We start from the raw sequence: 57,671 nt of genomic DNA on the forward strand, positions 1-57,671 counted from the left end.
TTGATAACCTACTAATAATATTTTCGTCTAGGAGGGAAAAATATGTGGGAAAATAAGTTCGTTAAAGAAGGTTTAACGTTTGATGATGTTTTACTTGTACCAGCAAAATCTGAGGTATTGCCGAAGGATGTAAACTTAAGTGTTCAGTTGACTGAAAAGATCAAGCTTAATATTCCAATTATCAGTGCCGGAATGGACACAGTAACTGAGGCTGAGATGGCCATTGCAATGGCTCGACAAGGCGGACTTGGCATTATTCATAAGAATATGTCAATTGAGCAGCAGGCGGACTTGGTTGATAAAGTAAAGCGCTCCGAAAGCGGCGTTATTACAGACCCATTTTTCCTTACTCCTGAACAGCAAGTTTTTGATGCTGAGCATTTAATGGGAAAATACAGAATTTCCGGCGTTCCGATTGTTAATAATCAAGATGAACGAAAGCTTGTGGGAATTTTAACAAATCGTGATCTTCGTTTTATTCAAGATTTTTCTATTAAAATATCTGATGTGATGACAAAAGAAAATCTTGTTACTGCACCAGTAGGTACAACATTGGATGAAGCAGAAAAGATTCTGCAAAAATACAAAATTGAAAAACTTCCACTTGTTGATCAAGAAGGAACATTGCAAGGATTAATTACAATCAAGGATATCGAAAAAGTGATTGAGTTCCCTCATTCAGCTAAGGATGAGAAGGGAAGATTGCTGGCAGGTGCCGCAGTAGGCGTAACGAAAGATACCATGAAGCGTATTGAAATGCTTGCAAAAGCACAGGTCGATGTCATTGTTGTGGATACAGCACATGGGCATTCAAAAGGTGTTATTGATACAGTCAAAGAAATTCGCAGTGCATACCCTAAACTAGCTATTATTGCAGGTAATGTCGCTACTGCAGATGCTACCCGAGAGTTAATTGAAGCGGGTGTCGATGTAGTTAAAGTCGGCATTGGGCCAGGATCCATCTGTACAACAAGAGTTGTAGCAGGTGTCGGTGTACCACAGATTACAGCTGTTTATGATTGTGCTACAGAGGCAAGAAAACATGGAAAAACGATTATTGCTGATGGCGGTATTAAATACTCTGGAGATATCGTTAAAGCACTCGCTGCAGGCGGACATGCTGTAATGCTTGGCAGCTTGCTTGCTGGTGTATCAGAAAGCCCTGGAGAAACAGAAATTTTCCAAGGTCGCCGCTTTAAAGTATACCGCGGAATGGGATCAGTAGGGGCAATGGAAAAAGGATCTAAGGATCGTTATTTCCAAGAGGACAATAAAAAGTTTGTGCCAGAAGGTATTGAAGGCCGACTTCCTTATAAAGGGCCATTATCAGATACAATCTATCAGCTGATTGGCGGACTTCGTTCTGGTATGGGTTACTGTGGAACGAAAGACCTAACAGAATTACGGGAAAACGCACAATTCATCCGCATGACTGGCGCTGGATTAAGAGAAAGCCACCCGCATGATGTACAGATTACAAAAGAATCACCAAACTATTCTATTCAATAAAATGTATGCCGGGCAGAGACATCACGTTCTCTGCCTTTTTTTATTTGTGGTTATGAACAGAGCCTTTACCAAATGTTCCTGATAAACTCATACAAAAGCAATAGAGTTTTTAATAATTGCAGACAAGAATAGGTAAATACTCAAGCTACTTTTTGTAATAGAGTTATGATAAAATAACAAAAGCTGCAAAAAATAGTTGGAGGTCTTTAGGTTGAAAAGAACTTTTTATCGTCAGTTTGTTGTAGGGTTACTAACACTTGTTATGGCATTTAGTCTTCTCCCTGGTATAGGGGCAGTAAAAGCAGAGGATGTACTTAGCATCAATGGAGATGCCGCTATATTAGTAGAGGCAGAAACGGGAAAGGTTCTTTACTCTAAAGATGCAGACAAAGTGCTTGGAATTGCAAGCATGACTAAAATTATGACAGAATACTTGCTGCTAGAAGCTATTGAAGAAGGCAGAGTTACATGGGATCAAGAATATGCGGTAAGTGAATATGTATGGAAAGTTTCACAAGATACAGCATTATCAAATGTACCGTTAAGAAGAGACGGTACTTATAACATTAAAGAACTATATGAGGCAATGTCTATTTACTCAGCAAATGGTGCTACTATAGCTATTGCTGAAACCATTGCTGGTTCAGAAACTAATTTTGTAAAAATGATGAATGAAAAGGCAGAGGAGCTTGGCTTAAAAGATTATAAATTTGTCAACTCTACTGGTTTAAATAACAGAGATTTAAAAGGGACAATTCCTGCTGGCAATCCGGATGAGGAAAATGTTATGTCTGCAAGAGCTACTGCCAAGCTAGCTTCTGCTCTTATTAATGAGTACCCAGAAATACTTGAAACGACTAGTATTCCTGAGAAAGTCTTTAGAGAAGGCACAGATGATAGAATTGAAATGGAAAACTGGAACTGGATGCTTCCTGATCTCGTATATGGTTATGAAGGCGTAGATGGCCTTAAAACAGGTACAACTGATTTTGCCGGCTATTGCTTTACAGGTACCGCTTTGCGTGATGGTACCCGCTATATTACTGTTGTCATGAATGCGAAGGATGATGATGGTTCAGCATCTTATAAATCCAGATTTGATGAAACGAAGAAAATGCTTGATTATGGCTTTGCTAATTTTAGTGAGGAAGAAATTCTCCCAGCAGGCTATACGGTAAAAGGAACTGAATCATTGCCAGTTGTAAAGGGTAAAGAAGATCAAGTGAACATTGAAACAGCTGAAGCGATATCTTTAATCGTAAAGAACGGGGAAGCAGAAAATTATAAACCCGTACTTGTGATTGATGAAGATAAATTAAATGAAGATGGTCAGCTGACTGCTCCAGTAAAAAAAGGTGATAAGATTGGTGAATTAACACTGGAAGGTGCAGATGGGGAGATGGACTTCCTATCTGAAGCAGGACAGAGCACCATTACAGTCGATGTTATAGCTGCAGAGGACGTAGAGAAGGCAAACTGGTTTGTGCTCTCCATGAGAGGTGTGGGAGGCTTCTTTAGCGACATCTGGGGCAGTGTATCTTCCACTGTAAAGGGCTGGTTTTAATTTTCGCTGAATATTTGTGTAAGTATAAGGAATCCTGTCACTGACAGGGTTCTTTTTTATGAAAAAGTTTTGGTTAAGAGGATATCTTTTTCTAAACAGATTTATCCGATCAGATAAATTGTATTTTCCTTTTAGAAGATTCAATTTATAATGGAAGAGATCCATCAATTAAAAAGATGGCAAGGATAAGGGGGATTAACATGAAAACAGGTACAGATCGAGTTAAGCGCGGCATGGCAGAAATGCAAAAAGGCGGCGTGATTATGGACGTTGTGAATGCAGAACAGGCGAAAATTGCAGAAGAGGCTGGCGCTGTTGCTGTAATGGCGTTAGAGCGAGTACCATCTGATATCCGTGCTGCAGGCGGTGTCGCTAGAATGGCAGATCCTCGTATTATGGAAGAAGTAATGAACGCTGTTTCTATACCGGTTATGGCTAAAGCTAGAATTGGTCATATTGTCGAAGCACGTGTGCTCGAGGCAATGGGTGTAGATTACATAGATGAAAGTGAAGTTTTAACTCCAGCAGATGAAGAATATCATTTAAATAAAAGAGATTATACAGTTCCATTTGTCTGCGGATGCCGGGATCTTGGAGAGGCACTTCGCAGAATTGGTGAAGGAGCTTCAATGCTTCGCACAAAAGGTGAACCAGGAACAGGAAATATCGTTGAAGCAGTCCGCCATATGAGAAAGGTTAATGCACAAGTGCGCAAAGTATCGAACATGAGCGAAGATGAACTCATGACAGAAGCAAAGCTTTTAGGTGCTCCTTATGAATTGCTTCTTGAAATCCGCAGCTTAGGCAGTCTGCCAGTTGTAAACTTTGCAGCGGGAGGAGTTGCAACGCCAGCAGATGCAGCACTTATGATGGAGTTAGGTGCTGATGGTGTATTTGTCGGTTCTGGTATTTTTAAATCAGAGAATCCAGCTAAGTTTGCTCGTGCGATTGTAGAAGCAACAACACATTATCAGGATTATAAGCTGATTGCTGAATTATCTAAAGAACTTGGCACGCCAATGAAGGGAATTGAAATTTCTTCCCTGGCTCCAGAAGCAAGAATGCAGGAGCGCGGCTGGTAAGGAGCAGATACAATGATAAAAATAGGGGTATTAGGACTGCAAGGTGCAGTAAGAGAACATGTCCGTTCAATTGAAAGCTGTGGAGCAGAAGCGATCGTTATTAAAAAGATAGAGCAGCTGGAAGAGGCTGATGGTCTAATCATCCCTGGCGGAGAAAGCACAACGATGCGCCGGCTGATTGATAAGTACGACTTCATGCCAAAACTCAAAGAGTTTGCGGATTCAGGTAAACCTATGTTTGGCACATGTGCAGGTTTAATATTATTGGCAAAGCAAATTATTGGCTATGAAGAGCCGCATATCGGAGCTTTAAATGTGAAGGTGGAGAGAAATTCTTTTGGCAGGCAAAAAGAGAGCTTTGAAGCAGACTTAGATATTGCCGATGTAGCTGAAGATTTCACAGCTGTCTTTATCCGAGCGCCGCATATTGTCGAAGCTGGTGAAAATGTTGAGGTATTAGCTAAACATGAAGGGCGGATTGTGGCCGCAAGAGAAGGCCAGTTTCTCGGCTGTTCATTTCATCCTGAATTAACTGATGATCATCGACTAACTCAGTATTTTATTAATATGGTAAAAGAAGCGAAAAAGCCATTAGCAAAACAATGACTTTCAAATTCTAAGCATAATAGAGTTGCAAATGAGGCATAATTGTAGTAAATTATGAATTACTAAAACGTATAGTGAAAGCATTGAGAGGAAGCAGTAGCAGGTATGTCATTCTCTAGAGAGCCGATGGTTGGTGGAAATCGGCGAATGTGGCTTGTGAATCCATCCTTGAGCGGAGCTTGGAAAGCATTTGTGAGTAATAGCTCCCGGTTAATACCGTTACAGAATTAAGGTGGAAGGCTCATGCTTTCAACTAGGGTGGCAACGCGGGTAACTCTCGTCCCTTTTTTGGGGACGGGAGTTTTTTGTGTTCTATAAAACATTAGGAGGCAGAAAACATGCTGGATATTAAAGTATTAAGAGCAGATTTTGAAGGTGTTAAAGAAAAGCTGCAGCATCGCGGAGAGGATTTAACAGATTTAAATAAGTTTGAAGATCTGGATGTAAAAAGACGTGAAATTATCGTTGAGGCAGAGCAGCTGAAGAGCAGAAGAAATGAAGTGTCTCAGCGGGTCGCTCTTTTAAAACGTGAAAAAAAGGATGCGGACCAATTAATTGCTGAAATGCGTGAGGTAGGAGACCGTATTAAAACTCTTGATGAAGAGCAGCGTGCTGTTGAAGAAGAACTAAATCTATTGCTCCTAAGCATCCCGAACATCCCGCATGAGAGTGTTCCTGTCGGTGAAACAGAGGATGATAATGTAGAGGCTTGGAACTGGGGAGAAGTAAAGGAATTTGACTTTGAACCAAAGCCGCACTGGGATGTAGCAGATACTCTTGGTATTTTAGATTTTGAAAGAGCCAGCAAAGTAACAGGCAGCCGTTTTGTTTTTTATAAAGGGCTGGGAGCTCGTCTTGAGCGTGCGTTATTTAACTTTATGCTTGATCTTCATACAGAGGAAAATGGATATGAGGAAGTCTTGCCGCCATACATGGTAAACCGTGCAAGCATGACAGGAACAGGTCAGCTTCCGAAATTCGAGGAGGATGCTTTCTTAATTGAAAGTGAAGACTATTTCCTGATCCCAACAGCTGAGGTACCGGTTACAAATATGCACCGTGACGAGATTATGGATGGAGGACAGCTACCTGTTCAATATGCAGCATTTAGTGCCTGCTTCCGTTCTGAGGCAGGTTCAGCAGGACGAGACACAAGAGGTCTCATCCGTCAGCACCAATTTAATAAAGTAGAACTTGTGAAATTTGTTAAACCAGAAGATTCTTATGCTGCGTTAGAAAGCTTAACAAAGGATGCCGAGAAGGTTCTGCAGCTGCTTGGTCTGCCATACCGTGTAATGAGCATGTGTACAGGAGATTTAGGTTTTACAGCAGCGAAGAAGTATGATATCGAGGTTTGGATTCCAAGTTATAACACATACCGTGAGATTTCTTCTTGCAGTAACTTTGAGGCATTCCAGGCACGCCGAGCAAACATTCGCTTCCGCCGTGATCCAAAGGGCAAACCAGAGCATGTTCATACATTAAACGGTTCTGGCCTTGCGCTCGGCCGTACGGTTGCCGCTATTTTAGAAAATTATCAGCAGGCTGACGGCAGTGTGGTCATTCCAGAAGTTTTACGCCCATATATGGGGAACAGAGATGTTATTTCTCCAGCATAAATAAAGCCATTTTGAGCGGGTGTTTTGCCCGCTCAAAAAAATATTAAAATAATGTTGACTTTCATTTTTGTACATGTTATATTAATTCTTGTCGATACGGAGGAATACCCAAGTCCGGCTGAAGGGATCGGTCTTGAAAACCGACAGGCGGGTTAAACCGCGCGGGGGTTCGAATCCCTCTTCCTCCGCCATTATATTTGACATTACACGCGCATAAATATATGGAGATTATCTAACCGCTGCTGTTTCAGTAGCGGTTTTCCTTTTGTCCGGAATCTCTTTCCATAGAAAAAAATAAACCGCTGATTTTCAGCGGTTTATTTCTTTAGTAATTGTGTTTGTTTCATAAAGTGGGAGATGCGTTCGATAATCGGTTCAATGGATCCTTCCTGCGCAATAATGTCATATTCATTAATGTTCAAGCGCAGGACTGGGCAAGCATTAAAGCCATCAATCCATGATTCATAACGCTGATGCATTTCCTTCCAGTATTCTACAGGTGTCTGCTGCTCCATTGGACGGCCGCGTTCATGAATACGTTCTAAAATGTCTTCAATAGAACCTTCTAAATAAATCAGCAAGTCTGGATGAGGGAAGTAAGGAGTCATGACCATCGCATCAAAGAGACTTGTGTACGTTTCATAGTCAACAGGAGACATCGTCCCTTTTTCAAAGTGCATTTTTGCAAAAATGCCAGTATCCTCATAAATAGAACGATCTTGAATAAAGCCTCCGCCATACTCAAAAATTCTTTTTTGTTCCTTAAAGCGTTCAGCAAGAAAGTAAATTTGCAGGTGGAAGCTCCAGCGTTCAAAATCAGCATAAAACTTGTCCAAATAAGGATTCGTATCAACCTTTTCAAAGGAAGTGCGGAAATTAAGTGCATTTGCTAATGCGTTAGTCATCGTAGATTTTCCGACACCCACTGTGCCGGCAATCGTAATAACCGAATTTGCAGGTATATTGTACTTTTCTCTTAAGTTCATATCCATTAGGCCCCTTTTAATTCTTATGGTCAATGCATTTTTTCTTTTCTAATGCATTCGATAGCTCATTATAAATATGGAGTAAGTCTTCTTTATTTTTTACAAAGTCAAGATTATCACCGTTAAAGCGAAGGACAGGAATATCTGGATGCTTAGCTTCAAAATCATTCATAGCATTTTGATAATCAATCGATAATTGCTCTAAATATAATGGGCTAATATTTTTCTCAATTTCTCTGCCGCGCATTTTAATTCGATCTAAGAGCGTTTCAAGACTCGCATCCAAATAGATGATGACATTTGGTTTGGGCATATCTGCTGTTAAAATATCATAGATCTTTAAGTATTTATTATATTCACTTTCATTCAGAGATCTTTGCGCAAAAATAAGGTTTTTGAATATATGATAATCTGCCACAACAGGCTTGTTTTTATTTAAATAATGATGATGAATGTCGCTAAGCTGCTTATAACGGTTGCAAAGAAAAAACATTTCCGTTTGAAAGCTCCATTCTTCAATATTATCGTAGAATTTCCCTAAAAAAGGGTTCTCGTCAACAATCTCTTTTAAGAGTGTGAATTGATAGTGTTCAGAGATTGCTTTCGCAAGTGATGTCTTGCCCACACCAATTGGTCCTTCTACAGTTAAAAAAGGTATTTCCCCCATGATATCCTCCTACTCACCCGCCACATACGATTATGGGATTTATTTAATAATCAATTTTAAGCACGTCTAACTATTTTACCACATTTTAATATGCTGTGATATGGGGGAAAATATAGGAGAAAAGAAAAACAGCTTCCTCTGAAGGAAAGCTGTTCAACGTACGAATATCTGCTTTTAAGCTCTTTTTGTCACGTTAAAATTATCAGAGATGAGGAGCCAGTTTTGCGGAAAGGCTAGACCTAGCTTCCAGTAGCTCACTCCCCTTAAGTTAAGCTCCTTTACCAGGTCGAATTTAGCCTGAATGGAACGGCCGTCCTCGAACCATACTTCATGATCTCTTCCTTCATTATCCCTGTAGCGGAAGAAAGGTGCTTGTGCACGTGTATCATACTGAATCGCTACATTATTATCAGCTGCAATTTGGATCGCCTGCTGCGGACTGACTGCTCTTGCGACTGATCCTTGCACAAAGGGCAAAGTCCAATCGTATCCATATAAGTTTTGCCCCATTAAAATTTTGGTTGAAGGCATTTCGCTAATCGCATATTCTAGCACGTCTCGAACCGGGCCAATCGGAGATACGGCCATGGCAGGCCCGCCGCTATAGCCCCATTCGTACGTCATGATGACCACAAAGTCTGCAATCTCCCCATGTGCCCGGTAATCATGCGCCTCATACCAGGCACCTTGCTGTTCAGCACTTGTTTTGGGAGCAAGAGCTGTGGAGAGCAGCCAGCCTTCCGCTTGGAATCGCTGTTTTGCGCGACGGAGAAATTGGTTATATGCTTCGCGATCTGCTGGGCGCAAGTATTCAAAGTCAAAGTGAATATCGCGAAAGCCATATTTTCGTGCTGTTTCCACAATATTATTTAAGAATCGATTTTGCACTTCCATATCATTCAGAAGAATGCGGCCAAGCTCGTCGCTGAACTGGTCATTTTCCTGATTGGAGATGACCATCATTAAAACATTGTTGTTCGCTGCGGCAATAGCAGGAAAGTCATTTAAGAGCGGCTCACGCAGAGAACCATCCCGAAGAGCCTGAAAATTAAATGGAGCCAGATAGGTTAAATAAGGAGCAGCTTCACGTGCAGCTTCCTCAAGGGCGGGAGCAACGGTGGTTCCCCGCGGCTCTACATAGGCATTAAATTCTGCAGCAACTTTGGGCTGCTGTGGAATATAAAGACGGAAGCCAACTTGCAGAGGCTGGTTAACAGACAAGCCATTAATCCTAGCTAATTCTTGATAAGTTAAACCAAAACGCTGGGAAATGGAATAAAGACTATCACCGGGCTGAACCCAGTAAAAGCTGCCGACGATCGGAATAACAAGTGTTTGGCCGACGACCAGATTATTAGGATTGGGTAGTTCATTTGCTTCTATCAGGTCTTCTGCGGTTGTGCCAAAGGCCCCTGCAATACTTGTTAATGACTGACCAGGACGAACAACATGAATTTGCATAGCAATTCCCTCCTTATTACACACACTGCTACCATTTTATGAAGGGAACTTGCCAGTAATGTTATAATTATCTTCAGAAATGGGATCAATATTTGCTTTTAGCACCTGATTCATCATGAGAAGAGCATATTGATTATCTTCATCACAATTGGATGCAATACAATTTTCGGGCACGACCAATTGATATTCGCGCATATAAGCATCATTGGCGGTAAAAAGGACGCAAATATTCCCAGCAATTCCTGCTAAATACAGCGTATCAATGTTAAGCTGATTCAGCAGAGTATTTAATGCTGTTCCAAAAAATCCAGAATGCTTCGGCTTAATTAAAAAATACTCGTCATCACGAGGCTGGATTTTTTGAATGACTTTATCACTTATATCATTACTGCAATAATCGATAATTTTATAAAGATTTGCCTGCCATAAATTATAGTGATCATTTACATAAATGACCGGGTGATGATGATGGTGAAAATAAGCCCTTAAGGCATTAATGGGTACTGTAAGGTGATCTGCTTTTTCTGCTAATAAAGCACCTTCTTTAAATTGAAAGTCATTGATCATATCTATAATAATGAGAGCAGGAGCTATAGGTTTGGTCATAATTTAATCACCGCCTTTAGCGTTAGTGTAGTTTAAAATTAGGTTTTTAATCATACGGTGCTTCAAGAGGGTGGTGCGGGAGTGAATGCAAGTGGAATACAATGAAGATGAGTATTATATGAAGGAAGCAATAAAGGAAGCCAAAAAGGCAGAGCTGCTTGATGAAGTCCCGATTGGAGCGGTGATTGTCCATAATGGTGAAATCGTAGCAAGAGCCCATAATCTGCGGGAAACAGATCAAAACGCACTTGCACATGCGGAACTTCTTGCTATTGATGCAGCCTGTCAGCAGCTCGGGACATGGCGACTGGAGGATGCGGTTTTATATGTTACATTAGAGCCGTGCCCGATGTGTTCTGGTGCAATTGTCTTATCTAGAGTTAAGCGGACAGTATATGGAGCAAAAGATCCGAAGGGCGGCTGTGCGGGGACACTGATGAATCTGCTGCAGGAAAGCCGGTTTAATCACCAAAGCGAAGTTGTTTCCGGGGTTCTTGCAGAGGAGTGCGGTGAATTGCTTTCAGCCTTTTTCAGAGAACTGAGAAACCGGAAAAAGGAAGCAAAAAGGCTGAGCAGACAAGGGACAGACCGCGTTACAGAAATTGACAATGGATAAGCGTTGCTTTTTATATTGAATATTAGTATACTAATTATGCGTCGATAAGACGCCTTAATATTGGTATCAACTTTGCCGTGCTAGGCGGGGAGGTAGCGGTGCCCTGTACTCGCAATCCGCTCTAGCGAGGCTGAATCCCTTCCTGAGGCTGGTATCCTGTAGGGTCTGCCTTAAGTAAGTGGTGTTGACGCCCGGGTCCTGCGCAATGGGAATCCATGAACCATGTCAGGTCCGGAAGGAAGCAGCATTAAGTGGACGCTCCCATGTGCCGCAGGGTTGCCTGGGCTGAGCTAACTGCTTAAGTAACGCTTATGGGCATCAGTCGACGGAAGGTGCACGGCAGTTATATGAATAAGTACAAACTCACTCTATATTTAGGGTGAGTTTTTTACATTTGGTTTTGGAAAAACACTTTTTTATAAGTTATAATAGACAAGACAATAAATTAGGAAGGGGGCGTGTCAATGAGCTATCAGGCTTTATATCGTGTTTGGCGTCCGCAGCAATTTATTGATGTAGTCGGACAGGAACATGTGACAAAGACATTGCAGAACGCCCTGCTTCACAATAAAATTTCACATGCATACCTATTCTCTGGGCCGCGCGGAACAGGAAAAACGAGTGCGGCGAAAATTTTAGCCAAAGCCGTTAACTGTGAACGTGCACCTATTAATGAACCTTGCAACGAATGTTCGGCATGCAGGGGCATTACAGATGGATCCATTCCGGATGTGATTGAAATTGATGCCGCATCCAATAACGGTGTCGAAGAGATTCGGGATATTCGTGATAAAGTGAAGTATGCACCAAGCTCAGTAAAGTATAAGGTCTATATTGTCGATGAAGTTCATATGCTTTCCATTGGAGCTTTTAATGCTTTATTAAAAACATTGGAAGAACCGCCGAAGCATGTTATTTTTATACTGGCAACAACAGAGCCTCATAAAATTCCTCTTACCATCATTTCCAGATGTCAAAGATTCGATTTTAAGCGAATTACTGCACAGGCTATTGTTGGCAGAATGAAGCTGATTGTAGATGAAACTGGCATACAATATGATGAAAAGGCATTGCAAATTGTCGCCAGAGCAGCAGAGGGCGGTATGCGTGATGCTTTAAGCTTGCTCGATCAGGCTATATCATTCAGTGACGGGAAGGTTTCTGAAGAGGACGCACTAATGGTAACTGGCGCGGTTTCACAGAATTTCCTTAACAGGCTAGCATCGGCTGTTCAGCAAAAGGATGCTGCTGCCGGCTTAGAGGCATTGGAGGAACTGCTGTTTCAAGGGAAAGACCCATCGCGTTTTATTGAAGACTTCATCTTATATTATCGGGATATGCTCTTATACAAAGCAGCACCAACTCTTGAAGAGTCGATGGAGAGAGTTATGCTGGATGATGACTTCAAATCTCTTTCCGATGAAATCAATGCGGAAGAGATCTATGAACTTATAGAAGTGCTGAGCAAATCACAGCAGGAAATGAGATGGACAAACCATCCGAGAATTTTCCTTGAGGTAGCCATTATGAAGCTCTGCCAGTTGGAGCGCAGTGGTTCGCCTGCTTCTAGTGCGGATATGAAGCCGCTTTTAGATAAAATCAATCAGCTGGAGCAGGAAGTGCTGGAGTTAAGGAAAAATGGCGTTTCGGCAAAAGAACCTGCTGAGCAGCCTGTGGCAAAGAAGCAGACGAGAAATTCACGTAAAGGCTACCAGGCACCAAGCGGGAAAATAAATGAAATCTTAAAGAATGCAACAAAGCAGGATCTTATTAGTATTAAAAGCCGCTGGGGAGAAATGCTGGACAAACTCGTTCATAATCAAATGAGATCACAGGCAGCGCTACTTAATGAAGCTGAGCCTGTAGCAGCCTCAGATCAGGCTTTTATTATAAAATTTAAATACGAAATACACTGTCAAATGGCTATGGATAATAGCCGATTCCTTGAAACACTGACGAACTCTCTTTACGAATTGATCGGAAAGAGAATGCAGATGGTTGGTGTCCCAGATGAACAGTGGATGGATATCAGAGAAAGTTTTATTCAAAACCAGCGTGATGATTCAGATGGCGATGATGGTTTTGAAGCAAGGGAAGAGGAGCCATTTATTGCTGAAGCAAAGAAACTATTTGGTGATGAACTGCTTGAAATTAAAGACTAAAATAATGGAGGTTTAATAACTATGCGTGGAATGGGTAATATGCAAAATATGATGAAGCAAATGCAAAAGATGCAAAAGAAAATGGCCGAGGCTCAAGAAGAGCTGGGAGAAAAAAGAATTGAAGGAACAGCTGGCGGCGGCATGGTAACTGTCATTGTTTCAGGTCACAAAGAAGTGCTTGAAGTGAATATTAAGGAAGAGGTTGTTGATCCAGAAGATATCGAAATGCTTCAGGATTTAGTATTGGCAGCAACAAATGACGCTTTAAAGAAAGCGGATGAGCTGACAAATTCAACAATGGGCCAATTCACAAAAGGAATGAACCTGCCAGGAATGTTCTAATGATATAACAGGCGCCGCAGCCAGAGGTTTACTAAGCAATTTACCTCGATTCGTGCGGCGCTGTTTTATTACATTTGAAAAATCAGTGCAGTTTCTTATAATAATGATAAAAAAGATAAGAATAGTGTTTAGCTCCAGCGACTAGCCTCTCTTAGGTCTAAGCGAGTCCAGAAAAAGGTCAAAGTACGCCTGCTGTCTGGTTCGTCTTATCTCTTGTACTTGTCGGGGCAGAGGCAGGCGCTTGTGCTTTTCTATATAGGAGGATATTATGCATTATCCTGAACCAATATCAAAGCTAATAGATAGTTTTATGAAATTACCGGGAATTGGGCCAAAAACAGCAGCTCGTCTTGCCTTTTACGTATTGAATATGAAGGAAGACGTCGTACTCGATTTTGCTAAAGCGCTTGTTAATGCAAAACGGAACTTGAGCTACTGTTCTGTTTGCGGCCATATTACAGACCAGGATCCATGTTATATTTGTGAGGATCAGCGTCGGGACCGAACATTGATTTGTGTTGTTCAAGATCCTAAAGATGTCATTGCTATGGAAAAGATGAAAGAATTTAATGGTCTCTACCATGTACTCCATGGAGCGATTTCTCCAATGGATGGAATTGGGCCAGAGGATATAAATATCCCTGATTTACTAAAAAGGCTTCAGGATGATACTGTCCAAGAGGTTATACTGGCTACAAACCCAAATATTGAAGGAGAAGCAACAGCCATGTATATCTCCAGACTTTTAAAACCATCGGGCATTAAGGCAACACGAATTGCTCACGGCTTGCCAGTCGGCGGCGATTTGGAATATGCCGACGAAGTAACGCTGTCAAAAGCGCTTGAAGGAAGAAGAGAAGTTTAAATCTGGAGGAATGAACATGTTTTTTCGTAAAAAGGGCTGGCTTCGGAAGGAATATGATGAAAAGCTGCTGCTTCAAATAGAAGAATTAAAGTCCAATTGGAAAAATCAAAGTACCCTTGTTGAGAAAAGCTTTGATATCACCGAAGAAGCCATTAGTGATGCTAAGCTGGCAGAAGCTAAATATTTTTTTCTATTTAAAGAAGCAAAAAAAAGAAACGTAACAGTTAGATATTAAATCTGTAATTAACCACTGCTCTCAGGTCTATTTGTATAAATTAAACATAAATTTAATAGTACAAGTTGTCTGAGAGGAGAGATTAGAATTATGGATCCGATTATTGTTATCTCGGTCCTGGGAGGACTGGTTTTATTAGTTCTCTTAATGGGAGCTCCAATGAAGCCTGTCCGATTTATTGGACAAAGCTTTGTTAAACTATTAATAGGAGCACTCTTTTTATTTTTTCTAAATGCTTTTGGAAATCAGTTTGGCATTCATGTACCCATTAACCTGGTTACCTCTGCAATATCTGGATTTTTAGGTATTCCAGGTCTATTTTCTTTAGTAGCGATCCAAACTTGGGTGCTTTAATATTGAAGAGCTGAAGAGTTTTAGTCCTCTTCGGCTTTTTTTATGCAAAGATAGTATTATATTTCATCTATATAGCGTCAAAAAGGTGACTTTAACTTTCCTGTATATATATAGGAATTTATTCAGCTATCTCAAACTTCAACATGTAAAATAATAAGTATTTAACTTTAGTATATTTGATTTTAAAAAAAAGATAAAAATAGTGTTGACTTTGCCTATACACGCTGATATTATATTAAGAGTCGTCACAACGACGCACACTCGGCTTTGAAAATACATTAAAAAAAGATGTTGACAAAACGGGTTGATAAATGATATATTAATAAAGTCGCCTCTGAGCGGCGGAGTTAATAAAATTGCTCTTTGAAAACTGAACGAACAATAAAACGTCAACGTTTAAAAAAGATTCTTCGGAATCAACAATGTACATTATGTACACAAGAGCTAATCAACTCTTTCTTGGAGAGTTTGATCCTGGCTCAGGACGAACGCTGGCGGCGTGCCTAATACATGCAAGTCGAGCGGACAGATGGGAGCTTGCTCCCTGAAGTCAGCGGCGGACGGGTGAGTAACACGTGGGCAACCTGCCTGTAAGACTGGGATAACTTCGGGAAACCGGAGCTAATACCGGATAATGCTTTTGGACTCATGTCCTTAAGCTGAAAGATGGTTTCGGCTATCACTTACAGATGGGCCCGCGGCGCATTAGCTAGTTGGTGAGGTAACGGCTCACCAAGGCAACGATGCGTAGCCGACCTGAGAGGGTGATCGGCCACACTGGGACTGAGACACGGCCCAGACTCCTACGGGAGGCAGCAGTAGGGAATCTTCCGCAATGGACGAAAGTCTGACGGAGCAACGCCGCGTGAGTGATGAAGGTTTTCGGATCGTAAAACTCTGTTGTTAGGGAAGAACAAGTACCGGAGTAACTGCCGGTACCTTGACGGTACCTAACCAGAAAGCCACGGCTAACTACGTGCCAGCAGCCGCGGTAATACGTAGGTGGCAAGCGTTGTCCGGAATTATTGGGCGTAAAGCGCGCGCAGGCGGTCCTTTAAGTCTGATGTGAAAGCCCACGGCTCAACCGTGGAGGGTCATTGGAAACTGGGGGACTTGAGTGCAGAAGAGGAGAGTGGAATTCCACGTGTAGCGGTGAAATGCGTAGAGATGTGGAGGAACACCAGTGGCGAAGGCGACTCTCTGGTCTGTAACTGACGCTGAGGCGCGAAAGCGTGGGGAGCGAACAGGATTAGATACCCTGGTAGTCCACGCCGTAAACGATGAGTGCTAAGTGTTAGAGGGTTTCCGCCCTTTAGTGCTGCAGCAAACGCATTAAGCACTCCGCCTGGGGAGTACGGCCGCAAGGCTGAAACTCAAAGGAATTGACGGGGGCCCGCACAAGCGGTGGAGCATGTGGTTTAATTCGAAGCAACGCGAAGAACCTTACCAGGTCTTGACATCCTCTGACACTCCTAGAGATAGGACGTTCCCCTTCGGGGGACAGAGTGACAGGTGGTGCATGGTTGTCGTCAGCTCGTGTCGTGAGATGTTGGGTTAAGTCCCGCAACGAGCGCAACCCTTGATCTTAGTTGCCAGCATTCAGTTGGGCACTCTAAGGTGACTGCCGGTGACAAACCGGAGGAAGGTGGGGATGACGTCAAATCATCATGCCCCTTATGACCTGGGCTACACACGTGCTACAATGGATGGTACAAAGGGCTGCAAGACCGCGAGGTTTAGCCAATCCCATAAAACCATTCTCAGTTCGGATTGCAGGCTGCAACTCGCCTGCATGAAGCCGGAATCGCTAGTAATCGCGGATCAGCATGCCGCGGTGAATACGTTCCCGGGCCTTGTACACACCGCCCGTCACACCACGAGAGTTTGTAACACCCGAAGTCGGTGGGGTAACCTTTTGGAGCCAGCCGCCTAAGGTGGGACAGATGATTGGGGTGAAGTCGTAACAAGGTAGCCGTATCGGAAGGTGCGGCTGGATCACCTCCTTTCTAAGGATGAAATGAAGTTTATCTTCATTAAAAGACGTCTTTATTTGTTCGTTCAGTTTTGAGAGAGCAATCTCTCATTGAAATTATAACTTTACCGTTATGTGGGCCTATAGCTCAGCTGGTTAGAGCGCACGCCTGATAAGCGTGAGGTCGATGGTTCGAGTCCATTTAGGCCCACCATTTCATAACGGGGCCTTAGCTCAGCTGGGAGAGCGCCTGCCTTGCACGCAGGAGGTCAGCGGTTCGATCCCGCTAGGCTCCACCAACATTGTTCCTTGAAAACTAGATAATGCAATATAGAAGAAGATTACCAAGTAATCGCCATCTTAGTTTTTTCTCTCTTATTTATTTTAAGTAAGAGCAATAACCATAAACATTGGTTAAGTTAGAAAGGGCGCACGGTGAATGCCTTGGCACTAGGAGCCGATGAAGGACGGTACTAACACCGATATGCTTCGGGGAGCTGTAAGTAAGCTTTGATCCGGAGATTTCCGAATGGGGGAACCCATCATCCGTAATGGGATGATATCTTTACCTGAATACATAGGGTATTGAAGGCAGACCCGGGGAACTGAAACATCTAAGTACCCGGAGGAAGAGAAAGCAAACGCGATTCCCTGAGTAGCGGCGAGCGAAACGGGATTAGCCCAAACCAAGAGGCTTGCCTCTTGGGGTTGTAGGACACTCTACACGGAGTTACAAAGGAGCGAGGTAAGTGAACAGGTCTGGAAAGGCCGGCCAGAGAAGGTAAAAGCCCTGTAGTTGAAACTTCGTTCCCTCCAGAGTGGATCCTGAGTACGGCGGGACACGAGAAATCCCGTCGGAAGCAGGGAGGACCATCTCCCAAGGCTAAATACTCCCTAGTGACCGATAGTGAACCAGTACCGTGAGGGAAAGGTGAAAAGCACCCCGGAAGGGGAGTGAAATAGTTCCTGAAACCGTGTGCCTACAAGTAGTCAGAGCCCATTTACGGGTGATGGCGTGCCTTTTGTAGAATGAACCGGCGAGTTACGATTACATGCAAGGTTAAGTTGATAAGACGGAGCCGCAGCGAAAGCGAGTCTGAATAGGGCGAATGAGTATGTGGTCGTAGACCCGAAACCAGGTGATCTACCCATGTCCAGGTTGAAGTTCAGGTAACACTGAATGGAGGACCGAACCCACGCACGTTGAAAAGTGCGGGGATGAGGTGTGGGTAGCGGAGAAATTCCAATCGAACTTGGAGATAGCTGGTTCTCTCCGAAATAGCTTTAGGGCTAGCCTCATGTAGTAAGAGTCTTGGAGGTAGAGCACTGTTTGGACTAGGGGCCCTCATCGGGTTACCGAATTCAGACAAACTCCGAATGCCAAAGACTTATCCATGGGAGTCAGACTGCGAGTGATAAGATCCGTAGTCAAGAGGGAAACAGCCCAGACCACCAGCTAAGGTCCCAAAGTATACGTTAAGTGGAAAAGGATGTGGAGTTGCTTAGACAACCAGGATGTTGGCTTAGAAGCAGCCACCATTTAAAGAGTGCGTAATAGCTCACTGGTCGAGTGACTCCGCGCCGAAAATGTACCGGGGCTAAACGTATCACCGAAGCTGTGGATGGACACCATTAGGTGTCCGTGGTAGGAGAGCGTTCTAAGGGCGTTGAAGCTAGACCGTAAGGACTGGTGGAGCGCTTAGAAGTGAGAATGCCGGTATGAGTAGCGAAAGATGGGTGAGAATCCCATCCACCGAATGCCTAAGGTTTCCTGAGGAAGGCTCGTCCGCTCAGGGTTAGTCGGGACCTAAGCCGAGGCTGAAAAGCGTAGGCGATGGACAACAGGTTGATATTCCTGTACCACCAAAATCCGTTTGAGTGATGGGGGGACGCAGGAGGATAGGGTAAGCGCGCTGTTGGATTAGCGCGTCCAAGCAGTTAGGCTGCAAGTGAGGCAAATCCCGCTTGCATACGGCTGAGCTGTGACGGCGAGGGAAATATAGTACCGAAGTTCTTGATTCCACACTGCCAAGAAAAGCCTCTAGCGAGGATTAGGTGCCCGTACCGCAAACCGACACAGGTAGGCGAGGAGAGAATCCTAAGGTGAGCGAGAGAACTCTCGTTAAGGAACTCGGCAAAATGACCCCGTAACTTCGGGAGAAGGGGTGCTCATTAGGGTGTTAAAGCCTTGATGAGCCGCAGTGAATAGGCCCAGGCGACTGTTTAGCAAAAACACAGGTCTCTGCGAAGCCGCAAGGCGAAGTATAGGGGCTGACGCCTGCCCGGTGCTGGAAGGTTAAGAGGAGGGGTTAGCGCAAGCGAAGCTCTGAATCGAAGCCCCAGTAAACGGCGGCCGTAACTATAACGGTCCTAAGGTAGCGAAATTCCTTGTCGGGTAAGTTCCGACCCGCACGAAAGGCGTAACGATCTGGGCACTGTCTCAACGAGAGACTCGGTGAAATTATAGTACCTGTGAAGATGCAGGTTACCCGCGACAGGACGGAAAGACCCCGTGGAGCTTTACTGTAGCCTGATATTGAATTTTGGTACAGCTTGTACAGGATAGGTAGGAGCCTGAGAAACCGGAGCGCCAGCTTCGGTGGAGGCGTCGGTGGGATACTACCCTGGCTGTATTGAAATTCTAACCCGCGCCCCTGATCGGGGCGGGAGACAGTGTCAGGTGGGCAGTTTGACTGGGGCGGTCGCCTCCTAAAAAGTAACGGAGGCGCCCAAAGGTTCCCTCAGAATGGTTGGAAATCATTCGTAGAGTGTAAAGGCACAAGGGAGCTTGACTGCGAGACCTACAAGTCGAGCAGGGACGAAAGTCGGGCTTAGTGATCCGGTGGTTCCGCATGGAAGGGCCATCGCTCAACGGATAAAAGCTACCCCGGGGATAACAGGCTTATCTCCCCCAAGAGTCCACATCGACGGGGAGGTTTGGCACCTCGATGTCGGCTCATCGCATCCTGGGGCTGTAGTCGGTCCCAAGGGTTGGGCTGTTCGCCCATTAAAGCGGTACGCGAGCTGGGTTCAGAACGTCGTGAGACAGTTCGGTCCCTATCCGTCGTGGGCGCAGGAAATTTGAGAGGAGCTGTCCTTAGTACGAGAGGACCGGGATGGACGCACCGCTGGTGTACCAGTTGTTCTGCCAAGGGCATCGCTGGGTAGCTATGTGCGGAAGGGATAAGTGCTGAAAGCATCTAAGCATGAAGCCCCCCTCGAGATGAGATTTCCCATAGCGTCAAGCTAGTAAGAACCCTGAAAGATGATCAGGTTGATAGGTCAGAGGTGGAAGCGTGGCGACACGTGCAGCTGACTGATACTAATCGTTCGAGGACTTAACCACACAATGGCATTACTGTTTTCTTCTTCTAACATTATCTAGTTTTGAAGGAATAACCTTTCTTCAATTAAATAGTCCGGTGGCGATAGCGAGAAGGTCACACCCGTTCCCATCCCGAACACGGAAGTTAAGCTTCTCAGCGCCAATGGTAGTTAGGGGCTGTCCCCTTGTGAGAGTAGGACGCTGCCGGGCAAAATTAAAAGCACATCTATATGGATGTGCTTTTTGCGTTCAAAATGAACTATATTATTTAATATGATATTAAACTGACAATACTGAAACCTTATGAAAGTATTTGAGGAGTCGTTACTTTCTTTAATTTAGTTAAGTAATATTTATATTTTGGATTACTTGTGTCAGTCGAAATTAACTCTCTTTCACATTCTGTACAAATAAATGAAGTGTATAAATGTATTCCCCTTACTTTTGCCTGATCACAGATTACGCATACCTTATGATCCTTGCTAGCTAATAGTGTATCCAATTACTCCACCTCCATACACTAATTCTGCCCAAATTTGTTTAAGTAAATACAATTTTTAGAAAATTCATAAGCCCAGGATGCCTACATATTCATTGTATGTTAAAAACCAGAGGGCGGTGTATGTCTAACTCAATTTATTCTAATTTGACTTTGGTTTGCTCCTCTTTTGACGAGTGATTTGTTAGAATAGAGAGTGGATTATTAGATATTAAATTCCGGAGTGTTTAAATGGATCAGAATAGATACCCCATATATGAAACATTATTAAGTCATATAAAGATGAAGCCAATTTCGTATCATGTGCCTGGACATAAAAATGGAATGCTAGTACAAGAGATGAGTTGGAATAATTACTTTTCACATATTTTAAAGCTTGATGTTACTGAGTTGAATGGACTGGATGATCTGCATTCTCCAGAAGGAATGATTAAAGAGGCAGAGCTGCTGCTCACTGATTTTTACAGGACGAAGCAGAGTTACTTCCTAGTTAATGGTTCCACTGTCGGCAATTTGACAATGATCATGGCAGTACTTAAAGAGGATGATGAAGTGCTTGTGCAAAGAAATTGCCATAAGTCTGTTTTGAATGGAATTTCCTTGGCCAAGGCAAGACCAGTATTTTTACAGCCCGATTTTCATGAGGATTGGGGAGTAGCAGGAGGGATATCCTCCTCGGTCGTCGAGGAGGCACTTTCTTTTTATCCACATGCAAAGGCCATCATCCTTACCTATCCTAATTATTATGGGATGATCAATGATTTAGAGTCCATAATAGAGATAGCACATCAGCATAATATACCTGTTCTAATTGATGAAGCACATGGGGCCCATTTTGCTGCTGGCAATCACTTTCCGCCATCTGCAGTAAAGCTGAAGGCAGATGCTGTAGTTCAGTCTGCTCATAAAACGCTTCCAGCTATGACAATGGGTGCTTATTTACACATTAATAGTGACAGGATTGATAAAGGCTCTATCCGAAAATACTTAAGTATTTTACAGTCGAGCAGTCCTTCCTATCCAATTATGGCTTCACTCGATTTAGCAAGGCATTATTTAGCTTCTTTTACAAAAGAGGATGAACAATATACGTTAGAGAAGATTGCATCCTTCAGATCAGAGCTTATGAATATAAAAGGGATCAAACTGCTGCAATTCCAAGATGGCAAGGGAGATCCCTTAAAAATAACCATCCAATCTGAAACAGCTTTAAGCGGTTTTGAGCTGCAAGAGCAGCTTGAAAAAAAGGGAGTATTTACAGAATTAGCTGACCCCTATAACGTATTATTTGTTTTTCCGCTGCTGAAACAGGGAACGGATTTTCCTATGGAACAAACCGTTCAGTTAGTAAAAGAGGCTGTTTCTTCATATGAAATGAACCGTGTAAAGACGGAGAAACTTAAATTTCGTAAAGCTTCCATTACAAAAGTAGAATTAAATGAAGAACAAATGAAAAAGATGCATTCAGCAGAAGTTCCTCTTTCAATGGCTGTTGGTCAAATAAGTGCTCAAATGGTTATCCCATATCCGCCAGGAATCCCTTTATTGTACCCTGGTGAGAGGATTACTGAGGATGATCTCAAGCTCTTAAGATTGCTGTTGGATAAGGGTGCAAGATTTCAGCAAGGAGAGAATTTAATCAAAGGGTTTATTACTATATATAAATAAGAAACAACTGGGGGTTACTAAATGGAAAATGGGATTTTTATAACAGCAGAAGGGCCTGAGGGCGCTGGAAAAACAACCGTCATTACCATGCTGGCTGAAAGCTTGAAGGCGGATGGATATCAGGTCATGTATACTCGTGAGCCTGGCGGAATTGAAATTGCAGAGCAGATCAGAAGTGTTATACTGGATACAAATAATACGAGCATGGATGCCCGGACAGAAGCGCTTCTTTATGCTGCAGCAAGAAGGCAGCATCTAGTTGAAAAAGTCATACCCGCAATGGAAAAAGGGTATATCATTCTTTGTGACCGCTTTATTGACAGCTCCCTTGCTTACCAAGGATATGCAAGAGGTCTTGGCATGGAAAATGTCCTTACAATTAATCAATTTGCGATTGAAAACATGATGCCATCTTTAACACTTTACTTTGATGTGGAGTCAGAGACAGGTCTTGCACGAATAAATCAACATAAAGATAGAGAAGTAAATCGGCTGGATTTAGAGACTCTTCAATTTCATCATTTGGTTAGGGAAGGTTATCATAAGCTTGTTCAAGCCTATCCAGACAGAATTCAGGTGATTGATGCAGGCAAGTCACTTGAAGAAGTCTTTAGCGAAGCCAAAAAAGCGGTTATTAAAAAAATTTCTGCGCAGTAATACATTCTTTTTTTTACCAGCTCTTTTACATGCGCAAATAATTGCTATAATAAGATAAAGTGATAAGAAATGAAGGGGGATTGCAAGGTGAAGCTCATATTAGCTGTAATTCAAGATCAGGACAGTAATAAACTAATGAATGCATTGGTGGATAATAATTTTAGAGCAACGAAACTCGCAAGCACCGGAGGTTTCTTAAAATCTGGAAATACAACGTTTATGATCGGAACAGAAGATATTCGAGTCGATCGTGCTTTACAGATCATAAAAGATAATTGCCAATCAAGGGAGCAATTAGTTGCACCCGTTTCTCCAATGGGCGGGCATGCTGATTCCTATATCCCTTATCCTGTTGAGGTAGAGGTTGGCGGAGCTACCGTGTTTGTACTGCCAGTAGAACAGTTTCACCATTTCTAAAATAGGTGAATCGGGGGTAAATGATGAAAATCAATCAAGATTTGCGCTTGAATTTAGATAAATCAAGACGAGATCATGGTCAGCCAGTTGCATCCTCATCCAGATTTAATGAACTTGTTCAAAAACAAGGACAAAAGATGCAATTTTCACAGCTTCAAGCATTAATGAAGGATATTGATTTAGCAGGTGAACGGCTGGGAAGATCGAGAAATTTTAAAGATATGGCTAAATTTAAAACCTTAGTCAAAAATTTTGTTAAAGAAGCAGTTGATTATGGCATGGAGCTGAAGCAATCCCATAGCTGGAATGAGATGGGGCAAGGAAGAACGCTTAAAATTGTCGAAACCATTGATAAAGAGCTTGCCTTATTAACTGAAGAAGCATTAAACAAAGAAGGAAAGTCCATTGATCTCCTAGGCAAGATTGGGGAAATTAAAGGACTGCTCATTAATTTATATATGTAAGAGAGTGATTTTTTTGGCACAATCGTGGGAGCAATTACAAGAAATACAGCCTGTTGTCTTAAAAATGTTGAAGAATAGCCTCAATAAAAATCGGCTGGCCCACGCTTATTTATTTGAAGGAATGAAAGGGACAGGGAAAAGGGAAGCCGGTATGCTCCTGGCGAAGAGTCTTTTTTGTCTGCAGCCAGAAGATGCTTATGTCCCATGCGAGCAGTGCGTAAATTGCAAAAGAATATCAGCTGGCAATCATCCTGATGTTCATATGATTGAGCCGGATGGGCTATCGATTAAGAAACATCAGATTCAGCAATTGCAGGAAGAGTTCTCTAAAACAGGTGTAGAGTCAAAGAAGAAGGTTTATATTATTGCTGGTGCTGATAAAATGACAGTTAATGCAGCAAACAGCTTATTAAAATTTTTAGAGGAACCTCATGCAGAGACGACTGCCATCCTTTTAACAGAACAATTGCAGCAAATGCTGCCTACCATTTTATCACGCTGTCAAATTGTAACCTTCAAGCCATTATCTCCTATAAGAGTTGTCGATCAGCTTGTAGAACGCGGGATTGATCCCATGTTAGCGCCTTTACTTGCACAGATGACGAATAATTTAGAAGAAGCTTTGGCATTAAGTGGAGATGATTGGTTTGTACAAGCAAGAAAAATAGTGTTAAAATTATATGAAGCACTTAGGAAAAACCCTCTTGAGGCCATGGTCGCTCTTCAGGAGAGCTGGTTTTTGCACTTTAAAGAAAAAGAACAGTGTGATAGAGGTTTAGACTTACTACTTCTTTTATTAAGAGATTTATTATATATCCAGCTTGGCAAGTGGAAGCAGGTCGTTTTTCTAAATGAAAAACAGCGTTTAGAAATGTTTGCGCTGCAATCATCAAGCAAAAGGCTGACTGAGCAGATGAGTGCCGTGTTAGAAGCAAAGAGAAAATTGCACGCAAATATGAACACACAGCTCCTAATGGAACAGCTTGTGTTAAAAATGCAGGAGGGATCTACATTTGTATGATGTAACAGGAGTTCGCTTTAAAAAAGCGGGCAAAATCTATTATTTTGATCCCGGAGAACTTCCTATACAAAAGGACGACTATGTTATTGTCGAAACGGTTAGAGGTGTCGAATATGGCAAGGTGGTCATCGCTCCTAAAAAGGTCGATGAGCATGATGTTGTACTGCCTTTAAAAAAGGTCCTTCGTATAGCTGATCAAAAGGATCAAATGATTGTTGAAGAGAACAAACAGGCAGCTGCTGAAGCATATGAGGTTTGCTGTGAGAAAGTAAGCACCCATCAACTAGATATGAAGCTAGTGGATGTAGAATATACATTTGACCGCAATAAGGTGATTTTTTATTTTACAGCAGACGGAAGAGTCGATTTTCGTGAGCTTGTAAAGGATCTTGCGGCTATCTTTAGAACAAGAATTGAATTAAGACAAATTGGTGTACGGGATGAGGCAAAAATGCTGGGCGGCATCGGTCCTTGCGGAAGAATGCTCTGCTGTTCTACATTTTTAGGCGACTTTGATCCAGTATCCATCAAAATGGCGAAAGATCAGAATTTGTCTCTAAATCCTACGAAAATATCTGGATTATGCGGCAGGTTAATGTGCTGCCTAAAATATGAGAATGATGAATATGAAGCAGCAAAAGAGCAGCTCCCAGATATCGGAGAATGGATTGAAACACCTGAAGGCCATGGCAAAGTAGTAGGTTTGAATATTCTTGAACGAATTCTGCAAGTAGATGTTAAGGAGCAGGAACGCGTCCTTGAATTTACACTCGAAGAAATTACGAAACAACAAGGTGCTGTATCGGCTCAATCCACAGATTAATGAGGTGGAATGCTTGGATAAAAAAGAGATATTTGATTCAGTCATTAACATGGAAACGCAAATTGGCCAGTTGTATCAGCAGCTTGGAGAGCTAAAACAGCATTTGGCAGAAATATTAGAAGAGAACAATGCACTAAAGCTAGAAAACGAGCATTTACGTCGCCATATGAACAGCACAGTTGCAAAAGGTGCATCTCAGAAGAAAAAAGCAAAGAACGAACATGAGACAGATGCAGAGAAGCTGGATAAGCTTCTTGATGTTGGCGAAGGCTATGATAATCTTGCAAGACTTTATCAGGAAGGCTTTCACATTTGTAACCTTCATTTTGGCAGCCCTAGAAAAGAAGGAGATTGTCTATTTTGCCTCTCTTTTCTTAATAAAAAGTAGTGTGATTACCTTCCTGTTATTAGGAAGGTTTTTTTTACAAATGGCAGTTACATAGTTAATAACCCGGAGGATTTAAATAATGGAATTTTTAAAGGGCGATGAACGCCTGGATTATCTGCTGGCGGAAGATTTAAGAATTATCCAAAGCCCATCTGTGTTTTCTTTTTCATTAGACGCAGTGCTGCTGTCCCGTTTTGTTTATGTGCCGATTCAAAAAGGCAAGCTTATTGATTTATGCAGCGGAAATGGAGTAGTTCCGCTTTTTTTAAGTGCGAGAACAAAAGGAACGATTACAGGAGTGGAAATTCAAGAACGCCTTTATGATATGGCGGTAAGAAGTATAAAATATAATGAGTTAGAAGATCGCCTTAATATGATTCATGGTGACCTGAAAGATATGCCGGCTCAGCTTGGATATGGAAACTATGATGTGGTCACATGCAACCCTCCATATTTTCCGACACCATCTAATGAAGAAATAAACGAAAATGAACATCTTGCCATAGCCCGGCATGAAATTTATTGTACATTGGAAGATACAATCAAAGTATCCAGCCAGCTCGTAAGACAAGGCGGTAAAGTTGCTTTTGTGCATCGGCCTGGCAGACTAATGGATATCATAACGCATATGAGAGCCTATCAGCTTGAACCAAAGCGGATCCGCTTTGTATACCCGAAAGCAGGGAAGGAAGCCAATACGTTATTGATTGAAGCAATCAAGCATGGAAAGCCAGACCTCAAAATCCTGCCTCCTTTAATCGTTTATGATCAAAATAATGAATACACGGCAGAGGTGCGTGAACTTTTATATGGAGACAACTAGCCATTACTTCTATGTTCTGCATTGTCGGGATGGAAGTCTTTATGCTGGATATACAAATGATTTAGCAAGAAGAGTAAAACAGCATAATGAAGGAAAAGGGGCCAAGTACACACGAGGAAGAGGCCCGGTAGAGCTTGTCTTTTCACAGGCATTTGATAATCAGGGAGATGCTTTGAGGGCAGAATATCAGTTTAAGCAGCTTTCACGGCAAAAAAAGCTTCATTTTATAAAGCAAACTGCGCCTATTTCGTGAACGGTGATGGCGCTTATACATAATAGAAGACGGGTGAGATGATGCAACAGCAAAAAAGCTTTCATAATGAAGAACAGAAAGGCATCCTTTATTTAGTTCCAACACCAATCGGCAATTTAGAGGATATGACGTATAGAGCAGTCCGGATTATGAAAGAAGCAGATTTTATTGCGGCAGAGGATACGCGAAATACTAAAAAGCTCTGCAACTACTTTGAAATGACAACGGCGCTGATCAGTTATCATGAACATAATAAGGAAGCGAGCGGCCAAAAAATTGTGGAAAAGCTCAAAGAAGGCTTGAAGATCGCTCTTGTCAGTGATGCGGGTATGCCTGCCATTTCTGACCCTGGCTATGAATTAGTGGCAGCTGCACTGGAAGAGAATATCACCGTTGTTCCACTTCCAGGGGCAAATGCTGGTCTAACTGCACTAATCGCTTCGGGTATTGCCACACAGCCTTTTTACTTCTACGGCTTTTTAGATCGTCAGAAAAAGGTAAAAAGAAAGCAGCTGAGTGAATTGGCAAACATGGAATCAACTATGATTTTTTATGAGGCACCACACCGTTTGAAGGAAACACTGATAATTATGGAAGAACAGCTGGGAGATCGGCAAGTTGTTTTATGCCGTGAGTTAACGAAGAAATATGAAGAGTTTATTAGAGGAAGCTTGTCAGAAGCGGTACAATGGGCAAAAACAGAAGAGGTTCGCGGTGAATTCTGTGTCATTGTTGAAGGCGGTGTGCCTGAAGAAAAGGATACTGCAGCATGGTGGGAGCACATGACAATTGTGGAGCATGTAGAGCACTATATTAATATGAAGGAACTCGCTGTAAAGGATGCAATTAAACAGACAGCCTTAGACCGGCAAATGGCAAAAAGGGATGTTTACCAAGCCTATCATGTTGAAGATCAGTGATTGTGGTGGAAAAACTCTCTTGCAGAATAAAGAAAAAGCTTCTCAAAGTGTTGAGAAGCTTTTTTATCATTATTTAGATGTTTCAAAGTTGCTTTGAATTTCTTGTAAAAGCTGTTCAGCACCTTCACGGCTTAAAATTAATTTACCGCCAGCCAAAGCAAGGTTATCATCAGAAACTTCACCAGTTACTTGGCAAGTCATGTTAGGCTTGTATTTTTTAAGAATGATTTTTTCGTCATCCACATAAATTTCAAGAGCATCTTTTTCTGCGATTCCTAGTGTGCGACGCAATTCAATCGGAATTACCACGCGGCCAAGCTCATCAACTTTACGAACAATACCTGTAGATTTCATTATTGTTTCTCCTCTCAAATCTCCAATTAATTTATGTTTATCTCTCTATGTTTCGTCATTATTCGACAAAATTCTCTATATTTATATGATACCAGCCATTACCATATTCGTCAATTACTTTATAATGTTTTTATGTGGAAAATTTAGTTAGTCTGATAAAGGCTGATATAGAGCGGATTTTATTAAAAAAGTCTTGAATTAAGTATATATTTATTCCAGTTTATTATCAATCAAATAGTTTTAATTAAGGATAAATATTTTCTCATTCGACAAATTTCTACATTCGCAGGATGGTTTGTCGAACAGGATTTTTTAGTCAATTAAATGTCAAAAAGATAAAACGTTATAGTGCAAGGCTCATTATAGGATCTTTCCTTGCACAATTTCTTATTTTTAGGTATATTTTGTTGATATAAGAGGTAATGCTGACGAGTGTAATAATAAAAATATTTTGTACTGCAAGCTGGAAATAATGAAGAAGAATTTACGGTGCTAGAGCATAAAAAAGAGGGCCGCTTATCATAATAGTGCGTACTTTAGCACATCTCTGACCAAACTGTGCTTCCGCTATTCTTAATTCATCGATATGATAAGGAAGTTCCTTCGTTTCCCGTCTTTTCGGACGGGATTTTTTTGAAAGATGATCGGTAACTTCAAAAGGCAAACCTCGTCAGGTTATAGCCAAATAAAATGTTTGGTTCCCTGTCCATCAGGGTGGTTTTCATTAATAGGAGGTAATAGGAATGGAAGAAAAATTAAAGACGTTTTATTTAACAACGCCGATTTACTATCCAAGCGGAAATCTACATATAGGGCATGCATACACTACCGTTGCAGGTGATGCAATGGCTCGTTATAAGCGTATGCGCGGTTTCGATGTTATGTATTTAACGGGAACAGATGAACATGGTCAGAAAATCCAGGAAAAAGCAGAGGAAAAGGGTGTTACTCCGCAAGCATATGTAGATGAAATTGTGGCTGGCATTCAATCACTCTGGGAGAAGCTTGATATTTCTTATGATGATTTTATTCGAACTACACAGGATCGCCATAAGCAAATTGTAGAAAAAATCTTTTCACAGCTTTTAGAGCAAGGCGATATTTACTTGGGAGAATATGAAGGCTGGTATTGTACGCCGTGTGAATCTTATTTTACTGAACGTCAGCTTGTAGATGGAAAATGCCCTGACTGCGGCAGAGAGGTTCATAAAGTTAAGGAAGAATCTTACTTTTTCAAAGTGAGCAAGTATGCTGACCGACTGCTGAAATATTATGAGGAAAATCCAAGCTTCATTCAGCCTGAATCGCGTAAAAATGAAATGATTAATAACTTTATTAAACCTGGTCTGGAGGATTTGGCTGTTTCAAGAACAACGTTTGACTGGGGAGTGAAGGTTCCTGAAAATCCAAAGCATGTTGTATATGTTTGGATTGATGCTTTGTCAAACTATATAACAGCTCTAGGTTATGGAACAGAGGATGACCGGAAATATTTAAACTATTGGCCAGCAGATGTTCATCTGGTTGGGAAGGAAATTGTCCGCTTCCATACTATTTATTGGCCGATTATGCTGATGGCTCTAGACTTGCCGCTGCCTAAAAAAGTTTTTGCCCACGGCTGGCTTTTAATGAAAGACGGTAAAATGTCTAAATCAAAAGGAAATGTTGTGGATCCGGTTACATTAGTTGATCGATATGGTCTTGATGCGCTTCGCTATTACTTGCTTCGTGAAGTTCCTTTTGGAGCGGATGGGGTATTCACACCTGAAGGCTTTGTTGAGAGAATTAATTTTGACTTAGCTAATGATTTAGGGAATCTTCTTAACCGTACAGTTGCGATGGTTAATAAATACTTTGATGGTGTCATCCCAGCCTATAATGGGTCTACTGGTGAATTCGATCAGCTTCTTCTTCAAATGAATGAAGAAACGGTAGAAAAGTATGAAGCAGCAATGGAGAGAATGGAGTTCTCTGTAGCCTTAACAGCCTTATGGCAGCTTGTTAGCAGAACCAATAAATACATTGATGAAACAAAACCATGGGCTCTTGCAAAAGAAGAAGGAAAGAAAGAAGAGTTAGGCAATGTGATGTATCATCTTGCTGAATCTTTGAGAAGAATTGCTGTCCTTCTACAGCCTTTCCTTACACAAACACCGGTTAAAATCTTTAATCAGCTGAATGTTAATACCCCAGAACTAACATCATGGGAAAGCCTCGAAGGTTTTGGAAAAATTTCTGCTGAAACAAAGGTTGAGAAGGGAGAGCCGATCTTCCCTCGTTTAGAACTGGAAGAGGAAGTTGGTTATATTAAGGAAAAGATGCAAGGAAGCGCTCCTGCTCCGGAAGAGAAGAAAACGGAAGAGAAAACAGAAGATAAGCCGGACAGTGAAGAAATTACGATCGATGATTTTATGAAGGTCGATTTGCGTGTTGCCCAGGTTATTCAAGCTGATCCTGTTAAAAAAGCTGATAAGCTCTTAAAGCTGCAGCTGGATTTAGGGTATGAAAAGCGTCAAGTTGTCTCAGGGATCGCTCAGTTTTATAAACCAGAAGATTTAGTTGGCCGAAAAGTTGTTTGTGTAACGAATTTGAAGCCAGTTAAATTGCGCGGTGAATTGTCAGAGGGAATGATTCTTGCTGGAAGTAAGGATGGAGAATTATCTCTTGCAACAATTGCCGAGGCATTGCCGCTTGGCGCACGGGTAAAATAAATCTATTTTTCATTAGGACATAGAAGAGCCGCTGATTTTCAGCAGGCACTTCTATGTTTTCTTACAATTATAGAAGTAAATATCATATGGGACTTAATTGTTACAAAAAATAAATTTTCACGAAATGGCTCTGAACAAACTTTAAAATTTATCGGAAAATGGTTTTTTAGAATATTATATTTAACTAGCTATTTGAAGATTAACTTCATTTAGTTGAGTTAGCCTTTTCTTAATCTTTATATGTTTAATATTTGAAAGAGCAATTGACTATGTTTTGAAGGATAAAAACTTTTATATTCTACTATAGTAAAAATCGCTGTTATACAATTGAAATAATTGTTATGGAATTTAAAAATATGACAATAAGGAGAATTCTTATGTTTTTTGATACACATGTACATTTAAATGCTGAACAATTTGAAGATGATCTGCAGGAGGTAATTGACCGAGCAGTTGAAGAAGGTGTCACAAATATGGTCGTTGTAGGTTTTGATCGCCCGACCATTAAGAAGGCAATGGAGCTTGTTGAAAAATATGACTTCTTATATGCGAGTGTTGGCTGGCATCCTGTTGATGCTATTGATATGACTGATGAAGATCTCCTTTGGATTGAAGAACTTTCTGCTCATCCAAAAGTAGTTGCTTTAGGAGAGATGGGACTCGATTATCATTGGGATAAATCACCAAAGGAAATACAAAAAGAAGTGTTTCGCAAGCAGATTCGCCTTGCGAAAAAAGTGGGACTGCCAATCGTTATCCATAATCGTGAAGCAACAGCGGATATTGTGGCGATTTTAAAAGAGGAAGAGGCAGCAGAAGTAGGAGGCATCATGCATTGCTTTAGCGGAAGTGCGGAAACGGCACAGGAATGTGTGGAAATGAACTTTCTCATTTCATTAGGGGGACCTGTAACATTTAAAAATGCGAAGAAGCCAAAAGAAGTAGCTGAGGTCATCCCGCTGGAAAAATTATTGATTGAAACAGACTGCCCGTTTTTAGCGCCACACCCGTACCGCGGCAAACGCAACGAACCGAGTTATGTGACTCTTGTAGCGCAGGAAATTGCTGAGATTAAAGAAATTTCTGTACATGAAGTTGCGAAAGCTACAACCGACAATGCAAAAAAACTATTCGGCATAAATTGATAGCAAAGGCTGTCGACATTTGGATAAGCTTGTCCGATTTTTTTCTAATTCTAAAAAGTTCTACATGTCTCATTGTCAACATAGGATAACCATGTCGATAACTCTCTCTTTTCTTTCTCTTTCTTTTTTTGCATAATAGGATATACGTTATCAGGCAAGTTTGTAAAATAAGGGAAGTTAGGCGTTGATCTGAAGGAGATTTACAATCTGGAGGTGAAAATGAAGGAGTCACTTTTGCTGATTTTTGCTTTCAAAGCTGGAGTTTTTTCGTGGAAAGGAGGAGCCCAACCGGTCTTCTATACCTATTTTTATGAAAGATGAACTTTTCCTTTAAAAATCTGGATCAAACGCCCGAACCTTTCAAACTGGAAAAGAGAAAGAGTTGACAGCCTGAAAGATTGTCTATATAATCACTCCGAGAGAAAAGGAGGCGTTTTTCATCGTGATACAAAACATGAAAAACCTGTTATCCGAGTCTTTGAGTAAAAAAAAGCTGGCCATTATTTCTGCTAGTTTTATAGTATTTGCAGCAGCCTTTGGATTTGTTATCTTTGAAATGACAAAAAAGTCCGTTGTGCTGACGCTTGATGGCCGTGAAGAAATCATCAAAACACATGCAGATACCATCAATGAAATATTTGATGATATGGATATAACATTACGCTCAGAAGATTACGTGTTTCCCTCGGTTAACACAAAGGTTGAGAATGATTTAGAAGTAATATGGAATCCTGCTAATGAGATTGAACTTGTGAATGGCAGTGAAACAAAATCCGTTTGGTCCGCAGCTGAAACAGTTGGCGAGTTCCTAAAGGAACAAAACATTGAGATCACAGAGCATGACCAGGTAGAACCAAAGCAGGAAGAAAAGATTACAGGAAATACAGCTATTCAGATTGAAAAAGCATTTTCTTTAACCCTGGCAAATGGCGGGGAAGAAAAGAAGGTTTGGTCAACTTCGACTACGGTCGCTGACTTTTTATCACAGCAGGGTATTGAGCTGAAAGAATTAGATCGTGTTGAGCCAAATTTGGAAGAGACAGTCAAAGCAGATGACACTATAAAAGTCATTCGAGTTGAAAAAGTCACCGATGTAGTGGAAGAACCAATAAATTTTGCAGTTGTGACAAAAAAGGATGACAGCTTGAACAGAGGTTCTGAGAAAGTTGTTACACAAGGTCAAGAAGGTCTCGTATCAAAACAATTCGAGATCATCAAAGAGAATGGGAAAGAAATTTCCCGCAAGCTGATAAGCGAGAAAACGCTCAAAGAAAAACAAGATAAAGTGGTTGCTGTCGGTACAAAAGTAGCTGCTGCAACGAAGGTTGTCTCTCGCGGCAGCAGTGCACCTGCTGGCGGTAAAGAGATGTATGTCAGCTCTACTGCTTATACGGCGGGCTGTAATGGCTGTTCCGGTTACACAGCTACGGGCATTAACTTAAAAGCGAACCCGAATGTAAAGGTAATCGCAGTTGATCCTAGTGTCATTCCATTAGGCACAAAGGTATATGTTGAAGGATATGGCTACGCAGTGGCAGCTGATACAGGCTCTGCGGTTAAAGGAAACAAGATTGATGTTTTCTTTGCTAATAAATCTGACGCCTATCGCTGGGGACGCAAATCTGTCAAAATAAAAATACTGAATTAACCACATTGCAGGGGATTTCTATCCTCTGCTTTTTTATGCTTTTCGAAGGATGAGCTTTATGCCCGAGGTCATTGCTTTCTTTTGTTTCCTTATATTTTCATATATAATAAATAGCATTGGAAAAAAATCTTTGTATATATATAGACGATTCACATTACAAAAATGTTTCATTTATTTTTCAATTATTTTATTTTTTTAATTTTAAAGAGGAGCATTTATGAAAATCAAAGAAATTATTGTCGTAGAGGGCAAGGACGACACTGTTGCTATAAAAAGAGCCCTTGAGGCTGATACTATTGAGACAAATGGCTCTGCCATTAATAAAGATACGCTGGAAAGAATTAAACATGCCCAGGAAGCAAGAGGAGTGATTGTGCTTACAGATCCTGATTTTCCTGGTCAAAAGATCCGACAAATCATCAGTGAATACGTCCCAAACTGCAAGCATGCGTTTATTGAGAAAAGCGCAGCCATTGAAAAGCTGGGCAGAGGAGTAGGAGTCGAGCATGCATCACCAGACGTCATCCGTGAGGCACTGAAGCATGCTCATATGATGACCCAAATCGTACAAATAGACATTACTCAGGATGATCTGCTTGAAGCAGGACTAATTGGCGGTCCCGGGGCAAAGGAGCGCCGTGAGAAGCTGGGCAGGCTGCTTAAGATTGGCTATACGAATGGAAAGCAGCTTCATAAAAGGCTTACCATGTTTTCTGTGAAGAAGGAAGATTTTGAACGTGCAATAGAAGCAATCAGCCAGGAGGATAATCATGAATAAAGATATAGCGACACCGGTTAGAACGAAGGCGATCTTAGATAAATATGGCTTTTCTTTTAAAAAGAGTCTGGGTCAGAACTTCTTAATTGATACGAATATATTGAAGCGGATTGTTGATCATGCGGAACTAACGGAAACTTCAGGTGCAATTGAAATTGGTCCCGGCATTGGTGCGCTGACAGAACAGCTGGCACGAAGAAGTGCCAAAGTGCTTGCATTTGAAATTGATCAGCGGCTGCTGCCAATCCTGGAAGATACATTGTCTCCATACGAAAATAAAAAAATTATTAATAGTGACATATTAAAAGCGGATGTACATAAGGCAATTGCAGAAGAATTTGCTGGTTTAGATGATATTATGGTGGTTGCAAACCTCCCGTATTATGTTACAACGCCGATTATTATGAAACTGCTTGAGGACAAGCTGCCCATTAGAGGTATTGTATGTATGCTGCAAAAAGAAGTGGCAGACCGTATAGCGGCTAAACCTGGTACAAAGGATTACGGCTCCCTATCTATTGCGATACAGTATTATACGGTGGCTGAAACGGTCATGATCGTTCCGAAAACGGTCTTTATGCCACAGCCTAATGTTGACTCAGCTGTCATTCGCCTAATAAAAAGAGAGATACCTGCAGTTGCGGTGAAAAATGAAGAGTTTTTCTTTTTTGTGACAAGGGCAAGTTTTGCTCAAAGACGAAAGACGCTGCTCAATAATTTAACAAGTCAGCTTCCGAACGGAAAAGAGAAGAAAGAGCAAATTCTTGCTGCGTTGGAACAAGTGGAAATTGATCCTGGCAGAAGAGGAGAGACCCTTTCAATTGAGGAGTTTGGAAAGCTAAGTGATGCCCTTTACCCCTATTTTGAGGGCCAGCTGTAAGGAAATCTGATTTAAAAAGCCTGCTTTTTTTGCAGGCTTTTTTGTTATCTTACTCTATGATGAATGCTGCCGGAAAAAGCATGTGAAGAGCGCTCTCAGCTGCTTGAAACAAGGCCGTGGTTAATTATTATCTTTGAAAGGAATGGCGGGAAGAATCATTTAAACATTCATTTTAAAAGGAGAAGCCAGAAGGAACGAGTAAAAGAGGTGATCTGGGAATTACTGAGTCCATTCATTTCTGTTCATCAATATTAAAAGGCATCCCCGTCCTTAATACTCCTCTTGTTTCAATGCCTCCAATTCCTCTTTCGCCGGTTAAGGTATTGCGGAGGACATCCCATACATTAATTCTCTCCATAAAGGGTGTGTAGCTTATTTTGGCTACAATATAGACTGGATCAAGGGCATGTATGTTGACTCTTGAAGGGGAGCTGGCAAAGTTCGCTCCAGCATGAATAAGAGACTCAAAATGAGATTGGCATGCTCCGGCAAATATGACAAGCTGATCTAAATGCGGAACTTTTTTGCGGGCTTCTCGTACTGTCTGTACAAAATGCTTTGAATGTCTGTAAGCGTTAATATCTGTTTTGCTGCCTTTTGCTTTTGAATAAGCATCATGGCCTGTAATGACAAGAATATCAGGTCTATAATACTCAACAAGCTCACCGATCTTTAGAGGCATTTCTTTTTCTGTTGAATGTATACCAGTGACGGGAACACCGATTTTTTCATATAAGGACAAGCACTTCTTTAAATAAGCAGGATCGCCATCAAGATGAAGAACTTTACCTGGCAGCTGAAAATAGTTATATGATTTGCTGTAGCTGTCTGTTGCTGAATATTCCTGCTTCTGCTTAATCAGATCAACATCCTGGCGGAATAAGTGGTACGATTGTTCTTCGAGAGAACGGTATTCCTGTTCTTTTCTCATCCGGTCCGGAGCACTAATCATAATTAAGTCTTCATAAGGTGCATCAGCAATTAAGCGAACATCCTCTCCATACAAAATGGCCAGCTTCTGTCCGCCTTCTTCTTTAATATCGATGACGCGAAACATAATATCACAATTGTATGATACCCTCCCGACGATATCCATCATATTTATAGTCAAATGTCGTCACTCCAATTAGGCATTTCGTTACAATAACGTTTCTGACATAAACTATGCACTTGGCTTGTGACTTGTGCCTGCAAAGTTGAAGGCAGTAGCTCTGCTGCGAATTTAATATAAAAAAATCTAAAAAAGTGTACATATTCACTTTGATGATGGGATATCCTAAGAAATGTTGAAATTCAACAGAAAAAGAAGAAAAAAATATATTGACATACATTTTGAAATCCTGTTATAATTTATATTTTTATTTGACTATTTTGTGTCAGCGTGATATACTTTACATAGTGAGGTGGACCGAATGGCAAAAACATTAACGGATATTAAGAAAGCTCTTGATTCAAATCTTGGAAAAAGGCTATTGCTGAAAGCAAATGGCGGACGGAGAAAGACGATCGAGCGTTCAGGCGTTTTAGCTGAAACATATCCATCAGTATTCGTCATTGAGCTAGACCAGGATGAAAATGCATTTGAACGTGTATCGTACAGCTATGCGGATATACTGACAGAAACGGTTCAAATTACCTTCTATGATGAAACATCAGGACATGTTGCTTTAAGCTGACATTAAATAATGGCTACATCTGAAGCAGTGAACATGGTTTGCTGCTTTTTGCTTTGCCTTTTTATAGAACAGATATATATTGGAGAAAATAGCCTCTTATGAAAACAGAGCAGTGTTTCATACTAAGAATATCGCAGTGTGAAAAAGGAGAGGTTATCTGTGGCCAGAAGAAGAGGAATCATGTCGTATCGGCTGAAAGAAGAAATTGCAAAGGAACTTGGCTTTTATGATACAGTTCAAAAAGAGGGCTGGGGCGGCATTAAAGCTAAGGATGCCGGCAATATGGTAAAAAGAGCAATTGAAATTGCGCAGCAAAATCTTCAGGACAATCGCTAGACATCTCTAGGCTTCACTTACACAGTATTACATCACAATAGCACTGCGATGATAGCCGGGGCTCTTTGCTCCGGCTTATCTTAGAATAAAATGCCTGAAAAATGAACCAGCAATACGGAACGAATATGTTATATTAGATAGTTGCTGGTGCAAAAATGAATAATAATTTTTAATAATATGGTTTCACAGGTCTTACGATATTCGTTTTGTGGTAAAATAGGACAAAAAATGGAGATGCTGATTTACTCAAAAAGGAGTGCAGCAGGACCTATAGGATTTCAATCTGCAAACGGCAATTGCGGATTCATTTTATAAAGTAGGTGGAGATTTTGAAGCTTTTGGTGAAGGCCCCGGCGAAGATTAATTTATCATTGGATGTACTACATAAACGTGATGATGGCTATCACGAAGTAGAAATGATTATGACAACCATTGATTTAGCCGATCGGCTTGAGTTAACACTATTGGAAAAAGACGAAATTCGAATTATATCCCATAATCGTTTTGTTCCAGATGATCATAGGAATTTAGCATATCAGGCAGCGATGCTGTTAAAGGAACGATTTCAGGTAAAGCAGGGTGCCAATATCACAATTGAAAAAATGATTCCGGTTGCAGCAGGGCTGGCAGGCGGCAGCAGTGATGCAGCGGCAGCGCTGAGAGGTTTAAACAAACTGTGGAATCTTGGTTTAAGCTTAGATGAATTGGCAGTGCTTGGTGCTGAAATTGGTTCTGATGTATCTTTTTGTGTATATGGAGGGACGGCTTTAGCTACCGGAAGAGGAGAGATGATCCGTCAGCTAGAAGCACCGCCGACTTGCTGGGTGATCCTTGCAAAGCCTTTTATAGGGGTGTCTACGGCTGATGTGTATCGTAAGCTGGATTTAGACGGTGTAAAGCATCCGCAGACGGAAGCGATGATTCACGCAATTGAAAATGACGATTATGAGAAGGTGTGTCAGCATCTTGAAAATGTTTTAGAAACAGTAACATTAAAAATGCATCCTGAAGTCGCTCAGATCAAAGATCAGATGAAGCGTTTCGGGGCGGATGCGGTCTTAATGAGCGGCAGTGGTCCGACTGTTTTTGGACTTGCTCACCATGATTCGCGGATGCACCGTGTTTATAATGGTCTGCGCGGATTTTGTGATCAGGTTTTTGCGGTTAGAATGCTGGGAGAACGACATACGCTTGATTAAATCCGTATATTAATGGTATATTACTGTTAAAATATTCGGATTTAACAGGAGGGCCAATGATGAAGTTTCGCAGAAGTGAACGTTTAATAGATATGACGAATTATTTATTAGAGCATCCGCATCAGTTGGTATCCTTAACCTACTTCTCAGAGAGATATGGATCTGCCAAATCCTCTATTAGCGAAGATTTAGCTATCATAAAAGAAACCTTCGAACATAGAGGAATTGGGACTCTGCAAACCGTGCCAGGTGCTGCAGGCGGAGTAAAATATCAAGTGAGAATGACGGATGAGGATGCAAAGCCAATTATCAATCAGCTTTGTGAGCTGATTGCCAGTCCTAATAGGCTGCTTCCGGGCGGTTATCTTTATATGACAGATATTCTTGGGGATCCTATGATTGTTAAACAGGTAGGACGGTTATTCGCCTCGGCATATGCGGATAAAGAGATAGATGTCGTCATGACTGTCGCTACAAAAGGAATTGCATTAGCTTATGCTGTTGCCAACTATTTGAATGTCCCAGTAGTGATTGTGAGAAGGGACAGCAAGGTAACAGAAGGATCTACCGTTAGTATTAATTATGTATCAGGCTCCGCCAAAAGAATTCAAACAATGGTCTTATCAAAAAGAAGTCTTGAAGAAGGTTCAAGGGTTCTGATTGTTGACGACTTCATGAAGGCAGGCGGTACAGTTAACGGAATGATTAGCATGCTGGATGAGTTCAATGCAGCGCTTGTCGGCATTGCAGTTTTAGTAGAGGCGGAAAAAGCAGAGGAAAGACTAGTGGATGATTATTTATCCTTAGTTAGGCTTTCAGATGTAGATGTGAAAGAAAAGAAAATCAATGTGACACATGGCAACTATTTTACCAATAAACAAGTGGAGGGAAAGTCATGAAAATCATTCAAACAAATGAAGCACCAGCTGCAATTGGACCTTATTCACAGGGAATTACAGTCAATAATCTCTTTTACAGTTCCGGGCAAATCCCTCTAAATGCTGATGGAGTGATGGTTGAGGGTGATGTAAAAGTTCAGACTCATCAGGTATTCAAAAACCTGCAGGCTGTTCTTCAGGCAGCAGGCGCTTCACTTGAAACCGTTGTGAAGGCAACTGTTTTTATTAAGAATATGGATGATTTCGCTAGTATCAACGAAGTATACGGCGAGTATTTCCACACGCATAAACCGGCGCGTTCTTGTGTCGAGGTAGCGCGGCTCCCAAAAGATAGCTTAGTAGAGATCGAAGTCATTGCACTGGTTAAATAAAATATAAGCCATAGTGAAGAAGCATCCGAAAGCATACGGATGCTTTTTATTTTGGACTCTTATTTAAAAGGGGAAAAATCTTAGCTTGGATATTTATGGTTTGAGTCTTACAGGGGTGGCGGGGAATGTGGTGAGCTGAACGGCACATCCAGCAGAAAAAACGTGTCTCGCAGTGTAATTCGACCTGTTTTTCTTATATTAAAAAGCAACAAAGTCTGCATGAACGGCCTCCTGAAGGAGCGTTTTCGGGACTTTATGACATGAAACCTGTCTATTTCATTATTTAGGCCTAATTATTCAAAAAATTTTTTCTATAAAAGGAGGAATAATGCAAAATGGTGTTGAATGTTAATAAATAGGATTTTATCTACTGGAAAAGGTGGTGAACATAGTGGAAGTAACTGACGTAAGATTACGCCGTGTAAATACGGATGGACGGATGAGAGCGATTGCCTCTATTACACTGGATCATGAATTTGTTGTTCATGATATTCGGGTGATTGACGGGAATAATGGCTTATTCGTTGCAATGCCGAGTAAACGCACCCCGGATGGAGAGTTCAGGGACATTGCTCACCCTATTAATTCCGGAACCCGCGGTAAAATCCAAGAAGCGGTCTTAGCAGAATACCACCGTTTAGGTGAGTTAGAAGTAGAGTTTGAAGAAGCTGGAGCTTCCTAGAAAGAGAGTCCAACAAGAGCCTGCTATGTAAAGTAGGGCTCTTTTTTATTTATAAAAAATGTGCCGCTCGAAAGCAAACCCACCATTATATACCCTTACCAAATCTTGTTAAACATACCCCGGCAGAAAAAGTTATGAAATTGTTCAAAATTCTAATAAGACTTTCCAGTATGATTAAATAGCAGATTCAAATATAGTAAAAGTCCTTTTTATGTATGACATGCAGCGAAGTGAATCATCATGGATGAATATGGAAGATTGAGTGTGCTTGTACAATAAGAGGAAAATATCCTGTAAAATATAACTACTTACACGAGATTCCTTGAAATCAGCCTCTATTTAAGATATATTCTTAATGGATAAAAAGGTGAAATTGGAGGCTATTAAATGTCTAATCGATACGCGGTCATTTTAGCCGCAGGTCAGGGGACAAGAATGAAATCAAAATTATATAAAGTCCTGCATCCTGTGTGCGGAAAACCGATGGTTCAGCATGTTGTTGATCAAGTTGCGAAGCTTGATATCCAAGATATTGTTACGATTACTGGGCATGGAGCTGAAAAAGTAAAAGCTCAATTAGGCGCTAAAAGCGTATATGCCCTGCAGGAAGAGCAGTTAGGTACAGCTCATGCTGTTATGCAAGCAGCAGATCATCTGGAGAACAAAGAGGGTGTCACAATTGTTGTTTGCGGAGATACGCCTCTAATTAAAGCGGAAACGATGGAAGCGCTTTTTGCTCATCACGAAAAAACAAACGCAAAAGCAACAGTGCTGACTGCTTTTGCAGATAATCCTGCTGGATATGGCCGCATTGTTCGTAATAGTCAAGGTCATGTAGAGAAGATTGTCGAGCATAAAGATGCTTCCGAGGAAGAATTAAAGTTACAGGAAATCAATACAGGCACGTATTGTTTCGATAATGCAGCATTATTTACAGCACTGAAGAAAGTTAAAAATGATAATGTTCAAGGGGAATATTATTTACCTGATGTCATCGAAATATTAAAAACAGAAGGTGAAATAGTAACAGCCTTTGGTACAAATGATTTTGAAGAAACTTTAGGTGTAAATGACCGTGTAGCATTAGCTCAGGCGGAATTGTTTATGAAGAATCGAATCAATGAATATCATATGCGTGCTGGTGTAAGCATGATTGATCCATCCAATACTTATATTGGTGCAGATGTTGAAATTGGTTCAGATACAGTTATATATCCTGGAACGGTGATTAGCGGAGAAACTAAAATTGGTTCAGATTGTACAATAGGTCCTAATTCGCATCTGGAAAATTGCGAAATTGGTGATAGAACGGTTATTCGCCAATCTGCTGCTTTTGATAGCCAGATCGGCTCAGATGTTCAGATTGGACCATTTGCGCATATTCGCCCGCAATCAAATGTTCATGATGAAGTGAAGATCGGCAACTTTGTCGAAATCAAAAAATCTGTTATTGAAAAGGGCAGTAAAGTATCCCATTTAAGCTATATTGGTGATGCTGAGGTCGGTAAAGATGTAAATATCGGCTGTGGAGCTATCACAGTAAATTATGATGGGAAAAATAAGTTCCTGACAAAAATAGAAAATGGCGTATTTATCGGCTGCAATTCCAACCTGGTTGCACCAGTGACAATTGGAGAAGGCGCATATGTTGCAGCAGGTTCAACCATTACTGAGGATGTTCCTGGAGAGGCGCTGTCTATTGCACGCGCTCGTCAAGTGAATAAAGAGAATTATGTACAAAAGCTAGATATCAAGAAATAAAAAAACACGGAGGCACAGGCATGTCGAATCAGTATTTAGATCCAAATTTAAAGGTTTTCAGTTTAAATTCAAACAAAGCATTGGCCGAGGAAATTGCAAAATTTATTGGCGTTGAATTGGGAAAATGCTCTGTTACCCATTTTAGTGATGGTGAAATTCAAATAAACATTGAAGAAAGTATTCGCGGCTGTGACGTATATGTCATTCAATCAACAAGCGCTCCTGTTAATGAGCATTTAATGGAACTGCTTATTATGATTGATGCATTAAAACGCGCTTCTGCTAAGACGATTAATATTGTTATGCCATATTATGGCTATGCGCGCCAAGACCGCAAAGCTAGAGCACGTGAACCAATTACGGCGAAGCTTGTGGCGAATCTGCTTGAGACAGCAGGTGCGACTCGTGTAATTACTTTAGATCTGCATGCTCCGCAAATTCAAGGTTTCTTTGATATTCCGATTGACCACTTAATGGGCGTGCCAATTCTAGCAGAGTACTTTAAGAATAAAGACCTGCAAGGCGATGTTGTCATCGTTTCTCCTGACCACGGCGGAGTAACACGTGCCCGCAAAATGGCAGACCAGCTGAAAGCTCCGATTGCGATTATCGATAAACGCCGTCCAAAGCCAAATGTGGCTGAGGTAATGAATATTGTTGGTAATATTGATGGCAAGATTGCTATCTTAATTGACGATATTATTGATACAGCTGGAACGATCACACTAGCTGCTAATGCATTAGTAGAAAATGGCGCTGCTGAAGTATATGCTTGCTGCAGTCATCCTGTATTATCAGGACCTGCAATTGAAAGAATTGAGAACTCTAAGATTAAAGAACTAGTCGTAACGAACTCAATCGCTTTGCAGGAAGAAAAGAAAACAGGTAAAGTTGTTGAACTGTCTGTAGCATCACTTATTGGTGAAGCCATTATCCGTGTACATGAAGAACAGTCTGTAAGTGTATTGTTCGATTAATATTTTTTGTTAGGCCTGCTAAACGAAAGCAGGTCTAACTGCATTATAGAAAAATTGCCGCTCCAGCCTATATAGATCTACTTTTCTGCTTCCCGCTGTACTGATCTTATAAACTAAAACGTTTAGACTTCCTCTTTTTAGGGCATTTTTTATATAGAAAGCCATTCAATATACAAGAGGAAGGGGATCATTATGGCAATAACATTAGAAGCAAAAAAACGAAGTGAATTTCGTCATTCATCGCTTACGAAAATTAGGCATGAAGGGAATATCCCAGCAGTTGTATATGGGCAAAAAGTGGAGAGTACACCGATATATTTAAGTGAGTCTGACTTTATCAAAACGATTAAGGAAGTTGGGCGCAATGGTGTATTCTCATTAAATGTTGATGGCAAGAAACATGAAGTCATGTTAACGGAATATCAAACAAACTCATTGCGTAATAATATTGTGCATGTAGACTTTCTAGCAGTCGATATGTCCAAGGAAATTACGGCAGAGGTAAGAGTCAATTTGGTCGGCGATGCACAAGGCGTGAAAGATGGCGGTGTTATGCAGCAATCACTGCATGAAGTTTCCGTAACAGCTACTCCAAATGAAATTCCTTCTTCAGTTGATGTGGATGTAACAGATTTACAAGTGAACGAAACTATTACTGTTGCTGATCTTAAGACAAGCGGTTCTTATTCACTCAACCATGATGCTGAAGAAGTGATCGCTTCCATTCTCCCTCCTAAACAGGAAGAAGAAATAAACAGCGGTGAGCAGCAGGAGGAAGGTACGCCTGAGCAAGAAGAAGGAAGAGAAACAGAAAGCGAGTAAAAAGAATAACTTTTATACTTGCCAAGAGCTGGCTGCATTACGATGTTAGGCCAGCTTTTGCTTTTTCTTTATGACGAGTTAAATTAGCATTGCAGCTAATTTAGTAACTTCTAACATGCCGTCTGGTGCTGACAGCTGCCATCACTAGATTAAGAAGCAGGTGAAGTGAAGATGAAATTATTTGTTGGCCTTGGAAATCCAGGCAAACCATATGAACATACAAGGCATAATATCGGTTTTGAAGTGATTGATCACTTGGCTGTTAAGCTTGGTATTACATTAGATCAGGCAAAGTTTAAAGGTGTTTATGGATTTGGAATTGTTAACGGAGAAAAAGTATTTTTATTAAAGCCTCTTACATATATGAATTTATCTGGCGAATCCATCCGCCCACTTATGGATTACTATGGAATTGAAGATGATGAATTAACCGTCATTTATGATGATCTTGATTTGCCTGTCGGAAAAATTCGTCTCCGCCAGAAAGGAAGCGCCGGCGGGCATAATGGAATTAAATCGACAATTGCCCATCTTGGCACCATGCAATTTAATCGAATTCGAGTAGGAATTGATCGTCCCCCAGCGGGCATGAAGGTTCCTGATTATGTGCTGGGAAAATTTTCTTCTGAGGAACAGCAGGAATTACAGAGCGTAATCGAGAAATGTGTAAACGCATGTGAAGCTGCCATTAAGGAGCCTTTCTTACAAGTGATGAATCAGTTTAATCAATCTTAAATACATCATAAGCATATAAAATGAATAAGCTAGTTTAACACATTTAACTTTTTGCACATCTTGTGCCCCTTTAATTGATTGAATAACTTCCTTTCTGAACGTCCATAATAGGGATATGTACGGATAGGAGGGGCTTTAATGGCTATTCATTATCATTGCCGTCATTGCGGCGCAAAGCTTGGCTCTATTGATTCGATGTCTGTTCAAACAGAGCAGCTCGGATTTCACAAATTAAATGATGAAGAGCGTCAAGATATGCTGATGTATGATTCCTCGGGGAATGTGCAAGTTAAGGCGATTTGTGAGGACTGCCAAGAATCTCTAGAACGCAACCCTGATTACCATCAGCAGGATTTTCTTATTCACTAACGCTTTGGGCCGTTTTGTCCAAAGCATTTTTCTATTTGCATTTATAGTATTTTTTTAATAGTTTATGGGTTTGGTGAACCCTTTCGTTATGGATAAAATGAGATTAATTTCGTATCGCTTCGACACGGCGATGTTTTTAGAAGCGACGTACTTTATATAGGGGGACTTTTCTGTATGTTAGGGCTTAAGCGAATATTTGGCCAGCAGGATGATGTAGTATCTATCTTGTCTGGTGTTCAAGAAGGGTTAAAGGAGCAACTGATCGCTGGCTTATCTGGTTCTGCACGGGCACTATTCATTTCTTCTGTTTATGAGCAGTCGAAAAGGCCTATTCTGATTGTGACTCACAATTTATTGCAGGCGCAAAAATTATATGATGATATCATCAGTTTAATAGGAGAAGAGGAAGTACTTCTTTATCCGGCGAACGAATTGATTGCTGCTGAAATAAGCATCGCAAGCCCAGAACTTAAGGCACAAAGAATAGAGGCACTGAATTATTTGATCCAGCAGAAGGCAGGGATCGTCATAGCTCCAATGGCAGGTGTGAGAAAGGTGCTGCCGCCATCAGACCTATGGAAAAAATACCAGATGACATTGTCTGTTGGAGATGACTTGCTTGAAGAGCAATTAAACCGTTTCGTCCAGATGGGTTATGTTCGCGTTGATATGGTTTCAGCTCCAGGTGAATTTAGTGTGAGAGGCGGAATCATTGATATTTACCCATTAACTGAAAATGATCCCATCCGAATTGAACTTTTTGACACAGAAATTGATTCCATTCGAACATTTTCACTAGAAGACCAGAGATCCAAGGAAAAGCTCCAGCAAACATTAATTGGTCCAGCAACCGAAATCCCGCTTGAAAAAGAACATTATGACAAGTTGGTTGAGCGGATTGAACTGGGACTGGGGAAAAGCCTGAAAAAGCTTAAAAATGATAAAGACAAAACATTATTATCACAAAATATCGGCTATGAGCTTGAACAGCTGAGAACAGGCCATAAGCCTGAGCAGCTCTTTAAATACACTTCTCTTGCTTATGAATCAGGAAGTAGTTTAATAGATTATCTGCCAGAATCAGGTCTTATTTTTATAGATGAAATCAGCAGAGTACAGGAAATGAATGATTCACTTGAGAAAGAAGAAGCAGAATGGTATACAAGCATGCTCGGTGAAGGGAAAATGATTCATGATGTGAAGGTTGCTTACTCTCTAAAGGAGCTCACAGCCAGAACGGATCATTCCATTACCTATATGTCTTTATTTCTTCGCCATGTTCCTAATACAAGCCCGCAAAACATTGTGAATATGACTTGTAAGCAAATGCAGAATTTTCATGGGCAAATGCATGTGCTAAAAGGAGAGCTGGAACGCTGGGAGAAGAATAATTATTCTGTTGTATTTTTAGCATCTGACGAAGAGAGAGTAGATAAACTTCAAAAGGTTCTCGAAGATTATGAAATTGATGCTGCTAAAATAAGTGCCGATCAGGCAGTTCTTCAGGGAAGAGCTCAAATTCTTCCAGGCGGCCTGCAAACTGGTTTTGAGCTAAGCTCCCAAAGGCTGGCTGTTATAACAGAGGAAGAATTATTTAATAAAAAAGTTAAGAAAAAATCACGAAAACAAAAACTTTCCAATGCAGAGCGTATTAAAAGTTATTCCGAGCTGAAAATCGGCGATTATGTAGTTCATGTGAATCACGGTATCGGGAAATATATTGGCATTGAAACGTTAGAGATTAACGGGGTACACAAAGATTACCTTCACATTCGCTATCAGGGAAGCGATAAGCTTTATGTGCCGGTTGAACAAATTGACCTTGTTCAAAAATACGTTGCTTCTGAAGCAAAAGAACCGAAAATCTATAAACTTGGCGGAAATGACTGGAAGCGGGTAAAGAAAAAGGTTCAATCTTCAGTGGAAGACATTGCGGATGATTTAATTAAATTGTACGCAGAGCGGGAGTCATCGAAAGGCTATGCTTTCAGCCCGGATGGAGAGATGCAGCGAGATTTTGAAGCAGCCTTCCAATATCAGGAGACAGAGGATCAGGTTCGTTCCATCCATGAAATTAAAAAGGATATGGAACGGGAACGTCCGATGGATCGCCTATTATGCGGAGATGTTGGCTATGGGAAAACAGAAGTTGCCATTCGTGCCATTTTTAAAGCCATTGCGGATGGAAAACAGGTAGCATTCCTGGTGCCAACAACCATTCTGGCACAGCAGCATTATGAAACAATGCGTGAGCGTTTTCAAGATTATCCGATTGAAATTGGTCTGCTGAGCCGTTTCCGGACAAAGAAACAGCAAACAGAAACGTTAAAAGGGTTAAAAGCAGGAACGATTGATGTAGTTGTCGGTACCCATCGGATCCTTTCAAAAGATATTGAATATCGGGACTTAGGTTTGCTAGTCATTGATGAGGAACAGCGTTTTGGTGTTACACATAAGGAGAAAATCAAGCAGCTGAAAACAAATGTTGATGTTTTAACACTGACGGCTACACCAATTCCAAGGACTTTACATATGTCCATGCTTGGGGTCCGGGACCTATCTGTCATAGAAACACCGCCGGAAAACCGTTTCCCGGTTCAAACGTATGTAATGGAATATAACGGGGCTTTAGTGAGAGAAGCGATTGAACGAGAGCTGGCTCGCGATGGCCAAGTGTACTTCCTATATAACCGTGTGGAGGATATTGAGCGGAAAGCGGAGGAAATCTCGATGCTTGTCCCTGATGCAAGAGTCACATATGCACACGGAAAAATGACAGAAAATGAATTAGAGTCGGTAATGATCGGCTTTCTAGAGGGCGAGTATGACGTACTTGTCAGCACGACTATTATTGAAACCGGTGTAGATATTCCGAATGTAAATACACTGATTGTTCATGATGCTGATCGCATGGGACTTTCACAGCTTTATCAGTTAAGAGGCCGCGTAGGACGCTCGAATCGGGTAGCTTATGCTTACTTTACGTATAGGAAGGATAAAGTTCTGACTGAAGTGGCGGAAAAGAGATTACAAGCCATTAAAGAATTTACAGAGCTGGGGTCCGGCTTCAAAATTGCTATGAGAGACTTGACGATTCGAGGTGCAGGAAATCTCTTGGGAGCAGAACAGCATGGGTTTATTGACTCTGTTGGATTTGACTTATACTCGCAAATGCTGAAAGAAGCAATTGAGGAACGAAAAGACGTTATGATGGGCACAGAAGAGAAAAAGGCAAGAATGGAAATTGATCTTGAGCTTGATGCTTATATTCCGGATGCCTATATTTCAGATGGCCATCAAAAAATCGAAATGTACAAACGCTTCAGAGGAATTTCTGCTCTGGAGGACGTAGAAGAGCTTCAAGAAGAGATTGTTGACCGTTTTGGAGATTATCCGCAGGAAGTTTCGTATTTATTTACGATTGCAGAAATGAAAGTATACGGAGAGCTTGCTGGGGTAGAACTCATTAAACAGTCTAAACAGGAAATCTTACTGCTATTTTCGGAGCAGGCAAGTGCTCAAATCGATGGGCAAAAGGTATTTCAGCTGTCGAGCAAATATGGCAGAATGATTGGATTAGGCATGGAAGGGCAAAAGCTGAAAGCTGTATTCCATATTAAAGGCATTGAAGTAAACAAGTGGCTTGAAACATTGTACGAATTTATTCAAGGTCTTCAGAATGCGAAAAAAGAAGCAAAGCAGGCAAAAGCATAATCCTTCTGCTTTTTTATCTCAATGGAACTCAGTGGGCGAATCAAATAAGAATTTTGTAAATAAATTGAAATATATGAAATGTTTAAATGCGCAGAGTCGGGGTAATTTCACAATAAATCATCTATTGGAATGTTTATCCGTTTATGGAATTTAAAACAGCTTAAAGAAAACCTATATGCATGTGTATAGAACTTTCCATATGAAAGATACTAAGTTCAAACATGGTGATGGATTCATTTTCTCCCAATTGTGATTTTGAAGCATTGCCGTATTAGAATGGCAGAAGTGCTGGATATATGGACGTGGCCCGGTTATGAAATGGTGCTTACTCTACATATCAAACCATCCTACAAGTAGTAAGGCAGCGAATGATCCCTTATACATCCATTTTTTGCTTGAGGAACGGTAGAGTGCTTCAGTTGTTCAAAAAAATCATCAGATGAAAGTGAGGCAACGTTGGATGAAAGCAACTGGTATAGTTCGTCGTATCGATGATTTGGGTCGTGTTGTCATTCCGAAAGAAATCCGCAGAACTTTGCGCATACGAGAAGGGGACCCACTTGAGATCTTTGTAGACCGAGATGGCGAGGTCATTTTAAAGAAATATTCGCCAATCAGCGAATTAAGCGATTTTGCGAAGGAATATGCAGAGGCACTATATGACAGCCTCGGAAATGCCATTTTAATCTGTGACCGTGATACTTATATCGCAGTAGCTGGCGGCTCCAAGAAAGATTATTTAAACAAAAACATTAGTGATCTGATTGAAAAGACGCTTGAGGACAGAAGTTCCGTCCTTGTCACACAATCCGGTGACATTTCAATTGTTGATGGAAACACAGAATCAGTTGCTTCTTATACGATTGGACCGATCGTAGCAAATGGTGATCCAATTGGTGCCGTGGTTATATTTGCAAAAGAGGATACACTGGGCGAAGTAGAGAAGAAAGCAGTTGAAACAGCTGCTGGCTTCCTTGCAAGACAAATGGAATCATAAGAAACAGGCGGCGTGGGCTGCCTGTTTTTTTGTGTATGAAAGAGCCGGCGGCTAGGGGCTCGAGGTCATAAGTCAATCCATCCAAAAGGTTAAAGAACAACCTTCTGGCTGTCTTGCCTTATGCTTGTCGCCCCTGGGCAAGCCGCCTTCCGCATTTCTAGTTGTCCAGTTCCGGCGGCTAGCCCCTCGAGGTCATAAGTCGATCCGTCTAGAAGGTTAAAGAACAACCTTCCAGCCGTCTCGCCTTATGCTTGTCGGGGCTGAGCAAGCCGCCTCCACATTTCTAGTTGTCCAGTTCCAGGCGCTAGGGGCTCGAGGTCATAAGCCATGTTGCCCTAAAGGTTAAAGAACAACCTTTATGTCAACCTGTCTTATGCTTGTCGCCCCTGGGCAAGCGCCTTCCACATTTCTAGTTGTCCAGTTCCGGCGGCTAGCCCCTCGAGGTCATAAGTCGATCCGTCTAGAAGGTTAAAGAACAACCTTCCAGCCGTCTCGCCTTATGCTTGTCGGGGCTGAGCAAGCCGCCTCCACATTTCGTAGTATGCTATAATATTTAAAGTTGTTTTTGAGAGGGGTTGGGCGATGGAGCGCGTGGATCGTTCAGGTGAGTTTATTAGAGGCGCGCTTGTTTTGACAGCAGCGGCAGTGATTACGAAAATATTGAGTGCTGTGTATCGGGTGCCTTTTCAAAATATTGTAGGAGATGTTGGTTTTTATATTTATCAGCAAGTCTATCCTTTTTACGGGATTGTTCTTGCATTAGCTACCTATGGGTTTCCCGTTGTTATTTCTAAATTGTATGCTGAACAAATTAGTTTAAATAAATGGCATGGAGCTCGTCATGTATTAGCTGTGTCGTCGATTATTTTATTATTCGTTAGCATTGGCGGATTTTCTTTATTGTATGGCAGTGCCAATTTCCTGGCTGAAAGAATGAAGGATCCGTATTTGGCAGATCCCATCCGAACAGTTTCATTTGTATTTCTTTTACTGGCTCCAATTTCTATACTAAGAGGCTATTTTCAAGGAAGAAATGATATGGTCCCTACAGCGATTTCTCAAATAGGAGAACAGCTTATTCGGGTTTTAACTATTTTACTGCTTGCTATTCTATTAGTGAGACAGAATGAATCACTTTATAGCATAGGAAGTTCTGCGTTTTTAGGTTCTTTGGCAGGCGGATTGATGGCGATTGTTTTGTTGAGCCTTTTTTTTGTTAAAAGAAATGCAAATTTGAAAAAGACTTTATGGGGAGAGCGGCTGGAGTTAACTTCCTCTGTCACAATAGCAAAGGAACTCACCGTTCAAGGATTTGCTATTTGCGTAAGCAGCCTGCTGCTTGTCTTCATTCAGCTGGCGGATTCGTTTAATCTTTATTCTTTGCTTATTTCATCTGGTTTTGGCATTGAGGAGGCAAAGCAGTTAAAGGGGATTTATGATAGAGGACAGCCTATTATTCAGTTAGGTACTGTAGTTGCTACCTCATTATCACTTTCGCTTGTTCCCTTGATTACCAAGGCGAAGCTTGAGAGTGACCGGCAGCTTTTAAAAGAGAAGATTCAGCTGGCCTTTCGCGTTGCCATCTTTGCTGGAGCAGGGGCGATGGTGGGGCTAATAGCTATTATCAAACCAACGAATACGATGTTATTCGAAAATGCGGCTGGCTCTAATGTGCTGCAGATTTTAAGTATACTGATTTTCTTAAGCTCGATTATTATGACTGCGTCAGCCGTATTACAAGGTTTAGGATTTACCTTATACCCTGCTTTTGTTATTTTAGGCGGCTTTATTATAAAATATTGTTTAAATATACTGTTCATCCCTCATGCAGGCTTAAGAGGCGCTGCTATTGCGTCATGCATTGCTTTGCTTCTTGTTGTCATAGCCTTGCTGATTAAGTTAAAATTTCAATTACATATTAAAATTGTTCAGTTGGAATTTATCACTCCCATTTTAAAGGGAGCGGTTTATATGTATATTGTTTTAAAAGGGTATTTGCTGCTTACCGATTTCTTTTATGGGATTGGTTATGAAAGAATAGCATCAAGTTTCCAGGCTATAAGTGCTGTTTTTTTAGGCGGATTTATTTATTTGATAGTGGTGCTGAGAAGCCAGGTCTTTACTGAGGAGGAACTGTATATGCTTCCTTTAGGCAGTAAGCTTTTACTGCTGCTTCCCAAAAATAAAACGAGGATGACGAAAAAATGAACAAAATTAAGATAATTGGATTAGGTGCAGGCGATTTAAATCAGCTTCCTTTAGGCGTCTACAAAACGATACAAAACACTGAAAATCTTTATTTGCGGACAAAGGAGCATCCAGTTGTGGAGGAGCTAATAAAGGAAGGGGCTCATTTCCAATCCTTTGATGAAGTGTATGAGAAGTATGATACCTTTGAGGCTGTTTATGAAGAAATTACGAATGTGCTCCTGAATGCTGCACAGAGTGAAGATGTTACATATGCCGTGCCTGGTCATCCGCTCGTTGCTGAAAGAACGGTACAGCTTCTGATCGAACGGGCAGAACAAAGTGGAATACAACTAGAAGTTGGCGGAGGCCAGAGCTTTTTGGATGCCCTTTTTCAAGCTCTGCGAATTGATCCGGTAGAAGGATTTCAGCTTCTTGACGGAACTGATTTTTCGGTTGAGGAAGCACAGCTGCGCCAGCATATCATCATTGGCCAGGTATATGATCAATTTGTTGCCTCAGATGTAAAGCTGGAGTTAATGGAAAGGCTGCCGCATGATTATCCGGTTTTTATTGTGACAGCTGCCGGAAGCAGTCAGGAAAACATCAAAAAAGTAGAATTGGTTGAACTTGATCGTGAGGTAGAGCTGAATAATCTAACTTCTCTTTATGTACCGCCTGTCCAGGATGAAACCATTCTTTATAAAGACTTTGCTAAGTTAAAAGAGATCATTGCCATTTTGCGCGGACCGGATGGCTGTCCTTGGGATCGGAAACAAACCCATGAATCACTAAGAAAATATGTCATTGAAGAAGCATATGAACTGATCGATGCAATCAACAATGATGATATTGATAATATGATTGAAGAGCTTGGCGATCTGCTGCTGCAGATTATGCTTCATGCCCAAATTGGTGAAGATGAAGGCTTTTTCTCTATCACAGATGTCATTGAGGGTATATCAGAAAAGATGATCCGAAGACATCCGCACGTATTTGGTGAAGGACAAGCGGAGGATGCAGAAGAGGTCGTTAAGAATTGGCAGGAAATCAAAAAGGAAGAGAAGGCAGGCAAGGAAGAAAAAACATCTCTCCTTGATTCTGTTCCTCGCTCTTTCCCGGGACTAATGAGAGCAGAGGAGCTGCAGAAAAAGGCTGCATCTGTTGGATTTGATTGGGATGAAGCGGATGCTGCCTGGGAAAAGGTTAAGGAAGAAATTCGTGAGTTTGAGGCAGAAAAAGAGTTAAGCAGTGAAAAGATGAAATTAGAATATGGCGATATTTTATTTGCTTTTGTCAATGTTGCAAGATTTTTAGGCCTTAATCCAGAAGAAGCAATCCATGAGACCAACGAAAAATTTATCCGGCGTTTTAATTATATAGAAGATAGGGTAAAGGAAACAGGGAGAGAGTTTGCAGACTTCCAGCTTGAAGAACTGGATCAATATTGGGAAGAAGCCAAAAAATCTGGGATATAAACTAAAAAACTAAGTGATGGAGCGTTTGCATATGAGATTAGATAAATTTCTAAAAGTTTCCCGTCTGATAAAAAGGAGAACATTAGCAAAAGAGGTTTCCGATCAGGGGAGAATTTCAATAAATGGAATACAAGCCAAAGCAAGCTCTAATGTAAAAGTAGGCGATGTATTATCCATTCGCTTTGGTCAAAAGCTTGTAACAGTCAGAATTGATGGGCTGCAGGAAACAACACGCAAGGAAGAAGCACAAGAGCTTTACAGCATTTTAAAAGAAGAAAACGCTGGAACTGAAGCTGGAAAAGATTGATAGGAATTCACCAGTAAAAAGTGATATCTGAACATCTTAAAAATAGATTGCCAAGCCTATGTGGGGGCTGATTAAAGGTAGGCGTAAGTGTCTTGCCCGATAACCTTAAAAGCTGATCTTTCCGTATAAAGGAATGGCTTGTTCTAATTCATCCCTTACCTTCATAAACATGTACAAACAGCAGTACATTGCGATTGTGAGGGATATGATATGAGCCAATATTATGAATCAAATGCAAATAAGCCAAATGCCCAGGAGCATGACGTGATCATGCGAGGCAGAAGAACATTGGAAATATCAGGGGTAAAACAAGTAGAAAGCTTTGATAATGAAGAGTTCTTACTCGAAACGGTCATGGGATTTTTGGCGATTCGAGGGCAAAATCTGCAAATGAAAAACCTTGATGTCGACAAAGGAATCGTATCCATTAAAGGGAAGGTTTTTGATCTTGTCTACATCGATGATCAGCACGGAGATAAGGCTAAAGGATTCTTTAGCAAGCTATTCAGATGACACTGACGACACAATTTATGACAATGCTTGCGATGATCGGCATGGGCGGAATGTTTGGTGCGTCGCTTGATACGTACCAGCGTTTCCTCAAACGACCGGAAAGAAAGAGATGGGCTGTTTTTATAAATGATATTTTCTTCTGGCTCCTGCAAGGACTAGCCATCTTCTACATTCTATTCCTCGTGAATCAAGGCGAATTGCGTCTATATGTTTTTCTCGCCTTACTGTGCGGATTTGCAGCTTATCAAAGCTTATTCAAAAGAATTTATTTAAAGCTCTTAGAGTTGTTAATTTCCATGTTTATTTCTTTTTACCGTTTTATTGTAAAGTTTTTGAGATTTTTTGTCATAAAGCCAGTCCAAGGGCTTGTAACGGCAGTAATAGCGGTTATACTTATGCTAGGAAAAGCGACTTTAGCACTATTCTTATTTTTGTATAAGGTCATTATACTTATATTGAAAATAATCACACTTCCGCTAAAATGGATCTTTATGCTTATATGGAGACTTTTGCCGAAACATATTAAAAAAATGGTCGATAAGTTCTATAGAGCGTTAGCAGGATATTTTATAAAAATAAAGAATTATTGTGTTAAGAAAATAAACAACTGGAAGAAAAAGAACTAACAGAGAGGGGGGAGCGACGAATGAGTGACAACGAGAGAAAGAATGTAGCCAAAATGCAAACGAGCTATGTGAAGCAGAGAGAGGATGCAACGATTAGTGCCAATCGAAAAAGAAAGCTATTGTTTAGAAGATTAGCCGCTTTTTTCATTGTCGCAGCGACTGTATCCATATTTATGATTACTACACTCGTCTCGCAATCCGCCGCTCTGGATGAAAAGCTGGCTGAAAAGAAAAAACTTGAAGATGAGCTGGCGGGATTGGAGAAACAGCAAGTCGTACTCGAAGAAGAAATCGTTAAACTGAATGACGATGAGTACATTGCCAAACTTGCCCGCAAGGATTATTATTTATCAGACAAAAGTGAAACAATCTTTGTTTTGCCGGAGACAGAAGAGGAGCAAAATAAGGAGAAGAAAAAGGTAAAAGAAAAGGACGCTGAATAGAGCTGTATTGACACCCTTTTTTCTAATTCGTTATAATATAGAGTAAGTATGAAATTTTTTAGTTTCACTTTATATCTTTAAGGAGGCAATTTCTTTTTATGTCAATCGAAGTAGGCAGCAAGTTACAGGGAAAGGTCACAGGAATTACAAATTTCGGAGCGTTTGTTGAGCTGCCGGAAGGTTCAACTGGTCTTGTTCACATTAGTGAAGTAGCAGACAACTATGTTAAGGATATCAACGATCATTTGAAGGTTGGTGACATGGTTGAGGTTAAGGTCATTAATGTAGAAAAAGACGGAAAAATCGGTTTATCTATTAAAAAGGCTAAAGACCGTCCTGAAAGACCGGAAAGACCAGAAAGACCTGAAAGAAGAGAGTCTAGAGGTCCTTCTCAACGTCCACGTCAAGGCAGAACAAATGATAATCGTGCTCCAAGAGAAAATTTCGAATCAAAAATGGCACGCTTCTTAAAGGACAGTGAAGACCGCCTATCATCTTTAAAGCGCAATACGGAATCAAAACGTGGGGGAAGAGGCGCTAGACGAGGCTAACTTGTTGCTGATTTTATTCATATATCGCAGGGTTTATCGTGATATTCCCTTAAAAATGAGACAGTCCAATTATGGACTGTCTTTTTTTTTGTCTGAATGATAGGGAACAGGATTAAAATACAAAAAAAACGTCTGGAATTCTCCAGACGCTTTTTCTTATAGATGACCCGTACGGGATTCGAACCCGTGTTACCGCCGTGAAAGGGCGGTGTCTTAACCGCTTGACCAACGGGCCAGTACATGTTTTTAAAAAAGTATAGCGGCGGAGGGGATCGAACCCCCGACCTCACGGGTATGAACCGTACGCTCTAGCCAGCTGAGCTACACCGCCAAATGTATCAATCAGACACAAGTAATATCATACAAACTTTTATAAGAAGTGTCAATAAAAAATTATAAAGTATTTTATGCACTTGAAGGGAACTTTACTGTTTTTAGTAAATGGCCAGAAAACTACGAAACATACATATCTCTATTGTTCATTTAAATCCTAAAAAAATTGTCAGATTGCTCCCTATTAATGCCGCATAGCATCAATAAGAACATTTTTATCGTAAACAGCTATCTCCGCCATTCCTCGATTCCCCATATTTTTTGTACAGAAATCGCTCATTTCGGAGAAACAAGTCGAACGAAAAAATAAAGCTTGTCTGCGATTTTGACAAACTTTTTTATTTAAGAATTTTATAATGATCTGCAAACAATACGAATCTAAATAGGGAGTGAGCAATATATGCAAAAGGTTGGAAGGTCAATGACAGAGCCGCTCGGGGAAGTTCAGCTTAATCGATCTAAGGTAGATATTGGACAAGCCTTTATCAATTTTCAATTATGGCTGGAGACTTTTTTTCTAAAAAAGGGGTACATCCTTCTATTTATCGGCTTCTTGCTGGGCAGAGCCTTAATTTTAGCTAAGCTGACCCCTTTTACGCTTCCTTTTTTCGCAGCTGTGTACCTATTAAGGAAGGATCGGGCTCCTTTAGCACTTGTTGGACTCACGGCCGGTGCGGCTACACTATCCGTGCAAAATGCTGCATCCGCTTTTAGTATATCTTTTCTATTTTTATTTGTGTTCAGGATCTCAAAAAAGTGGCTAAGTAATGAAATGAAGGCTCTACCGTTTTATGTCTTTGCGATTTTATTAGTAGGGAAAATAGCGGAAGGTTTTATTCTGACAAGCACGGTCACGCTATATAACGGGATGATGGCGGGAGTGGAGGCTAGTCTCGGATTTATTTTAACCATGATCTTTTTGCAGGGGCTGCCGCTGTTATCCATTAATAAGAGAAGGCAATCCTTAAAGACAGAGGAGATTGTCTGTCTAATTATTATTCTTGCTTCTGTGATGACCGGGACAATTGGCTGGACGATTTACGATTTGTCGATTGAGCATATCATGTCGAGATATTTGGTTTTATTATTTGCCTTTGTTGCAGGAGCAACAGTTGGTTCTACCGTCGGGGTTGTAACAGGCTTAATATTCAGTCTTGCCAATATTTCAAGCTTCTTTCATATGAGTTTGCTGGCCTTTGCCGGCTTACTTGGCGGGCTCTTAAAAGAAGGCAGGAAATTGGGTGTATCTCTAGGACTTCTGATTGCGACATTGTT

At 41.1% G+C, this 57,671-nt stretch carries 54 protein-coding genes, 5 tRNA genes, 3 rRNA genes, 1 other RNA gene and 1 other annotated feature (1 of these 64 cut by a window edge); of the genes, 54 read left to right on the forward strand and 9 right to left on the reverse strand.

Translation table 11 applies throughout. The annotated features are described in order from the left end of the window. The first annotated feature begins 42 nt into the window (after positions 1-42). From guaB to J1899_RS00100, 6 genes are all read left to right on the forward strand, one after another. On the forward strand, positions 43-1,509 hold the full coding sequence (gene guaB / locus J1899_RS00075) for an IMP dehydrogenase (RefSeq protein ID WP_066441840.1): 1,467 nt from the start codon (positions 43-45) through the stop codon (positions 1,507-1,509). 262 nt (positions 1,510-1,771) lie between these two features. Further along, entirely contained in the window at positions 1,772-3,073 is a 1,302-nt protein-coding gene (locus J1899_RS00080) for a D-alanyl-D-alanine carboxypeptidase family protein (RefSeq protein WP_214478706.1), read from the forward strand. Positions 3,074-3,273: 200 nt separating this feature from the next. Next, positions 3,274-4,155 carry a pyridoxal 5'-phosphate synthase lyase subunit PdxS gene (gene pdxS / locus J1899_RS00085; protein ID WP_214476827.1) on the forward strand — a complete coding sequence of 294 codons (882 nt, stop codon included), beginning with the start codon at positions 3,274-3,276 and terminating at the stop codon, positions 4,153-4,155. A gap of 12 nt (positions 4,156-4,167) precedes the next feature. After that, complete coding sequence (pdxT, locus tag J1899_RS00090) at positions 4,168-4,761, forward strand: pyridoxal 5'-phosphate synthase glutaminase subunit PdxT (protein WP_214476829.1); 594 nt, start codon at positions 4,168-4,170, stop codon at positions 4,759-4,761. Positions 4,762-4,835: 74 nt separating this feature from the next. After that, positions 4,836-5,049, forward strand: a binding site (T-box leader). A 50-nt stretch (positions 5,050-5,099) separates the two neighbouring features. Further along, a complete protein-coding gene (serS, locus tag J1899_RS00095; protein WP_214476830.1) occupies positions 5,100-6,380 on the forward strand; it encodes a serine--tRNA ligase in 1,281 nt (426 codons plus the stop codon). A 98-nt stretch (positions 6,381-6,478) separates the two neighbouring features. Next, positions 6,479-6,571, forward strand: a tRNA-Ser gene (locus J1899_RS00100). Between the two features lie 126 nt (positions 6,572-6,697). Here the strand turns inward: J1899_RS00100 and J1899_RS00105 are convergent. From J1899_RS00105 to J1899_RS00120, 4 genes are all read right to left on the reverse strand, one after another. Then, positions 6,698-7,366, reverse strand: a complete 669-nt coding sequence (locus J1899_RS00105; RefSeq protein ID WP_066441832.1) for a deoxynucleoside kinase — start codon at positions 7,364-7,366, stop codon at positions 6,698-6,700. Between the two features lie 16 nt (positions 7,367-7,382). Next, the gene (locus J1899_RS00110) at positions 7,383-8,033 is read right to left on the reverse strand and encodes a deoxynucleoside kinase (RefSeq protein ID WP_066441831.1); all 651 of its coding nucleotides are present in this window, start codon (positions 8,031-8,033) and stop codon (positions 7,383-7,385) included. Between the two features lie 174 nt (positions 8,034-8,207). After that, positions 8,208-9,494 carry a glycoside hydrolase family 18 protein gene (locus J1899_RS00115; RefSeq protein WP_214476832.1) on the reverse strand — a complete coding sequence of 429 codons (1,287 nt, stop codon included), beginning with the start codon at positions 9,492-9,494 and terminating at the stop codon, positions 8,208-8,210. Positions 9,495-9,530: 36 nt separating this feature from the next. Beyond that, positions 9,531-10,100, reverse strand: a complete 570-nt coding sequence (locus tag J1899_RS00120; protein WP_066441828.1) for a cysteine hydrolase family protein — start codon at positions 10,098-10,100, stop codon at positions 9,531-9,533. Positions 10,101-10,185: 85 nt separating this feature from the next. Between J1899_RS00120 and tadA the strand changes: the two genes are divergently transcribed. The 12 genes from tadA to rrf all read left to right on the forward strand — a co-directional run bounded on the left by tadA (position 10,186) and on the right by rrf (position 20,181). Beyond that, on the forward strand, positions 10,186-10,716 hold the full coding sequence (gene tadA / locus J1899_RS00125; protein ID WP_214476834.1) for a tRNA adenosine(34) deaminase TadA: 531 nt from the start codon (positions 10,186-10,188) through the stop codon (positions 10,714-10,716). 75 nt (positions 10,717-10,791) lie between these two features. Further along, positions 10,792-11,056: signal recognition particle sRNA large type (gene ffs, locus J1899_RS00130), an RNA gene on the forward strand. A 124-nt stretch (positions 11,057-11,180) separates the two neighbouring features. Next, the gene (gene dnaX / locus J1899_RS00135; RefSeq protein ID WP_214476836.1) at positions 11,181-12,878 is read left to right on the forward strand and encodes a DNA polymerase III subunit gamma/tau; all 1,698 of its coding nucleotides are present in this window, start codon (positions 11,181-11,183) and stop codon (positions 12,876-12,878) included. A 21-nt stretch (positions 12,879-12,899) separates the two neighbouring features. Continuing rightward, the gene (locus J1899_RS00140) at positions 12,900-13,220 is read left to right on the forward strand and encodes a YbaB/EbfC family nucleoid-associated protein (RefSeq protein ID WP_066441824.1); all 321 of its coding nucleotides are present in this window, start codon (positions 12,900-12,902) and stop codon (positions 13,218-13,220) included. Positions 13,221-13,488: 268 nt separating this feature from the next. Continuing rightward, positions 13,489-14,085, forward strand: a complete 597-nt coding sequence (gene recR / locus J1899_RS00145; protein ID WP_066441822.1) for a recombination mediator RecR — start codon at positions 13,489-13,491, stop codon at positions 14,083-14,085. A gap of 16 nt (positions 14,086-14,101) precedes the next feature. Next, positions 14,102-14,320, forward strand: coding sequence for a YaaL family protein (locus tag J1899_RS00150; protein WP_066441819.1), 219 nt, complete (start codon positions 14,102-14,104; stop codon positions 14,318-14,320). Between the two features lie 90 nt (positions 14,321-14,410). Next, entirely contained in the window at positions 14,411-14,674 is a 264-nt protein-coding gene (locus tag J1899_RS00155) for a pro-sigmaK processing inhibitor BofA family protein (protein ID WP_066441817.1), read from the forward strand. Positions 14,675-15,130: 456 nt separating this feature from the next. Further along, positions 15,131-16,680 (forward strand): 16S ribosomal RNA (locus J1899_RS00160). Positions 16,681-16,783: 103 nt separating this feature from the next. After that, a tRNA-Ile gene (locus tag J1899_RS00165) sits at positions 16,784-16,860 on the forward strand. Positions 16,861-16,869: 9 nt separating this feature from the next. Further along, positions 16,870-16,945, forward strand: a tRNA-Ala gene (locus J1899_RS00170). Positions 16,946-17,058: 113 nt separating this feature from the next. Beyond that, a 23S ribosomal RNA gene (locus J1899_RS00175) occupies positions 17,059-19,992 on the forward strand. 72 nt (positions 19,993-20,064) lie between these two features. Continuing rightward, a 5S ribosomal RNA gene (gene rrf, locus J1899_RS00180) occupies positions 20,065-20,181 on the forward strand. Together the 16S, 23S and 5S rRNA genes with 2 tRNA genes alongside form the textbook arrangement of a ribosomal RNA operon. Positions 20,182-20,272: 91 nt before the next feature. Here rrf and J1899_RS00185 read toward each other — a convergent pair. Continuing rightward, positions 20,273-20,473, reverse strand: coding sequence for a sigma factor G inhibitor Gin (locus tag J1899_RS00185; RefSeq protein ID WP_214476838.1), 201 nt, complete (start codon positions 20,471-20,473; stop codon positions 20,273-20,275). A gap of 228 nt (positions 20,474-20,701) precedes the next feature. On the opposite strand from J1899_RS00185, the gene J1899_RS00190 reads away from it, so the two are divergent. The 10 genes from J1899_RS00190 to rsmI all read left to right on the forward strand — a co-directional run bounded on the left by J1899_RS00190 (position 20,702) and on the right by rsmI (position 27,904). Continuing rightward, the gene (locus tag J1899_RS00190) at positions 20,702-22,138 is read left to right on the forward strand and encodes an aminotransferase class I/II-fold pyridoxal phosphate-dependent enzyme (protein ID WP_214476841.1); all 1,437 of its coding nucleotides are present in this window, start codon (positions 20,702-20,704) and stop codon (positions 22,136-22,138) included. A gap of 21 nt (positions 22,139-22,159) precedes the next feature. Next, positions 22,160-22,795, forward strand: a complete 636-nt coding sequence (gene tmk / locus J1899_RS00195; RefSeq protein ID WP_066441811.1) for a dTMP kinase — start codon at positions 22,160-22,162, stop codon at positions 22,793-22,795. An 87-nt stretch (positions 22,796-22,882) separates the two neighbouring features. Beyond that, entirely contained in the window at positions 22,883-23,212 is a 330-nt protein-coding gene (locus J1899_RS00200) for a cyclic-di-AMP receptor (protein WP_066441809.1), read from the forward strand. A 23-nt stretch (positions 23,213-23,235) separates the two neighbouring features. Beyond that, positions 23,236-23,676 carry a YaaR family protein gene (locus J1899_RS00205; protein WP_214478707.1) on the forward strand — a complete coding sequence of 147 codons (441 nt, stop codon included), beginning with the start codon at positions 23,236-23,238 and terminating at the stop codon, positions 23,674-23,676. Positions 23,677-23,689: 13 nt separating this feature from the next. Beyond that, entirely contained in the window at positions 23,690-24,697 is a 1,008-nt protein-coding gene (holB, locus tag J1899_RS00210; protein WP_066441807.1) for a DNA polymerase III subunit delta', read from the forward strand. Beyond that, a complete protein-coding gene (locus J1899_RS00215; protein ID WP_066441806.1) occupies positions 24,690-25,520 on the forward strand; it encodes a PSP1 domain-containing protein in 831 nt (276 codons plus the stop codon). The genes holB and J1899_RS00215 overlap by 8 nt, the downstream gene beginning before the upstream one ends. 13 nt (positions 25,521-25,533) lie before the next feature. Beyond that, positions 25,534-25,908, forward strand: a complete 375-nt coding sequence (gene yabA, locus J1899_RS00220; RefSeq protein ID WP_066441804.1) for a DNA replication initiation control protein YabA — start codon at positions 25,534-25,536, stop codon at positions 25,906-25,908. Positions 25,909-25,987: 79 nt separating this feature from the next. Beyond that, positions 25,988-26,731, forward strand: coding sequence for a tRNA1(Val) (adenine(37)-N6)-methyltransferase (locus tag J1899_RS00225; RefSeq protein ID WP_066441802.1), 744 nt, complete (start codon positions 25,988-25,990; stop codon positions 26,729-26,731). Further along, positions 26,718-26,984 carry a GIY-YIG nuclease family protein gene (locus J1899_RS00230; RefSeq protein WP_066441798.1) on the forward strand — a complete coding sequence of 89 codons (267 nt, stop codon included), beginning with the start codon at positions 26,718-26,720 and terminating at the stop codon, positions 26,982-26,984. The genes J1899_RS00225 and J1899_RS00230 overlap by 14 nt, the downstream gene beginning before the upstream one ends. A 41-nt stretch (positions 26,985-27,025) precedes the next feature. Then, entirely contained in the window at positions 27,026-27,904 is an 879-nt protein-coding gene (gene rsmI, locus J1899_RS00235) for a 16S rRNA (cytidine(1402)-2'-O)-methyltransferase (protein WP_066451226.1), read from the forward strand. 69 nt (positions 27,905-27,973) lie between these two features. On the opposite strand, the gene abrB is transcribed toward rsmI, so the two are convergent. Beyond that, positions 27,974-28,258 carry a transition state genes transcriptional regulator AbrB gene (gene abrB, locus J1899_RS00240; protein WP_066441796.1) on the reverse strand — a complete coding sequence of 95 codons (285 nt, stop codon included), beginning with the start codon at positions 28,256-28,258 and terminating at the stop codon, positions 27,974-27,976. Positions 28,259-29,001: 743 nt separating this feature from the next. Between abrB and metG the strand changes: the two genes are divergently transcribed. The 5 genes from metG to rsmA all read left to right on the forward strand — a co-directional run bounded on the left by metG (position 29,002) and on the right by rsmA (position 35,420). Beyond that, complete coding sequence (gene metG / locus J1899_RS00245; RefSeq protein ID WP_214476844.1) at positions 29,002-30,969, forward strand: methionine--tRNA ligase; 1,968 nt, start codon at positions 29,002-29,004, stop codon at positions 30,967-30,969. Between the two features lie 377 nt (positions 30,970-31,346). Next, positions 31,347-32,114 (forward strand): TatD family hydrolase, encoded by a 768-nt coding sequence (locus J1899_RS00250; protein WP_214476846.1) that lies wholly within the window; start codon positions 31,347-31,349, stop codon positions 32,112-32,114. A 454-nt stretch (positions 32,115-32,568) separates the two neighbouring features. Then, entirely contained in the window at positions 32,569-33,762 is a 1,194-nt protein-coding gene (locus tag J1899_RS00255; RefSeq protein WP_066441790.1) for a resuscitation-promoting factor, read from the forward strand. Between the two features lie 217 nt (positions 33,763-33,979). Next, entirely contained in the window at positions 33,980-34,540 is a 561-nt protein-coding gene (gene rnmV, locus J1899_RS00260; protein ID WP_214476849.1) for a ribonuclease M5, read from the forward strand. Beyond that, positions 34,533-35,420 carry a 16S rRNA (adenine(1518)-N(6)/adenine(1519)-N(6))-dimethyltransferase RsmA gene (gene rsmA, locus J1899_RS00265; RefSeq protein WP_214476851.1) on the forward strand — a complete coding sequence of 296 codons (888 nt, stop codon included), beginning with the start codon at positions 34,533-34,535 and terminating at the stop codon, positions 35,418-35,420. The genes rnmV and rsmA overlap by 8 nt, the downstream gene beginning before the upstream one ends. A gap of 232 nt (positions 35,421-35,652) precedes the next feature. On the opposite strand, the gene yabG is transcribed toward rsmA, so the two are convergent. Continuing rightward, positions 35,653-36,531, reverse strand: coding sequence for a sporulation peptidase YabG (gene yabG / locus J1899_RS00270; RefSeq protein WP_214476853.1), 879 nt, complete (start codon positions 36,529-36,531; stop codon positions 35,653-35,655). A gap of 301 nt (positions 36,532-36,832) precedes the next feature. Here yabG and veg point away from each other — a divergent pair, with 301 nt between their 5' ends. The 20 genes from veg to J1899_RS00370 all read left to right on the forward strand — a co-directional run bounded on the left by veg (position 36,833) and on the right by J1899_RS00370 (position 56,063). After that, positions 36,833-37,096 (forward strand): biofilm formation stimulator Veg, encoded by a 264-nt coding sequence (veg, locus tag J1899_RS00275; RefSeq protein ID WP_066441783.1) that lies wholly within the window; start codon positions 36,833-36,835, stop codon positions 37,094-37,096. 159 nt (positions 37,097-37,255) lie between these two features. After that, positions 37,256-37,432: a small, acid-soluble spore protein, alpha/beta type gene (locus tag J1899_RS00280; RefSeq protein WP_066441781.1), complete on the forward strand. Its 177-nt coding sequence runs from the start codon at positions 37,256-37,258 to the stop codon at positions 37,430-37,432. A 329-nt stretch (positions 37,433-37,761) separates the two neighbouring features. Then, a complete protein-coding gene (gene ispE / locus J1899_RS00285) occupies positions 37,762-38,631 on the forward strand; it encodes a 4-(cytidine 5'-diphospho)-2-C-methyl-D-erythritol kinase (protein ID WP_066441777.1) in 870 nt (289 codons plus the stop codon). Positions 38,632-38,690: 59 nt separating this feature from the next. Continuing rightward, entirely contained in the window at positions 38,691-39,530 is an 840-nt protein-coding gene (gene purR, locus J1899_RS00290; RefSeq protein WP_066441772.1) for a pur operon repressor, read from the forward strand. Beyond that, positions 39,527-39,901, forward strand: a complete 375-nt coding sequence (locus J1899_RS00295; protein WP_066441766.1) for a RidA family protein — start codon at positions 39,527-39,529, stop codon at positions 39,899-39,901. Before purR ends, J1899_RS00295 begins: the two co-directional genes overlap by 4 nt. A 391-nt stretch (positions 39,902-40,292) precedes the next feature. Further along, on the forward strand, positions 40,293-40,583 hold the full coding sequence (gene spoVG, locus J1899_RS00300; protein ID WP_009336662.1) for a septation regulator SpoVG: 291 nt from the start codon (positions 40,293-40,295) through the stop codon (positions 40,581-40,583). A 387-nt stretch (positions 40,584-40,970) separates the two neighbouring features. Further along, positions 40,971-42,344 carry a bifunctional UDP-N-acetylglucosamine diphosphorylase/glucosamine-1-phosphate N-acetyltransferase GlmU gene (gene glmU / locus J1899_RS00305; protein ID WP_066441761.1) on the forward strand — a complete coding sequence of 458 codons (1,374 nt, stop codon included), beginning with the start codon at positions 40,971-40,973 and terminating at the stop codon, positions 42,342-42,344. A gap of 20 nt (positions 42,345-42,364) precedes the next feature. Further along, the gene (locus J1899_RS00310) at positions 42,365-43,321 is read left to right on the forward strand and encodes a ribose-phosphate diphosphokinase (RefSeq protein ID WP_066441758.1); all 957 of its coding nucleotides are present in this window, start codon (positions 42,365-42,367) and stop codon (positions 43,319-43,321) included. A gap of 192 nt (positions 43,322-43,513) precedes the next feature. Continuing rightward, complete coding sequence (locus J1899_RS00315) at positions 43,514-44,143, forward strand: 50S ribosomal protein L25/general stress protein Ctc (RefSeq protein ID WP_214476855.1); 630 nt, start codon at positions 43,514-43,516, stop codon at positions 44,141-44,143. 171 nt (positions 44,144-44,314) lie between these two features. Next, a complete protein-coding gene (gene pth, locus J1899_RS00320) occupies positions 44,315-44,878 on the forward strand; it encodes an aminoacyl-tRNA hydrolase (protein WP_151576133.1) in 564 nt (187 codons plus the stop codon). 138 nt (positions 44,879-45,016) lie between these two features. After that, complete coding sequence (gene fin, locus J1899_RS00325; protein WP_066441752.1) at positions 45,017-45,247, forward strand: anti-sigma-F factor Fin; 231 nt, start codon at positions 45,017-45,019, stop codon at positions 45,245-45,247. A gap of 174 nt (positions 45,248-45,421) precedes the next feature. Continuing rightward, positions 45,422-48,961 carry a transcription-repair coupling factor gene (mfd, locus tag J1899_RS00330; protein WP_214476857.1) on the forward strand — a complete coding sequence of 1,180 codons (3,540 nt, stop codon included), beginning with the start codon at positions 45,422-45,424 and terminating at the stop codon, positions 48,959-48,961. Positions 48,962-49,421: 460 nt separating this feature from the next. Further along, positions 49,422-49,958 (forward strand): stage V sporulation protein T, encoded by a 537-nt coding sequence (spoVT, locus tag J1899_RS00335; RefSeq protein ID WP_066441747.1) that lies wholly within the window; start codon positions 49,422-49,424, stop codon positions 49,956-49,958. A 582-nt stretch (positions 49,959-50,540) separates the two neighbouring features. Beyond that, positions 50,541-52,166: a putative polysaccharide biosynthesis protein gene (locus tag J1899_RS00340; protein ID WP_214476859.1), complete on the forward strand. Its 1,626-nt coding sequence runs from the start codon at positions 50,541-50,543 to the stop codon at positions 52,164-52,166. Continuing rightward, complete coding sequence (gene yabN, locus J1899_RS00345) at positions 52,163-53,623, forward strand: bifunctional methyltransferase/pyrophosphohydrolase YabN (RefSeq protein ID WP_214476861.1); 1,461 nt, start codon at positions 52,163-52,165, stop codon at positions 53,621-53,623. The genes J1899_RS00340 and yabN overlap by 4 nt, the downstream gene beginning before the upstream one ends. A gap of 31 nt (positions 53,624-53,654) precedes the next feature. After that, entirely contained in the window at positions 53,655-53,930 is a 276-nt protein-coding gene (locus J1899_RS00350) for an RNA-binding S4 domain-containing protein (protein WP_066441731.1), read from the forward strand. 210 nt (positions 53,931-54,140) lie between these two features. Next, a complete protein-coding gene (gene yabP, locus J1899_RS00355) occupies positions 54,141-54,443 on the forward strand; it encodes a sporulation protein YabP (RefSeq protein ID WP_066441729.1) in 303 nt (100 codons plus the stop codon). Next, positions 54,440-55,069, forward strand: coding sequence for a spore cortex biosynthesis protein YabQ (gene yabQ, locus J1899_RS00360; protein WP_066441726.1), 630 nt, complete (start codon positions 54,440-54,442; stop codon positions 55,067-55,069). Before yabP ends, yabQ begins: the two co-directional genes overlap by 4 nt. Before the next feature lie 20 nt (positions 55,070-55,089). Further along, entirely contained in the window at positions 55,090-55,512 is a 423-nt protein-coding gene (locus J1899_RS00365) for an FtsB family cell division protein (protein WP_066441723.1), read from the forward strand. 98 nt (positions 55,513-55,610) lie between these two features. Continuing rightward, positions 55,611-56,063: a S1 domain-containing RNA-binding protein gene (locus tag J1899_RS00370; RefSeq protein WP_066441720.1), complete on the forward strand. Its 453-nt coding sequence runs from the start codon at positions 55,611-55,613 to the stop codon at positions 56,061-56,063. A gap of 163 nt (positions 56,064-56,226) precedes the next feature. On the opposite strand, the gene J1899_RS00375 is transcribed toward J1899_RS00370, so the two are convergent. Together J1899_RS00375 and J1899_RS00380 are read right to left on the reverse strand one after the other, a co-directional pair. Next, a tRNA-Glu gene (locus tag J1899_RS00375) sits at positions 56,227-56,298 on the reverse strand. A gap of 22 nt (positions 56,299-56,320) precedes the next feature. Beyond that, a tRNA-Met gene (locus tag J1899_RS00380) sits at positions 56,321-56,394 on the reverse strand. A 402-nt stretch (positions 56,395-56,796) separates the two neighbouring features. Between J1899_RS00380 and spoIIE the strand changes: the two genes are divergently transcribed. After that, positions 56,797-57,671, forward strand: the 5' end (the start) of a protein-coding gene (gene spoIIE, locus J1899_RS00385; protein ID WP_214476862.1) for a stage II sporulation protein E. 1,606 nt of this gene lie beyond the right edge of the window; 875 of the gene's 2,481 nt are visible here — the first part of the coding sequence; it begins with the start codon at positions 56,797-56,799; the stop codon falls past the right edge of the window.

Source organism: Cytobacillus gottheilii (assembly GCF_018582665.1).
Classification (GTDB): domain Bacteria; phylum Bacillota; class Bacilli; order Bacillales; family Cytobacillaceae; genus Cytobacillus; species Cytobacillus gottheilii.

What these genes read in the sequence shown, in the direction of transcription:
- guaB (WP_066441840.1), top strand. Translation starts at nt 43, where the DNA reads ATGTGGGAAAATAAGTTCGTTAAAGAAGGTTTAACGTTTGATGATGTT.
- J1899_RS00080 (WP_214478706.1), top strand. Translation starts at nt 1,772, where the DNA reads ATGGCATTTAGTCTTCTCCCTGGTATAGGGGCAGTAAAAGCAGAGGAT.
- pdxS (WP_214476827.1), top strand. Translation starts at nt 3,274, where the DNA reads ATGAAAACAGGTACAGATCGAGTTAAGCGCGGCATGGCAGAAATGCAA.
- pdxT (WP_214476829.1), top strand. Translation starts at nt 4,168, where the DNA reads ATGATAAAAATAGGGGTATTAGGACTGCAAGGTGCAGTAAGAGAACAT.
- serS (WP_214476830.1), top strand. Translation starts at nt 5,100, where the DNA reads ATGCTGGATATTAAAGTATTAAGAGCAGATTTTGAAGGTGTTAAAGAA.
- J1899_RS00105 (WP_066441832.1), bottom strand. Translation starts at nt 7,366, where the DNA reads ATGAACTTAAGAGAAAAGTACAATATACCTGCAAATTCGGTTATTACG.
- J1899_RS00110 (WP_066441831.1), bottom strand. Translation starts at nt 8,033, where the DNA reads ATGGGGGAAATACCTTTTTTAACTGTAGAAGGACCAATTGGTGTGGGC.
- J1899_RS00115 (WP_214476832.1), bottom strand. Translation starts at nt 9,494, where the DNA reads ATGCAAATTCATGTTGTTCGTCCTGGTCAGTCATTAACAAGTATTGCA.
- J1899_RS00120 (WP_066441828.1), bottom strand. Translation starts at nt 10,100, where the DNA reads ATGACCAAACCTATAGCTCCTGCTCTCATTATTATAGATATGATCAAT.
- tadA (WP_214476834.1), top strand. Translation starts at nt 10,186, where the DNA reads ATGCAAGTGGAATACAATGAAGATGAGTATTATATGAAGGAAGCAATA.
- dnaX (WP_214476836.1), top strand. Translation starts at nt 11,181, where the DNA reads ATGAGCTATCAGGCTTTATATCGTGTTTGGCGTCCGCAGCAATTTATT.
- J1899_RS00140 (WP_066441824.1), top strand. Translation starts at nt 12,900, where the DNA reads ATGCGTGGAATGGGTAATATGCAAAATATGATGAAGCAAATGCAAAAG.
- recR (WP_066441822.1), top strand. Translation starts at nt 13,489, where the DNA reads ATGCATTATCCTGAACCAATATCAAAGCTAATAGATAGTTTTATGAAA.
- J1899_RS00150 (WP_066441819.1), top strand. Translation starts at nt 14,102, where the DNA reads ATGTTTTTTCGTAAAAAGGGCTGGCTTCGGAAGGAATATGATGAAAAG.
- J1899_RS00155 (WP_066441817.1), top strand. Translation starts at nt 14,411, where the DNA reads ATGGATCCGATTATTGTTATCTCGGTCCTGGGAGGACTGGTTTTATTA.
- J1899_RS00190 (WP_214476841.1), top strand. Translation starts at nt 20,702, where the DNA reads ATGGATCAGAATAGATACCCCATATATGAAACATTATTAAGTCATATA.
- tmk (WP_066441811.1), top strand. Translation starts at nt 22,160, where the DNA reads ATGGAAAATGGGATTTTTATAACAGCAGAAGGGCCTGAGGGCGCTGGA.
- J1899_RS00205 (WP_214478707.1), top strand. Translation starts at nt 23,236, where the DNA reads ATGAAAATCAATCAAGATTTGCGCTTGAATTTAGATAAATCAAGACGA.
- J1899_RS00225 (WP_066441802.1), top strand. Translation starts at nt 25,988, where the DNA reads ATGGAATTTTTAAAGGGCGATGAACGCCTGGATTATCTGCTGGCGGAA.
- J1899_RS00230 (WP_066441798.1), top strand. Translation starts at nt 26,718, where the DNA reads ATGGAGACAACTAGCCATTACTTCTATGTTCTGCATTGTCGGGATGGA.
- rsmI (WP_066451226.1), top strand. Translation starts at nt 27,026, where the DNA reads ATGCAACAGCAAAAAAGCTTTCATAATGAAGAACAGAAAGGCATCCTT.
- abrB (WP_066441796.1), bottom strand. Translation starts at nt 28,258, where the DNA reads ATGAAATCTACAGGTATTGTTCGTAAAGTTGATGAGCTTGGCCGCGTG.
- metG (WP_214476844.1), top strand. Translation starts at nt 29,002, where the DNA reads ATGGAAGAAAAATTAAAGACGTTTTATTTAACAACGCCGATTTACTAT.
- J1899_RS00250 (WP_214476846.1), top strand. Translation starts at nt 31,347, where the DNA reads ATGTTTTTTGATACACATGTACATTTAAATGCTGAACAATTTGAAGAT.
- J1899_RS00255 (WP_066441790.1), top strand. Translation starts at nt 32,569, where the DNA reads ATGAAAAACCTGTTATCCGAGTCTTTGAGTAAAAAAAAGCTGGCCATT.
- rnmV (WP_214476849.1), top strand. Translation starts at nt 33,980, where the DNA reads ATGAAAATCAAAGAAATTATTGTCGTAGAGGGCAAGGACGACACTGTT.
- rsmA (WP_214476851.1), top strand. Translation starts at nt 34,533, where the DNA reads ATGAATAAAGATATAGCGACACCGGTTAGAACGAAGGCGATCTTAGAT.
- veg (WP_066441783.1), top strand. Translation starts at nt 36,833, where the DNA reads ATGGCAAAAACATTAACGGATATTAAGAAAGCTCTTGATTCAAATCTT.
- purR (WP_066441772.1), top strand. Translation starts at nt 38,691, where the DNA reads ATGAAGTTTCGCAGAAGTGAACGTTTAATAGATATGACGAATTATTTA.
- J1899_RS00295 (WP_066441766.1), top strand. Translation starts at nt 39,527, where the DNA reads ATGAAAATCATTCAAACAAATGAAGCACCAGCTGCAATTGGACCTTAT.
- glmU (WP_066441761.1), top strand. Translation starts at nt 40,971, where the DNA reads ATGTCTAATCGATACGCGGTCATTTTAGCCGCAGGTCAGGGGACAAGA.
- J1899_RS00310 (WP_066441758.1), top strand. Translation starts at nt 42,365, where the DNA reads ATGTCGAATCAGTATTTAGATCCAAATTTAAAGGTTTTCAGTTTAAAT.
- J1899_RS00315 (WP_214476855.1), top strand. Translation starts at nt 43,514, where the DNA reads ATGGCAATAACATTAGAAGCAAAAAAACGAAGTGAATTTCGTCATTCA.
- pth (WP_151576133.1), top strand. Translation starts at nt 44,315, where the DNA reads ATGAAATTATTTGTTGGCCTTGGAAATCCAGGCAAACCATATGAACAT.
- fin (WP_066441752.1), top strand. Translation starts at nt 45,017, where the DNA reads ATGGCTATTCATTATCATTGCCGTCATTGCGGCGCAAAGCTTGGCTCT.
- mfd (WP_214476857.1), top strand. Translation starts at nt 45,422, where the DNA reads ATGTTAGGGCTTAAGCGAATATTTGGCCAGCAGGATGATGTAGTATCT.
- spoVT (WP_066441747.1), top strand. Translation starts at nt 49,422, where the DNA reads ATGAAAGCAACTGGTATAGTTCGTCGTATCGATGATTTGGGTCGTGTT.
- J1899_RS00340 (WP_214476859.1), top strand. Translation starts at nt 50,541, where the DNA reads ATGGAGCGCGTGGATCGTTCAGGTGAGTTTATTAGAGGCGCGCTTGTT.
- yabN (WP_214476861.1), top strand. Translation starts at nt 52,163, where the DNA reads ATGAACAAAATTAAGATAATTGGATTAGGTGCAGGCGATTTAAATCAG.
- J1899_RS00350 (WP_066441731.1), top strand. Translation starts at nt 53,655, where the DNA reads ATGAGATTAGATAAATTTCTAAAAGTTTCCCGTCTGATAAAAAGGAGA.
- yabP (WP_066441729.1), top strand. Translation starts at nt 54,141, where the DNA reads ATGAGCCAATATTATGAATCAAATGCAAATAAGCCAAATGCCCAGGAG.
- yabQ (WP_066441726.1), top strand. Translation starts at nt 54,440, where the DNA reads ATGACACTGACGACACAATTTATGACAATGCTTGCGATGATCGGCATG.
- J1899_RS00365 (WP_066441723.1), top strand. Translation starts at nt 55,090, where the DNA reads ATGAGTGACAACGAGAGAAAGAATGTAGCCAAAATGCAAACGAGCTAT.
- J1899_RS00370 (WP_066441720.1), top strand. Translation starts at nt 55,611, where the DNA reads ATGTCAATCGAAGTAGGCAGCAAGTTACAGGGAAAGGTCACAGGAATT.